The sequence below is a fragment of the Chitinivorax sp. PXF-14 genome (assembly GCF_040812015.1).
In the GTDB taxonomy this organism is placed as follows: Bacteria; Pseudomonadota; Gammaproteobacteria; order Burkholderiales; family SCOH01; genus JBFNXJ01.
On sequence record NZ_JBFNXJ010000007.1, the window covers coordinates 1 to 55,106 of the forward strand.

Here is a 55,106-nt window from a genome sequence, read left to right on the forward strand (position 1 = left end):
GGCACAGTGCTAACCCCCTGCATTAATAAAAAATTAGTGTTAATTAATACTAAATTGAGAAATAACGTTAGTTACCGACGACTGAATCAACATCCACTCGTTAAGCAGACCTCGCCGATAGCTAACGTTCACCGTTGCTTCATGCATATAGGGCTCCAGACTGAATGTCTGAGTACATGGTGCTGCGGCATGACGAACGTTTGAGCACTTGATAAATGTGTCTATTTGTCCATCCTTGTTAAGGTGGTAAAAGACATCCTCATATAATTCATCAGGCATATCATTCTGTCCCCCGGATGTGTTAGCCAACTTCGGTGTCAGGCTGGTAAGACCGTAGATTTTTTCTGGCACGTCAATATATGGTGGCCGATATGTGTCGGGAGCTTTAATTGTGGCTAAATACCGCTCTAGATACCCTGCTTTGGCACCGTGCTCTCCCGACCCGACCCTCACTCTGATCCAAGTGGTGTTGAATATCGAATGGGCTCGCTTGTCAGCTTCGGTCTGCGGGGTCAGTGGCGCCATATCCGGAAAACGAATTTCGAAGCCGAAGCTGCGTAGTTTGGACTGGTAGGTGCGCTCCGGTATTGGCCCATTGCGCGGCTCCATGAATTGAGGGTCGCCGTTGTACTCGACGAAATGGGCGTAAGGCTCCGGAATGGATACGGGAACGCCACCCAGGTCGCCAATGACCGGGCCCCGCTTTGCCTCATGAAACATCCAGCCGTCGGTAAGGCTTACACCGCGTAGATTGCTGTAGAGCCAGACCGTTACCGTGATAGCCAGCGCAATTTTTATCAGCAAACTGATTGCTGGTCGCTTGAACAAGTGCGACACCTGCTTTGGAAGGAACGACATCTCAACTGCCTCCTAAATCTCTTTTTTCACCACTGGATTATGTTGTTACTAGCATTCCTGAGCCAAGTAGGGTGGGCAATTTATTGCCCACGCGACAACCGATGCAACTCTAGTCCACATTTCGTGTGGGCAATGCTTGCCCACCCTACCCGACTCTTTAACCTGCCGTGCCTGCTCATCTTGCCGGCGCGAGCCACAATATGTTTCACAAATTCCGTCTGCCACCAAAATGCTGAAACTCACAGAATTCCTGCTTGCATGCAAAGTGTCAATTGACCTCGACAGTTACAAGATTCATCTCGCAACAGGAAATGATGAGAACCCACCTCTTGAAGCATTCTTTGCTGGAAGATTCAAAGAATGGCAGGAACATCAAACTCGCATGAACTTTCCGTGCGATATAGTCATTGGCCTAATTTAACTATCAAAGAATAAATGGCTGTTTGCTGGGGTCTTCCAAGGCCTGGGTTGCATAAAGAAATCAGATAATCATGTCATTTATGAAACCAAGCTAATGCCCGGCCAAGATGACTTGATTGGTCGTGTGATTGTTGAGCACGCACGAGCAGGAAGAGCATCATATCTAATCGGCAAATCGGATGGCGGCGCATTTAGCATCTCCGAGGTAAGAGAGAAAAAACTGTCCGTCGAAGAATTTCCCGGCTTCAATTCAGTCTGCGTGTCTTTTTCCAAGTTGAAACTCATTATCGAACAACAGATTCAGTCTTGGTATGGCGCACTATCAAATATAAAGGGGGTCTACCTGATTACAGACAGAGAGACCGGAAAGTTATACGTCGGTAGTGCCACGGGTGATTGCGGGCTGTGGCAAAGATGGTCAAGCTATGTCACATCAGGACATGGCGGCAACAAGGAGCTGATAGCGCTTCTCAAGAACAAACCTATTGATTATTGCTCCCGTTTCCAATATTCAATCCTCGAAATCGCCGACTCTCACGCATCAGACGGTTATATTGGTAAGCGCGAAATATATTGGAAAGACGTTCTCATGAGTCGGGTGCATGGCTACAACTCGAACTGACGCGAAACATGACCCGGCGTTAAGAAACTCCCAGCCAACAGGTAATCGATAGCCTTTCCTCCACCCAATCACACCGCTAGCCGATCACGCGTGCCAGCCCATGTGTGACCAGCCCCCGCCACTGGCGCCGCGGGCTGTATGTTTGCCCGCGTCCGGGCTACAGTGGCGGCATACCGCCGTGACGCCACCGAAAGCCCGCATGCCAGACTCCAGTTCTCCCGCCGCCGTCGTCCAGCGCCAGCTCGATGCCTACAATGCACGCGATCTCGATGCCTGGCTCGCCACCTATGCGCCGGACGCGCGCCAGTTCGAGCATCCCGGCATTCTGCTGGCCGAGGGCCATGCGCAGATCCGGCGGCGCAGCGAGCCGCGCTTTGCCGAGCCCAATCTGCATGCGCGGCTGGTGCAGCGCAGCGTGATGGGGCAGATGGTGATCGATCAGGAGGTGGTCAGCCGCACCTTTCCCGAAGGGCCGGGCACGATCGAGCTGGTGTGCATCTACGAGGTGCGCGAGGGGCTGATCCGGAGCGCCTCGTTCGTGTTCGGCGACAAGACGCTGGCCGCGGCCGGCTGACTGGCGCCCGCAGGGCCAACCCGAGGTGGAGCGGGTTTCGATTCCACATGCCGCGAGGACATGCACGATGGGCGCATTCATCTACGTCAAAATCCCCAGCGCGAACGCTACCGACGCAGGGCTGCAGCGCTACCAGGCGGGCCTCGACGACGCGCTGCTGGCGCAGGGGCTGGGCGCGGTGATCGGCTGGGGCAGCTCGATGGGCGAGGAAAACCGCGGCGGCCACCGCGAGCTGGCGTTTCACCGCATCGACATCGAGGTCGAGGATGTCGAGCGCGCACGGCCGCTGTTGCGGCAGGCGTTGAGCGTGCTGGGTGCGCCGGCCGGCAGCGAGCTGCATTACAGCCTCGGTGCGGCGCGCTACCAGGACGTGCTGGGCGGTGGCGACTGGCGGCTCGCCGAAGGGCTGGCCGATTGAGCGGCGCGGCCTCTTGACACAGGCCGTACAATAACAAGCTGATTGTGTAGAAGATTCCGCCATGCCTATCCAATGGTTCCCCGGCCACATGAATGCGGCGCGCAAGAAGGCCGCCGAGACGATGGCTGCCGTCGATGTCGTGATCGAGGTGGTCGACGCGCGCCTGCCGCAGGCCAGCAGCAACCCGATGATCGAGGAGCTGCGCGTGTTCCGCCAGCGGCCGTGCCTCAAGCTGCTGAACAAGGCCGACATCGCCGACCCGAACATCACCAAGCAGTGGCTCACCGCGCTCAACGGGCAGAAGGGCATCAAGGCCGTGGCGCTGTCAGCCAAGAAGCCCGGCGACGTAGCCAAGATCGGTGCCTGGTGCGAGGCGCTGGCGCCGCATCGCGGCACGGCGGAGAAGCCGCTGCGGATGATGATCATGGGCATCCCCAACGTCGGCAAATCGACGCTGATGAATGCGCTGATCAAGCGCAAGGTGGCGGCCGTCGGCGACGAGCCGGCGGTGACCAAGAGCGTGCAGCGCCTCGACATCAACGAGCGCATGACGCTGATCGACACGCCGGGCCTGATGTGGCCGAAGATCGCGCATGACAGCGACGGCTATATGCTGGCGGCGAGCCATGCCATCGGCACCAACGCGGTGATCGACGACGAGGTGGCGGCGTTTCTCGGCGACCTGCTGCTCAGGCACTACCCGGCGCTGCTGGCGGGCAAGTACGGTATCGCCACCGAGGGGCTGGACGGCGTCGGCGTGATCGAGGCGATCGCCAAACGCCGCGCCTTCCGCCTCAAGGGCGGCGATCTCGACCTCGAAAAGGCTGCGCTGGCCTTGCTGAAGGACTACCGCACCGGCGTGCTCGGCCGCATCAGCCTCGAAACGCCGGCGAGCCGCGCGGCCATGCTGGCGGCAGCGGCCGAGGCCGCCAAGCCGGCCAGGCCGGCAGACGACGCCACCGACGACACCGACAGCGCCGGGTAAGCGCGCTACCGGCTGGCGATTCACCCGGAAAATCAATGCCATGGGCATCGGGCACGCTTGCGCGCGCGGCCCGGCCCGCCGCTCGTGCGGCCCAATCTTCCGCTCATCTCCCCACACTCCCGCTCTGGCGCTTGCTTGGCCGATACTGTCGGGCTCATTTGCTATGCTGAAACGAGCCGCGACAGATGGCTCGCCTGTTTACCCCGGGGATACACATGAAAATCAAACACTGGCTGGCGGGCATGGCGCTTGCAGGATGGGCAATGGCCGCGCCGGCCCTGGAACTGGCTGGCATCGAAGTGCCCGAGCTGCAGAAAGTGCGCGGTGAAATCCTGCTGCGCAACGGCGCCGGCATACGCACGGCCATGGGCTTCAACGTCTATGTCGGCGTGCTCTACCTGCTGGCGGGCAAGCATGATGCCGACGCGATCATCGGCTCACCCACGCCCAAGCGCATGCTGCTAGTGTTGCGCCGTGACCTGAAATCGAGGGTGCTGCTGACGGCATTCCGCGATGGCATGCAGCTCAACGCCGATGACGCCACGCGCGACCGCCTGAAGCCGCGCATCGCCCAGTTCGAGCGCGTGTTCGACCGCATCCGCGATACCAAGACGGGCGACCAGCTGGCGCTCGATGTCGGCGGCGACGGCTCGGTGGACGTGGTGTTCAACGGCAAGGTCGAGGAGATGATCCCCGGCCCCGACATCGGCCCGGCCGTGCTCAAGATCTGGCTTGGCCAGAACCCGGTATCCGACGACCTGAAGAACGCACTGCTGGCGGCCACGGCCAAGCCGAGCAGCAGCGTGGTGCGCCAGTCGTCCGCCTTCGATTCGGTGTTCGAGGGCTACTCGCCATGAGCCGCGCCACAGCGGCAGCAGCGCACAAATAGTCAGGAGTGGCTGGAGGGCGGCGACTATAGTGCGGACATTCCACGAGAAGAAAAGACCATGTCCGCTACCCGCCAGATCGTCTACCAGATATTCCCCGAACGTTTCGCCATCGGCCAGCCGCATACCAGTGCGAGCAAGCTGGCCCAGCCAGCCTACCAGCGCCCCGGCAATTTCACCAAGAACTGGGACGAGCGGCCCGCCACCACACCCGAGCAGCAGGCCAACCCCGGCCAGGGCTTTTACGGCGGCGACCTGCAAGGCGTGATCGACAAGCTCGATTACCTGCAGGCGCTCGGCGTGACCACGCTGTATTTCACGCCGATCTTCGAGGCGCCGTCGAACCACAAGTACGACGCGGTCGACTTCTTCCGCATCGACCCGATGTTCGGCGACGAGGCCACGTTGCGCCGCCTGATCGCCGAGCTCAAGGCGCGCGGCATGGGGCTGATCCTCGATGCGGTGCTGAACCACGTGAACCACGGCCACCCGTGGTTTCTCGCCGCCCAGCGTGGCGAACAGCCCTACCGCGACTGGTTCGGTTTCGACGCGCAGGGCCGCCACCAGTGCTGGTGGGGGCACGAATACCTGGCCGAGCTCAATCTGGAAAACGAGGCGCTGCAGCAGGTGCTGTTCAAAGGCCGCGACAGCTTTCTCGCCCACTATCTCGACATGGGCATCCAGGGCTGGCGCTTCGACACCGCGCAGGATCTGGGCCTGAAGACCGCACGCCGCATCCGCGCGGCGATTGCCCCACGCTACCCGCAAGCCGAGCTGCTGGGCGAGCTGATGAGCTATGCCGGCGGCTGGATCGACGGCACGGGTTACACCGGCATGATGAATTACTACTTCCGCGAGGCGATGCTGGCCTGGCTCGCCGGCGACATCGGCCACCGCCAGGCCAACCAGGCGATGCGCGACTACTACGAAGGCTACGGCCACCAAGGCGCGCTCAACTCCTGGCTCATGCTGTCGAGCCATGACACGATGCGGCTCAGAACCGCCCTCCCCGACGTACGCCTGCGCCAGCTGGCGATGGCCGCGCAGTTCACGCTGCCGGGTATACCGCTGGTCTACTACGGTGAGGAAAACGGCATGGAGGGTGGCAACGACCCCGACTGCCGCCGCCCGATGGTGTGGGATGAATCAGGCTGGGAGCGGTCGATGCGCGATTTCGTGCAGCAGCTCGTGGCGCTGCGCCAGAGCCTGCCGGCACTGCAGCACGGCAGGCTGACGATGCTCGGCGACAGGCAGGATGGCAACGCGCTGATCTACCTGCGCCATACCGATGTCCCCGGCGAGGTGGCGCTGGTGGCGCTGAATCTCGGCGATCAGCCGCTCAGGCAGCTGGTGTTCGTGCCCTACCCACACCTGTACAACAGCGTGCCGCTGCAGGATCGGCTCGACGACTCGCGCGAGCCGATCAGGATGGGTGGGGGATGCGTGTGGGTGGAGGCGCCGGCCAGGGGCGCGGCGCTATACACACCGTTCGAGCCGCACGAGCGCTTCCGCTTCTACAAGGAACGCAATCTCGTCCCCTGACTTGGGAGCATCGGCCGGGCCGCGCAGGTCAGGTCAGCTCAAACTGACCGCCTCGCCTCAGCGCAGCTTGGCGTTCGATGCGGTCGGGCCCATCGACGGACCGTGGCGGTGCGAGCGCCGGCGGCGGCTGCGACGGTGCACGGGCCGCGAATAGTGGCGGAACAGGTAAACGACGCCAGCCGCCAGGAACAGACACAACACCAGCACGCTCATGACCTGCACCGGATTGATCGCGGGCCAGTCGGACAGCGGGTCGTCATCCGGGTTGGTGTCGTCATTGCGGCGGTCGGAGAGGTTGGCAAAGGTGCTGACGAGGTGATCGACCCCGCCGAGCGGCGCCAGCGTGCTGGCGATCTCGACCGTCTCATACTGGCGGCCGACCTCGTTGACCGCGTCCTCGCCGCGCATCGTGCCCTCCGGCGCGAGCTCTAGCTTGATCTGGGACGACACGGCAGGCTGGACATCGGCGCCACGCACGCGCTCGGAGAATTCGCGCACGAGGCTGCCGGTGCGGGCCGACTCCTCCAGCCGCGTGCCAAGCTCGGTGCTGTCATCCATACGCAATACGACGGAATCGGTGGCACCCTGCAAGGGCGCGGCAGACAGCGGGGTCACGGCTAGCGCCCCCATCAGCAATGCGGCACGCGCCGCGGCGATTCTTAGCTGCATAGCTCCTCCACCTGTCGTTTCGATGCACGGGCGAGACCTGTGTCGCGCCCTGCAAGCCTCCGTCCACTACGTTCTGCCTATTATCTAGGCAAACCCCGGGGGCAGGACAAGCTCGAAATTTCGCATATATTTCATATGCTTGACTCGCCGTGGCGCGATGCATATGGCGGCTTGCAAGTCCCCGCCGGCACACCGCGGTGACAATGCCCGCGCACCAGCGTGCGCCGACTGCTGGCACCCGCCATCAAGTCATTGTATTGATTAGATTTTCCGCCCTTCAAAAAGCAACACCCGGCCACGGTGGCCGGGTGTGCAAAGATGAACGGATACGCCTGCGTGGCGCGCGCTCAGTCGTCGAGCTGGCCCGGCGCGAAATACCTGGCGCCGATCTGCTTGAACGTGCCGTTCTGCTTCACCGCGGCGATCGCCTTGTTGAAGCGATCCTTCAGCGCGCCATCGTTTTTGCGCAGCGCCACCGCCACACCGAGGCCCAGCACGCCGTTCTGGCGGCCATCGAAGGTCGGGCCGGTGAACTCGTAGTTCTTGCCGTCGGCCTTGTCGAGGAAGCCCTCCTGCAGCTGCACCACATTGCCGAAGGTGAGGTCGGCGCGCCCAGTGCCCAGCTCCAGCATCGGGTCCATCGCGTTGACGGTGCGTGTGATCTTGGCGACCTTTTCGAAACGCTCGGTGACGAACTTGTCCTGCGGCGTGCTGATCTGCACCGCGATGGTCTTGCCCTTGAGGCCGGCCTCGGAGATGTCGATATTGGCGCCCTTCCTGGCCACGAAGCGGTTCTTCATGTGGTAGTAGACGTCGCTGAAATCGACGACCTTGCGGCGATCCTCGGTGATGTTCATCGACGAGATGATCGCGTCGTACTTCCTCACCTGCAGCCCGGGGATCAGCCCGTCCCAGGCCTGGTCGATGATCTCGCAGCGGGCCTTCATCTCGTTGCACAGGGCCTGCGCCAGCTCGACCTCGAAGCCCGCCGGCTTGCCGTCCTTGCCCTGGAACTCGAACGGCGGGTAGGTGGCATCGGTCGCAATGCGGAGCACGGCCTCGGCCTGCGCTTGAACGGAACAGCCAACGACGGCGGCAAGCGCCAGCAATTTCAGGGTCTTCATGCGTTTCTCTCCAGAGTCGTCAATCAAAGCAGCGTCGTTATGGAAATACCCGGTGCGACAGCGCCGGCAGGCGGCACCGCAGCTCGGCTTGCAGGGCAAGATCGATGTCGGCGAGCGCGATGCCCTCACCCGACGCCACACAGTCAAGGACCTTGCCCCACGGGTCCACGATCATGCTGTGTCCAAATGTCTGCTTGCCACCCGGATGCTCGCCCCCCTGCCCGGCGGCGATCACGTAGGCGAGGTTCTCGACCGCGCGGGCGCGCAGCAGCAGCTCCCAGTGCGCCTCGCCGGTGGTACGGGTGAACGCGGCCGGCGCGGCGATCAGCTCGGGCGCGGGCGGCAGGCGGTAGAACTCGGGAAAGCGCAGGTCGTAGCAGACCGACAGCTTGAGCCGCCCGAGCGGCGTGCTGGCGACGACCGGCTCGCGGCCCGCGCACATCGTCGCTGCCTCGTCGTAATGCTGCTCGCCATGGTGGAAGCCGAACAGGTGCACCTTGTCGTAGCGCGCCGCGCACTCGCCCTGCGGGTCGAACAGCAGGCTGCTGTTGTATATCCTGCCCGGCGCCAAGCTCTGCAGCGGCACGGTGCCGCCGATCAGCCAGACGCGATGGGTACGCGCCAGGCCGGTAAGGTGGCGCTGTATCGGGCCGTCGCCGAATGGCTCGGCCAGTGCGACCCTGCGCGGCTCGTCGGCCGGCATCAGGTAGAAATATTCGGGCAGCGCGACAAGCTGCGCGCCGCGCCAGGCGGCCTCTGCGACGAGGCGGGAAGCCGCGTCCAGATTGGCTTGCAGGCTGTCGCCGGAAACCATCTGGATGGCGGCGACGCGGTGGCTGGCGGGTGTCGTCGTCATGGCGGTTACAGCTCGCACAGCCGCGCCGCGCCGCGCTTCAGCGTGTCGTCGTCCTTGGCAAAGCTCAGGCGGATCAGCCGGTGGTCGGTGCCGTCGCTGTAGAACGCCGACACCGGGATCGTCGCCACGCCGTGGTCGCGGATCAGCCGCTGTACGAAATCGCTGTCCGGCTCGTCGCGGATCGCGTCGTATCGGGCGGTGATGAAGAAGCCGCCATGGCTCGGCAGCAGCTCTAGCCGCGACTCTTTCAGGTAAGCGGCCAGCAGGTCGCGCTTGCGCTGGTAGAAGTCGGACAGCCCGAGATAGTGGCCCGGGTCGGCCATGAATTCGGCCAGCGCATGCTGCATCGGCGTGTCGGCGGCGAACACCGCGAACTGGTGCACCTTGCGGATCTCGTCCATCAGCGCGGCCGGCGCCAGGCAATGGCCGATGCGCCAGCCGGTGACGTGGAAGGTCTTGCCGAACGAGGCGACGACGACGCTGCGCTCGGCCAGCTCCGGGTGGCGGCTCATGCTGTGGTGGATCGCGCCATCGAAGGTGACGTGCTCGTACACCTCGTCGGACAGGATGATGATGTCGGTGCCGCGCACGATGTCTTTCAACGCGGCGATGTCGGCGTCGCTCAGGATGCGGCCGGTCGGATTGTGCGGGCTGTTGAGCAGGATCATCCGCGTGCGGGGCGTGATCGCGGCGCGCACGGCCTGCCAGTCGATGTCGAAGGACGGCGGAGCGAGCTTCAGCGGCACCGGCCTGGCGCCCTGCAGCTCGATCATCGGCGCATAGCTGTCGAAGGACGGCTCGAAGAAGATCACCTCGTCACCGCGATGGACCAGCGCCGTCACCGCCGAGAACAGGCCCTCGCTCGCGCTGGCCATGATGGTGACTTCGCTGGCCGGGTCGTAGCGCGTGCCGTACAGCGTCTCGACCTTGGCCGCCACCGCCTCGCGCAAGGCCAGCACACCGGCCATCGGCGAATACTGGTTGTGGCCCTCGCGCATCGCCTTGGCCACCAGCTCGACCAGCTGCGGCGAGCACGGGAAGTTCGGCGCGCCCTGCGACAGGTTGATGGCATCGTGCCTGGCGGCCAGCTGGCCGATCACCGTGAAGATGGTCGTGCCGACATTGGGCAACTTGGACTGGATGGTGGCTTGCGACTGCATGTCTCGCTCCGCTGTTGGCTGCTGGTCTGGCGAGCAATGTGCGCCTGTTGCAATGGCCGAACAAACGATTTATCGTCATTCGATACATTACACAAACTCATGCATGAAGCCTCTCGATGACACGTCGCCTGCCTTCCCTGCACGCGCTGCAGATATTCGAAGTCGCCGGCCGCCACCTGAGCTTCACCAAGGCAGCCGACGAGCTGTGCCTGACGCAGGGCGCCGTGAGCCGCCAGATCGCGCAGCTCGAGGCGGCGCTCGGCTACACGCTGTTCCACCGCCAGGTGCGCCGCGTCACGCTCACCGCCCAGGGCAAGGCGCTGCTGCCGCATATTGCCCAGGCCTTCGCGCAGCTCGCCAAGGGCCTCGACGCGGCCGACGGCGTGCGCAATGTGGTGCGGCTCAAGGCGCCGACCTGCATCTCGCGCTGGCTGATGCCGCTGGTAATGGCGTTTCGCGAGGATTACCCCGATATCGACGTGGAGGTGACGACGGTGCGCGAGCATGGTGTGAATTTCGACGCCGAGGGCTTCGACCTTGCCGTGGTGTTCGGCAACGCACCGGCGCGCGAGGATGAGCTGCTACTGGTGCGCGAGAAGCTGACGCCGGTCTGTGCGCCGGGCCTGCTCACGCGCATCGGCAAGCCGCTGGGCGCAACCGCCGATCTGGCCGCCTACCCGCTGCTGCACCCGTCGCGCGACCGCCGCGACTGGCATCTGTGGCTCGCCGCCGCGCGCGACGACCCGCACCGGGCCGACTCAGGCCAGCTATTCGACACGCTGGACATGGCGGTGCAGGCCGCGAGCCAGGGCATCGGCATTGCCATCGGTGATGTCACGCTGGTCGCCGACGATCTCGCCAGCGGCGCGCTGATCGCGCCGTTCGGGCTGGTGCAGGAAACCGGCTACCGCTATGCGCTGCGCTACCCGGCCAGGGCGGAGCTGCGCAGCGAGGCAAAGCTGATGTGGGAGTGGTTTCGCGGCAAGGCCCGCTGACGCCCCGTCAGCCGCCTTCCGGCGCACCGGCCACGGCATGGCGGTTGCGCCCGGCATGCTTGGCCTCGTACAGGGCGGCATCGGCCAGCTGCAACAACTGGTCGGGCAGCTCGCCATGCTCGGGAAAGACCGCCAGCCCGAGCGAGATGGTGACGCCGCCGAGCTCCTTGCCGTGGTAGCTGAGTTCGAGCGAGGCGACGCTCTCGCGGATGCGCTCGATGCGTTGCGTCGCAATCGCCAGCGTGGTGTTGGGCAGCACCAGCGTGAACTCCTCGCCGCCGTAGCGGCTCACGAAGTCGCTCTGGCGCGCGTGGCGCTTGAGCGCCTGGGCCACCTCGCGGAGCACCGCGTCGCCCGCATCGTGGCCGTGGGTGTCGTTGAAGCGCTTGAAGTGGTCGATGTCGAGCATCACCACGGCCACGCTGGCGGGCTCGCCATCCTCACGCCGGCGCGCAGCGACGATCAGCTCGCGGCGCAGCGCCTCTTCGAGGTAGCGGCGATTGAACAGGCCGGTCAGCGGATCGCGGATCGACTGCTGCCGCAGCGTGTCGCGCAGCCGCAGGTTGGCGATCGACAGCGCGATCTGTTCGAGCGCCATCAGTACGAACTGCTGGAAGCGCGCTTCTTCCTGGCCATGCTGCGACGGCGCCAGGTGCAGCAGGCCGATCATCTCGCCTTGCGCGTTGAGCGGCAGGCAGGTCGAGCCTGGCGGCGTGGTCTGGGCGTCGAGATGGTTGCAGCACAGCGCATCGGGGCCGCCGGCATAGGCATACGGCTGGCCGCGGCGCAGCGCCCAGCAGTCGCCGGGCGGGAACATGCGCGACGGCTGTGGCCCACCCCAGTTGCAGGCGAGGCCAAGGTGGCTCAGCGAGGCATCGAGCAGGTACAGCGCGCCGGACTCGGCCCCGAACAGGCGCGGCAGGTAGTGCTTGAGCAGCGCGATGGCCTCGTCGAGCGAGGCGCTGGCCTGCAGCAGCCGTCCGAGCTCGGACAGCACCGCCACGTGGCAGCCGTGCCAGTCGCTGGCTTCCAGCGCGGTGGACAGCGCCTCGTTGCGCTCCTTCAGCTCGATCTCGGCATGGGCCTGTTGCCGCAAGGCCCGCCGCACCACGCTGTAGATCAGGCCCAGCAGCAGCAGGTTCATCAGCGTCGCGATGCCGAAGGTCCATTCCGCGCTGCGCACCGCCTGTACCTGACGCGTGGCGCGCTCGTTGAGCCGGCTGTTCTCAGTGGTGCGCATGGTGGCGATCAGCGCCGTGATCTGGTCCATCTCCTGCTTGCCGATATCGGTCTGCACCATGCTCATGGCCTCGCGCACGCCGCCCTCGGCGCGCAGCAGCACGGTCTGGTCGAGCTCGGTCAGGCGGCGCGTCACCAGCTCGCCCAGGCGCCTGAGCCGCGCCAGTTGCTCGGGCCGGCCGGCCAACTGGTCGCGCAGGCTGGCCTGGGTGCCATCAACGCCGTCAACGGCGGCATGGTAAGGCCGCAGGTAGTCGGCCTTGCCGGTCAGCAGATAGCCGCGCTGGCCGGCCTCGGCCTGCAGCAGCTGTTCGGTCAGCTGTCCAAGCAGCCGTTGCAGCTCCATGGTATGGGTGACCGGCGTCTGCGCGGCAACCAGTTGTTCGAGGCTGCGGTAGAGCCAGACGGCATCGGCGCAAACCAGCAGCAACCCAGTCAGGCCAGCCAGCAGCGCACGGCGTGATACGGCTTCGACACGGGAAATGGTCATGGTAACGGTGCTTTCGGGCGATCCGGCGCGGTGCGGCCGGCTCACGCGGCCTGCTCCACGAGCATGGATTGGGCGAGCTCGCCCAGCCGGCGGATCGCGCTTTCGATCTCGGGGGTGAACGGGTAGCCGGCGTTGAGCCTGAGGCAGTTGCGGAAGGTGTCGCCGAGGCTGAACAGCTCGCCCGGCGCGAAGCCGCAGCCCTCAGCGCGCGCGCGTTCCTGCAGCTCGGAGGTGTCGATGCCGCGCGGCAGCTCGACCCACAGCATGTAGCCGCCATCGGTGCACGATACGCGGCTGTCGCACGGGAAGTATTCGCACACCGCCGCGCGCAGCGCCGCCACCTGCTCCGCCATATTGCGCCGCAGCCGCCGCAGGTGCGGCTCGTAGTGGCCGCTTTCGAGAAAGGCGGCATAGGTGCGCTGCATCAGCAGCGACACGCTCTCGCCCAAGCCGAGCCGGCGCGATTCGAGCGCGGTGCGGTATTTACCCGCGACGATGTAGCCCAGGCCCAGGCCCGGCGCCAGGGTCATGCTCAGGTCGGCGCACAGCGTGACGTTGCCGTGAGTGTCGAAGGCCTTGAACGGCTTGGGCCGCTGCTCGCCCGAGTAGAAGTCGCCGAAGGTGTCGTCCTCGATCAGTGGCACGTCGTGCTCGGCCAGTAGCTCCACGATGCGGCGCTTGGCGGCGTCGCTCATCAGGCTGCCGGTGGGCGGTGCGAAATTGGCGGTCAGCAGGCAGGCTGCGATCTTCTGCTGGCTCAGCGCGAACGCCAACGCCTCGGCCGACACGCCGTTGCACGGGTGCGCCGGGATTTCGAGCGCGCGCAGTTCGAGCGACTCCATCGTGTGCAGGAAATTGGCATTGCACGGCGACGAGATCGCCACCACGTCGCCGGGCCGCGTCATCTCGCGCAGGCACAGGCTGATCGCCTCGATATTGCCGTGGGTGACGACGATCTCGTCCGCCTGCCACAGGCAGCCGGCTTCAACGCCGCGCCGCGCGATCTGCCGCCGCAGCGCCTCTTCGCCCGCGTCGAGCCCGTAGCGCGCGAGCAGGCTCGGGTCGCGCCGCGCGTGGTAGGTCATCAGCTTCTGCAGCTGGTGCGTGGGAAACAGGCTCGGCGACAGCGTCGCCAGCGCGAGCCGGTCGCCGCCGCCCTGCTGGCAGAAATCGAGCATGCGGCGGCGCTTGGCGCAGATTTCCACCTGCTGGGGCAGGCCGAGCTCGGTGTTGCACTGCGTCGGCGCCTCGCGCTCGGGGGCGCGCCGTTTCACGAAGAAACCGGCACGCGGCCGCGCTTCGATCAGGCCGGCATCTTCGAGCAGATGCAGCGCATGGGTGACGGTGGCCGGGCTCGCGTCGTGCAGCGCGCACAAGGTGCGCACCGAGGGCAGCTTGTCGCCGGCGCGCAGGGTACCGGCATGGATACAGGAGGCGAGCTCGTCGGCCAGCCTGGCATAACGGGTGGCGTGCAGGGGCGCGTTCATGATGGCGATGGTGGCAGTACGGATGTCTAATGATAAGTACAGATATCAGAAAACAACAAGCTGTGTTGATACATCCTGCCCTGGCCTGGTGCCAAGCCGCCTGCCTCGTCGTTTCTAGAATGCCGGAGCCCACCCAATGAGCCAGAAGTGCCGTCATGAAACATGAACCGCCAGGGGCCCGCCGCGACATCACCCGCATCGGCGAGCAGCCCTGCCTCGCGCTCGACAGCCTGCCGCCACGCACGCACCGCTGCGGCACCCCGAGCCAGCCTGAACAACAGCGCGAATACGTCACCTTGAGGCGCGCCTTACTGGGGCTGGGCGGCTGGCGTGCATGGCCATCCGTCGCGCCGTCCGGCACCGGGCCTTGCGGCAACTATGCTGGGGAGAACACCGGTCATCGAATGCATGCATGGCTACGCATAAATAAGATAATTAGCATTTTCTTATGTTATAGTCAGCCTGCATACTGTGAGGAGGGGTCGAAATGCGTCATCTGCGTCAGCTGTTTGCCGGGCTCGTGTCGGCCCTGGCCTTGGTCAGTGCACAGGCGGCAGCGCTGGAAGTGCTGGTGCCCGCGTATTTCTATCCCGCGGCGGGCGACAGCAACTGGCCTCGCCTGACCCAGGCGGCGAAGAAAGTGCCGGTCGTCGCCATCCTCAATCCCAATTCCGGCCCCGGCTCGCGCCTCGACACGGCCTACCTGAGCGCGGTGCAATCGCTGCGCACGGCCGGCGGCAAGGTGATCGGCTACATTCCCACCGGTTACGGCAAGCGCAGCCTGTCGAGCGTGACGGCGCAAATCGAAAAATACCTGGCCTGGTACCCGGTCGACGGCATCTTCCTCGACGAGATGGCCAACCAGGCGACCTCGGCCAAGCTCAACTACTACCAGGCCATCTACCAGTACATCAAGGCACGCAACCCGGCGCTGCGCGTGATCGGCAACCCCGGCATCAACACCGCCGAGATCTATGCCTCGCTGCCCGCCGCCGATACGCTGGTGGTGTACGAGAGCACCGGCGGCGCCTACCCGAGCTATGTGCAGAGCGCCTGGAACCAGGCTGCCGCCTACACGCCGTCACGTTTTGCCGAGCTCGTGTATGCCGCGACCGACCTGAATGCCGCGATGAGCAGGGCCGCCAAGCAGAAGACTGGCATGCTCTACGTCACCAACCGTGGCGCCAACGGCAGCGATCCCTGGAGTGGCCTGCCAGCCTATTGGGATGCCGAGGTGTCGCGCATCGCCACCATCAACGCCACGCCCTGAGCCCCGCCCGGCCTGATGCCGGGCAGCGGGCCGCCAGCCTTGTGGGTCGCATCCCCGCTGCCTATACTGGCCGCCATCTCCATCGCACTCGACTCTCGCCATCGTGGGACCGTCAACCCTTCTCGCCGTCGGCAGCGGCGCCGCCTGTGGCGCCTGGCTGCGCTGGGCGCTCGGCCTGTGGCTCAACCCGGTGTTTCCGACCGTACCGATGGGCACCCTCGCCGCCAATCTGCTCGGTGGCTATCTGGTCGGCCTTGCCGTCGCCTTCTTCAGCCAGGCCACGAGCCTGCCGCCCGAATATCGCCTGTTCGCCATCACCGGCTTTCTCGGCGGGCTGACCACCTTCTCGACCTTCTCCAGCGAGGTAGTCGGGCTCATGCTCAAGAGCCAGTTCGGCTGGGCGCTGGCTGCCGCCAGCCTGCATCTGGGCGGCTCGCTCGCGATGACCTGGCTCGGTATCAAGACGCTGGGCTGGCTGCTACGCGGCCACTAACCCTCACCCCATAGGTGCCACCATGCAAGGCAGCTATCTGAAGTTCTTCGTGCAGGAAAAGACCCGCCACCACGGCAAACTACTCTACGAGTGGCTACTCGAAGAGGCCAGGCGCCAGGGCCTGCCCGGCGGCTCGGTATTCAGGGCGGTGGCCGGCTACGGCCGCCACGGTCAGCTGCACGAAGCGCATTTCATCGAGCTCGCTGGCGAGCTGCCGATGGAAGTGGTATTCGCCGTCAGCGATGCCGACGCCGACCGCCTGCTCGACACCCTGCGCCAGGCCGGGCTCGATCTGGTCTACGTGCGCATCGCGGCGGAAGTCGGCCGGGTGGGCGGCTGATTCACGCCGGCGGCGGTGGCGGCATGCCGCCCGCCAGGCGCTGCTCGGCGCGCACCTGGCGCAGGCCGTCCTGCACCAGCGACAGGGCAACCGCCCAGCCGACGAATCCCAGCAGCGCCTGTTTGACGAAGGGCACGAACAGCTCGAAGCCCGCATTCCAGGTGAAGTGGCATAGCGCCGATACCGCGAACAGGCGCAGGAAACGGCCGTCCGCCAGCATCTCGGAGCTGAACGGCCGCGCGCCCTTGATGCGCCACAGTGCGGCCGCGGTAATCGCGGTCCACAGCGTATGGCCGAACGGCGATAGCACGCCGCGCATCAGGATGTTGCTGCTCATCTGCCCCGCATCGGCTTCGAGCAGGATGCGGAAGGCGTAGCCGGCCGATTCGAAGGCCGAGAAGCCCGTCCCCACCGCCGCGCCGAACAGCAGGCCGTTCAGGGTAAAGCGATAACGCACCGGGCTCAGCTTGCGCGTCGCGAACAGCACCGCCGCCAGCTTGCCCGATTCCTCGATGATGCCGGCCGCCGAGGCGCCGAGCATGGTGGTCAGCTCGTTGCCGAGCTGGAACAGCACCAGCGAGATCAGCAGGGACCAGATGCCGCCGACCAGCGCCAGCCGCAGCAGCAACAGCAACGACACGTTGCGCGGCGTGTTGAGCTCATAGAACAGCATCAGCGCGGCAAACGGCACGACGAAGGAGCCGGTGATGATCAGGCCCGGTAGCAGGTTAGGGTTGCCGAACATCAGCCAGCCTAGCTGGAACAGCGCGTACAACATCAACGCCAGCCCGAACACGCGCGCGAACAGCCAGGGCTTGGGCCAGTCGGTGACGATGTCGGCCACGGCCGGCGTGTTGCGGCGCGTGCCGGCCAGCACGTAATCCTCGATCTCGTCCGGGCTGCGCTGCTTGAACACTTCGGAAAACAGCTCGCCCAGACTGAAGCGCTGGATCTGTTCGAGCCCGACCATGCCCGCCATCTTGTCGGCGGCTGACTTGAGCAATCCGCCCGATCGTGCCGCAGACGGCGGCAAGGCCGCCGGGCGGGCAAGCGCCGAGCCGCAGCCCGAGCAGAAACGCACATCGCCGGGATTGGGCGCCTGGCACAGGGCGCAGACCATGTCACGGGCCGGGGACGCGGCGATGAGTGCCGTGCTAACCGGCGGGGGCGGCGGAGGCATCGCCCCACCCGCCGGCATGGCCGGCGGCGCCGGTGGAACAGGCATGGCCAGTGCAGCAGCGGGCGGCGGGACACTGGCCACCGCGCACAGCTCGCTCTGCCATCCCCCTGCCGCCAGGGCATCGCGCAGGGGCGTGGCGGCACTCTCTGCCGGCAGCATGGCGAGCACCGGCCGCGCCGTATCCGCCAACGCGCGGGCGCCTTCCACGTCATGCTGCAGCACCTCGGCCAGACAGCGCAGCGCCGCATCGCGCAGGCCCTGCGGAAAATCGTCGAGGCGCGTGGTCAGCACCAGCTCGAAGCGGCTCATACCTTCTCCTGATAGTGAAAGCCCGCCACCGTGCCGCCACGGAAGAAGATCACGGCGATCTTGTCGATGCCGCCGCTGGCCGGGTTGCGCGTCAGATCGAGGTAGGCGTAGGCGAGCAGGCCCTGTTCGGACTTCTGGTAATACGGCTGGCCGAGCACGGCCTCGACCGCCTGCACTGGCATGCCGCGCAGCATCGCTTCGAGCTGGTCGCGCGCAATCGGCCGCTGCAACTGGCGCGCAGGCTGGGCTGGCGCCGGCAGAACGGCTGGCGGGGCCTCGGGCCGGGCCTGTGGCGGCGCTGCCTGCGCGACCGGCACCGCAGGCTCGCGCACCGGTTGGCGTTCCGCCACGGCCAGCGCGGTGACGACGACGACGACCACGAAGCCGATGACGCCGACCACAGTCCAGCGCCGCTGCACGCGGTCGAAATGCGCGACGTTCTGCCAGCCACCCTTGCGCCAGGCCAGCTCACGGCCCTTGAAGCCAAGCCAGAACGAGACGAGGATGCCGAGGCCCGGTATCAAGGTCAGCAGCCCCGGCCACACCCGGTTGCCGATGGACCATACCGGGCTGAACAGCAGGCCGCCCCAGCTGAAGCCAGCAACACCGTCGGGCAGGGCCGGCGCAATGTCGGTAAAGACGGGCACCGCCGCCTCGCCGGGCCGCGAGCCGACCCGTTCGAGCACCGAAGCGAGCTGCGCCCAGTCGGGCAGGCCCTCGCTCCAGGCGTGGTCATCCGCGCTCAGCTCGCCCGATGCCAGATAGGCCTGCACCTCGGCCGGCGTATACGGCCCATAGGTCTGCCCGCCACGGCTGATCATGATGTTCGACATGGTGATGTCCGACGCAATATTCCCGCCGGGACGATACGTGGCGCGGCCTCACACCGGCAATCTAGGGCGCGCCCTAGATTGCCAGGGCGTCTGCCATCTCCATAGAATGTACGCGGGAACGCTGTCTCAATTCGGCCGGGTGCGCGGCAGGCTTGCATCCAGCCGTAATCGACGCCCCGGCATGCGGATCACCATGGCCGGTATCGGGAAGCACCGATACAGATAACGTCACCAAAAAAAGACCGGCCCAAGGGCCGGTTTGAAATGACAGCACTGCAATCGGTATCAGCTGCGCGCGGCGGACTGCTGCAGGGCCTCGATGCGGCTCTCCAGGCTGGGGTGGCTGCTGAACAGCGACATCCAGCCCGGGCGGCCCGAGATGCCGGAGGCAGCCATGCCTTGCGGCAGGTCGTTGGGCTCGATGCCGCCCAGGCGGCGCAGCGCGGCGATCATCGGCTGCGGCGTACCCATGATCTGCGCGGCGCCAGCATCGGCGCGGTATTCGCGGCGGCGCGAGAAGTACATGACGATCATGCTGGCGAGGATGCCGAACACGATCTCGCAGACGATGGTGGTGACCATGTAGCCGATGCCGGGGCCGGACGAGGCCTCTTCGTCATCCTTGCGCAGGAAGCTGTCGACGAAATAGCCGACGATGCGCGCCAGGAAGGTGACGAAGGTGTTCACTACGCCCTGGATCAGCGTCAGCGTGACCATGTCACCGTTGGCGACGTGGGCGATCTCGTGCGCCAGCACCGCCTCGACTTCGCGCTCGTTCATGCCGTGCAGCAGGCCGGTGGATACCGCGACCAGCGCATTCGACTTGCTCGGGCCGGTGGCGAAGGCATTGGGCTCGCCCTCGTAGATCGCCACCTCGGGCATCTGGATGCCGGCGCGCTCGGCCTGGCGCTTGACGGTGTCGAGCAGCCAGTGCTCCGCCGGCGTGGACGGCTGGGTGATGACCTGGGCACCGGTCGACCACTTGGCCATGGTCTTGGACATCAGCAGCGAGATGAAGGCACCGCCGAAGCCCATCACGGCGGAGAAACCGAGCAGCAGGCCCAGGTTGAGCCCGTTGCCGGTCAGGAAGCGGTTGAGGCCGAGCACGCTGGCGGCGACGCTGAGCACCAGCATCACCGCGATATTGGTGGCCAGCAGCAGGAAAACGCGTTTCATGGTGACGAAGACTCCTTGACATGAGGCGGCACGCGCTGCGCGCCGCGAAACGGTCCATCGTGGCCAGTGGGCATGGCAAGCCGGCGCCGGCTCGATGGAAGCCGAGCCATGCTACGTCATCCTTGCTAACGAAAAAATCGGATAAAATCGTAATCATCATCCGCTTTTTTCGAAACATCGCATGCAATTGTCCGCGCTCAACTACAAGCACCTGCGCTACTTCTGGGCCGTGGCCAAGGAAGGCAGCATGACGCGCGCAGCCGAGCGGCTCGGCATGAGCGTGCAGACCGTCAGCGGCCAGGTGGCGCTGCTCGAACAGGCGCTCGGGCGGTCGCTGTTCACGCAGCAGGGGCGCGGCCTGGCGCTGACCGATGCGGGCCGCGCGGCGCTGCGCTATGCGGACCAGATCTTCCTGCTCGGCGAGCAGTTGCAGGATGCGCTGGCCGACGACCGCTTCGGCAACAGCCTGTCGCTCAATGTCGGCATCGCCGATGCGCTGCCCAAGACCATCGCCTACCGTCTGCTCGAACCCGCGCTGCGCCTGCCGCAGTCGGTGCGTCTGGTGTGCGAGGAGGGGGAATTCGACAGCCTGCTGGCCGACCTCGCGCTGCACCGGCTCGACGTGGTGCTGGCCGACCGCCCCGTGCCGCACGGCACCCAGCTGCGCGTCTACAGCCACGCGCTGGCGCAGTGCCCGGTGATGATCTTCGGCACGCCGGCGCTGGCCGCGCGCTACCGCGACGGCTTTCCGGCCAGTCTGGCGCGCGCGCCGATGCTGCTGCCGACGCGCAACAACGTACTGCGCACACGCCTCGAGCTGTGGTTCGACAGCCATGAGATACGCCCCGACGTGCGCGGCGAGTTCGAAGACAGCGCGCTCCTGCAGACATTCGGCCGCCACGGGCTCGGGCTGTTCCCGCTGCCGACGCTCGATGTGCAGGATACGCTGGCGCAGCTCGGCGTCGAGCTGATCGGCACGCTCGATGGCGTAGCCGAGCAATGCTATGCGATCTCGGCCGAGCGCAAGATCACGCACGCGGCGGTCGAGGCGATACGCTCGGCCGGCATCGCCCGCTGAGGCGGGCGGGACATCACCGCAGGATGGGCGAAGAAGTAAGAACCAACCAGCCCGCGGCTACCCGCCACGAGCCAGCCCGCGCGTGGCGCTGCGGGCGGCACTGCCAGCACAGCGCCCGGCTGGGCCGCTACTGGCCGCCCAGCGCGCGCGCGATGAAATGGCGCGGCACCCTGGGCTTGGGCACGTGCATGTCGAACCAGCGCCGCACATCCTGCTCCAGCCCGATGCCGTGCATGTAGTTGTACAGCGCCTTGTTCAGTGCCACGCCGAGCGCATCGTGGTCAACCCCGGTCGGGTCGATGAAGCCGACGTCGTTCTTGGCAAAGGTGATGGGCGGCAGGGGCTTGAGCGTCACGCCGTAGTCTTCGGGATGCATGCCGACCGGCGAGTGCACGGTGCAGGCAAAACGGTGGAAGAAGCCGGACTGGATGCAGTTGGTCTCGAACAGCTGGCGCACGTATTCGAGCGCATCGACGGTGTCCTGCACCGTCTGTGTCGGAAAGCCGTACATCAGGTAGGCATGCACCAGCACGCCGGCATCGGTGAAGCCGCGCGTGACGCGTGCCACCTGCTCCACCGACACGCCCTTCTTCATCAGCTGCAGCAGCCTGTCGGATGCGACCTCGAGCCCGCCCGACACGGCGATGCAGCCGCTGTCGGCGAGCAGCTGGCACACCTCGGGGGTGAACGACTTCTCGAAACGGATATTGCCCCACCACGAGATCGCCACCTTGCGCCGGATCAGCTCCTGCGCCAGCGCCTTGAGCGCCTTGGGCGGCGCGGCCTCGTCGACGAAGTGGAAGCCGGTCTGGCCCGTCTCCCGCACGATGGCCTCGATGCGATCGACCAGTGTTGCGGCCGATGCGGTCTCGTAGCGCGAGATGTAGTCGAGGCTGATGTCGCAGAAGCTGCATTTCTTCCAGTAGCAGCCTTGTGCGACCGTCAGCTTGTTCCAGCGCCCATCCGACCACAGCCGGTGCATCGGGTTGAGCATGTCGAGCAGCGACAGGTAGCGGTCGAGCGGCAGGCCGTCCCAGGTCGGTGTGCCGACCTGGTCGAACGGCACATCGCCCTCGACGAAATTGATGTAGCGCACCGCGCCCGCCTCGCGCACGAAGGTGCGCACCAACCGCTCTCGCGAGCGCTTGCCCTGCAGGTGTTCGAGCAGCGCCAGCAGCGGTCGCTCGCCGGCATCGAGCGTGACGTAGTCGACATAGTCGAACACGCGCGGCTCGGCCAGCTCGCGCAGTTCGGTGTTGACGAAGCCGCCGCCAAGCCCGATGACAATGCCCGGGTCGTGTGCCTTGATCGCCTGCGCGATACGCAAGGCCCCGTAGACGGCGCCCGGAAACGGCACCGACAGCAGCACCAGCCGTGGCGCATGGCGCTCGATGGCCGCCAGCGTGAGTGCCTGCAGGGTGCGGTCAACCAGATTCAGCGGCGCGGCCAGCGCGCTGGCGAGCGGCTCGAAGGTCGGCTGCGCGCCGGCCAGCGACTCGGCATAGCGCACGAACTCGAAACGTGGATCGGCCGCCTCGCGCAGCACGTCGGCCAGGTCATTCAGATACAGCGTGGCCAGATGCCGCGCGCGGTCCTGCAGGCCGAGTGCGCCGAAGGCCCAGGCGAGCGGGTCGCCGCCGTCCGGGTCGTCGGGGTCGACATAGGCCTCGAGCGACTCGAAGCGCGGCCCCTCGGGCAGAAAACGCCGGCTGCAGATGCGGTGCGCAACGGTCGAATCGCGCCCCTGCAGGAAGGCGATGGTCGGCGCGATGGTGCCGATGTAATGCTCGACATGCTCGAAGAATGCCTCCGCCAGCGGCGTGCGCTGGTGCGCCGGCAGCGTGCCGATGTGGGCGTGCAGCGCCTTGAGCCCGTCAACCGAGAACAGCTCGAGCACCAGGGCGAGCGCCAGGTCCTCCTGCACCGCATCGACCCCGCGCGAGCGCAGGAAGCCCGTCAGATACGCGGTGGACGGATAGGGAGTATTGAGCTGCGTCATCGGCGGGATGACGGAAAGGATGCGGAAAGGCGGGTTCGACATGGATTGGGGGCACGCGCCGGGCAGCCGGCTGGAATGACGATCTGCCCCGTATTATCGCCGCCCGCCGGGCATAGACCAAGGCAAAACCGGGCGGGCCGGCATCCACGCACCCGGCGACATCGCGCAATAGCCCGCCCCGCTTCGGCTGCAGCAACACAGCGCGGCGACAAGAACAGCGCCGGCAGTTCAGTTTTCGTTCATCGGCCGCGGCTTATCGTGGGCACCACAGCAGGACGCCATCCCGGCAGCCCGCGCTGATGCCAACCATTACCGACCTGGAGTCAACCATGAACAAACTGCTCGCTGCCCTGATCGCTTCCGCTTTTGCCGCTGTTTCCTTCTCCGCCGTGGCCGCTGACGCACCGGCTGCCGATGCCAAGGCTAACGAAGCCAAGCCCGCTGCCGAACAAGCGGCCAAGCCGGCCAAGAAGGCACACAAGAAGGTAGCCAAGAAGGCTGAGAAGAAAGAAGAGAAGAAGGAAGAAGCGAAGCCTGCCGAAGCTGCCAAGCCGGCCGCTGACGCCAAGAAGCAGTAAAGATTCACGCCAGCGCGCGGGGGCCCTCCGTCCCGCGCAAGGGCAAACAACAAGCCCGGTGCCTACACACCGGGCTTGTTGTCGTTTGGGCGCCTGGCAAGGCGCCCGTTTACATGCCGGATCAGTGCGCCGACGGCAGGCGGATGCGCTCGAAACGCCCCGCCCGGCCCGGGTCCACGCTGTTGCTGCTGAACGCGAGGTTGAAATCAGCGATGAAGTTGAGGTTGTCGCGATCGCCGCTGACCGTCACCAGCGCCGGCTGGGACAGCGTCGGGTAGGCCGCGCAGGCTTCGCCGACATCACACACATAGCCATCGTTATTGATGTCGCTGCCGGCCAGCACATAGTAGTCGCCGGGCGCCACGCCACCGAGCTCGATGCGATAGCGGCCGTTCTGCGGCAACACGGCCAGTTCCTTGAGCGCCTTGCGGCTGACCGGGTCGATCAGCAGCACATACAGATAGCCGGCATCGCCCGACACCACACTGCTGCTCTTCTGCATGATCACCGGCACATCGAGGTTGCCGGCCGACGAGACGACGTGGATCACCGCCTGATAGGTGCCATCCGCCAGGCCGGCGCGATTGGCCACCAGCGTGTAGCTGCCGACCTTGCCGCCATCCACCCCGGCTGGCGTGATGCTGAGCCAGGCCGCGCTGCTGCTCACGCTGCCGATGCTGAGCGTGCCGTCGCCGGCATTGCGCAGTGACAGCGTGAAGCTGGTATCGCCGCTGCCGAGGTTGACCGATGCCGGCGAGGCAACGAGCTGGGCGGGCTGCGGCGTGGTATTGCCGCCGGCGAGCTTCCTCGCCTCGACCACGGCCTTGTAGGCATCGATCAGGCCCCAGCCGAAGCGGTCGTCGCGGCCCGGCGCGCCGAGATCGGTGGTGATCCTGCCGCTCTGCAGCAGCTGGTCGAACTGCGCCGGCGTCAGGCCCGGGTTCACCGATTTCATCAGCGCCACCACGCCGGCCACGTGCGGGCTGGCCATCGAGGTGCCGGACGAAATGGCGAACTTGTATTCGAGCTGGCCCGACGAGATGTCGCCGACCGTGCTCAGCACACCATCGGCCACGCCATCACCGTTGACGTCCACGCCGGCATTGCCGCCCGGTGCGGCAACGTCGATATGGGCGCCATAGTTGGAATACGGCGCGAGTTCGCGGTTCATGTCGGTCGCGCTGACCGACACCACGCCATCGTAGGACGCGGGATAGGACGGCTGGCTGCTGGCCTCGTTGCCGGCCGCGGCGACCACGATGATGCCCTTCTGCCGCACCGCGCTGAAGACATCCTGCGTAGCCTGGCTGTAGCCACCACCGCCAAGGCTCAGGTTGATCACCTGGGCCGCCTGCGCCGGCACCGTGCCGCTGTCGTTGGGCAGGCCGGCCGCGTAGCGCACGCCCTGCATGATGTCGTAGAGCGAGCCGGCGCCGGTGTTGCCCAGCACGCGCACCGGCATCACCTTGGCGTTCCACGCCACGCCGGCCACGCCCATGCCGTTGTTGCTCCTGGCGGCGATGGTGCCGGTGACGTGGGTGCCGTGAAAGCCGCTCGATGCCGGATCGGCCGGGCCGGGGTCGTTCGGGTCGGCATCAAGGCCATCGCCGTCGCCCGACGACAGGGTGTTCGACACGAAATCATAACCGGCCACGAGTTGGCCCTGCAGATCGGGGTGACTCAGCACCACGCCCGAATCGACCACGGCGACGATCACCCGGTTGCTGCCGGTGGTGATGTCCCAGGCCTGCGGCAGGTTGATCTGCGGATAGTGCCACTGGTAGCCGTAGAGCTTGTCGTCGGGCACCGCCGAGGTGCGCAGCAGGTAGTTCGGCTCGGCGTACTGCACATCCGGCCGCTTGCGCCAGGCCTTGATCGCACGGATCGTGTCGAGCCTGGCGGCCAGCGCCGTATTGGCGGCGCCGGTGGGCGTCAGCGTGGCGGCCGTGGCGCGTTTGATGTCGCCCGCCACCACGCCGAGTGCTTTCAGGCTGCGCTGGCGCTCGGCCGCGGTGCTGCCGATACCGACCAGCATCTCGCGCCCCCCGCCACCCGCCTTGATGGCCATGCCCATGCCCGCCGCCTGGGCGCGTACGCTGCTGGCACGCGCCGCGCCTTCGCGTGGCTTGAGAATCAGCTCGCCCGGCACGAAGCTGTCGAAGCGCGACAGCTGGCGCGTGCCGGCATTGCCGAGGCCGACGGTCATCACATAGGTCGATGCGCCCGAGGCCGCATAGACCCACAGGTAATAGCTGCCGGAGGCCGGCACGGTCAGCGACTCGGTCTTGCCGACGCCCTCCGAGCTGGCGACCAGATTGCCCTGGCTGTCGATGAGCCCGAGATCGAGATCGCCGCTGGTCTCGTCGCCGATCACCAGGTTGATGGCCTGGCCAGCCGTCAGGCTGACCTTGAACACATCGCTGACGTCGCCCGCCGTGTGCGACCGGCCATCCTTCCCCGCCAGCGCCTCGTTGACGTAGCCGCCGACGGTAGCGGGGTTGGGGATGGGCTGCGCGGTGACGAGCGTGTCGTTCGAGCGGGACGGCGCGTTCGGGTCGTTGCTGTCCCAGTCGCTGACGGCACCGCCACCGGCCGTGATCTCGCCGCGCAGGGTGGCGCTGCTCGGGGCCGGTGTCGGCTGTGGCGTAGGTTGTGGCTGGGGAGAGGGTTGCGGCGCCGGCTTGTCATTCTGCGGCGGCTTATCGCCGCCCCCTCCTCCGCCACCACCGCCACACGAGGCCAGGCTGGCGCTGAGCATCAGGGCCAGCACCAGCTTGCCGGCACGGGCAGGCCATCGTGCGGGCCTGTGGGTCGTTCGAGAGACTTCGGACATCGTGACTGCTCCAACAAGTACGGAATGCAACGCCGCGCGACCAGAGCTAAGCCAGCACACGGCGCAAACGGCGGGCGGAACGGGGGCCGGCCCAGGCGGGCGCCTCCCATGTCCAATTTATGCCATTTACATGGCCCGGGCGATTGCACCAGCAAAACCGCGCCACGGCAATCTAGGGCGCACCCTATATGGGGCACGCCCCAGATTGGCTGGCGTGGTGGTGGGCGCTAGCATGAGCCGACCTCCATTTGCCGGAATCGATCATGCAGGCCGTTTCTTCCTCACGCAGCCAGAACGACAGCAGTGCCGCCCAGGCCGTCTCCACCACGGCGGCTGGCGCCACGGCGGGACGCTATGCCGCCCACCCGCTGCAAACCCGCTCGGTGGACGTCTACGAGCGTTTCAAGCTGAACCAGAACGGCCAGCCCAACCCGAAGCTCGACCCGGCCGTCCGCAACGGCGTGATCGAGCATTACCAGCTCAAGCCAGCCGGCCTCAACAACGTCCCGCAGGGCGCGCTCAACGATTCTGCGTTACGTGCGCGCCAGTACATCCCGGCCGTCGAGCAGCTGACGCAAAAGCACACGCCGACCGGCCCTGCGGCCACCCGTCCGGCGGCCTGGGAGCAGGCAGCCCGGGCCGCCAACGGCGAGCGCAATGCGGTCATGAACGCGGTGCGCGCCAGACTGAGCCCCGAGGGCCTGGCCTTCTCGCGGCAACTGAAGGAAGAAGGCAAGACCTACGAAGACCTGGCAAGCCGCAGCCGGGGCAAGCTCAACAGCGAGATCCAGCAAGGCAAGTACCAGGGCGCGGCCACGCCCGAGGCGCTGGAAATCGAGGTCAACCGCCGTATCGTCAACAGTGCCGGCCGCTCCAACCCGCATGTGAACGAGATGGTGCAGGCCATGCACGGCGAAGGCCGGGCATTGACCGCCGTGCGCGGTATCGGGCGGGCCGCATTGGTGGTCGGCGCGGTGACCGACGGCGTCAGCCTCGCCCGCGCCGCCAGGCAGAGCGCGGACAGCCACGACTGGCACCCGCTGGGCCGCGAGGCCTCGCGCGTGACCGGCGGCTGGGTCGGCGCGGCACTCGCCGGTGCCGGCACAGGAGCGGTCGCGGGCTCCGTCGTACCGGGCCTCGGCACGGTCGGCGGTTTCGTGGTCGGTGCGGAGGCGGGTGCGATCGGCTACCATCTGGGCAGCCACGCCGCCCAGGCCGGCTTCGACGCCGCCACCCAGTAAATCCGCCCATGCCCAAGCCGGAACTGCTCGATTACGACCAAACCGCCATCTGGCAGACTCTCGCGCGCCCCGCGCTGCTCGGGCCGGACTGCGTCGCCAGGCAGCTCACGCCAGCGGGGCTGGCCGAGGTACGCGACGGCCAGGGCCGCGCATTGATGTTCAACAGCCTGGGGAGCGGGCCGGACGGCCTGCCCTGGGCCAGCTCCAGCAGCCGCCTGTGGTTTCTGCTGGGCGGCCAGTACCAAGGCGTATGGCAACCCGACGCGGGCTGGCAGCGCGAATACTGCTACGGCCTGCCCAACTGGCTGCCCCGCCTGTTTGGCATCGCCGATGGCCCTGAGCTGGCCTGGCTTGCCGCACACACTCCCGCCGGCGAAACGCTGCTGGCGCGCGCCCGGCAGAGCGGCATCGAGCAGCTCGGCATCCGCCTGCCAATGCTGGCGACCGGCGCCTGGCGCGAAGGTGCCTGGCTCAACCTGGTGGGATACACGCCCCGCCTGATGGACGACGACGGCAATCTGCAACGTTTCGGCGCCCCGGCCTGGCAGCGCATCCACATCGAAAGCGGCACGCTCGAAGCGCCAGGCCTCGCCCCGCCGCTACCCCAGCCATCCACCAGCCAGCACGACTGGATTGCAGAAAGCTGGCTGGCCACCGCCGCGCTCGGCCGCAGCCGCCTGCTGGTCGCCGGCCTGCTCGGCGGCGGCAGCCTGTGGGAGCTGGAGGATTTCGACGCGCAGCCGGGCGTATCGGATTACCTCGGCACGGCCTGCTACCTGTGGCATGACGGCGAGCTGGCGCTGTCCGACCTGATCGAGCATCACAGCCATCTCGCCAGCCTGACGATAGACGAGCTGCCGTGGCTCTACCTCGCCCCCAATCGCGGCTCGCTCGGCCGCAGCGACGAGCTGCTGCTGCAACGCGCCACCCCGGCAGGCCGCTGGGAACGGCACCGCCTCAGCATCGGCGGCATACGCGCCGACGGCCGCGTGCTCGATTTCCGCGTCAACTTCCATCGCCATGGGCGATTCTTCGCCTGCCTGACACAGCACTTCGTTGACACCAACGAACAGCAGACCTGCTGGCTCAGAAGCGAGGACGGCATCCGCTGGCTCGCGCTCGACACCCAGCTCGAAACAGCGCGCGCGCGTGACCAGCGCCAGTGGCAACATCTGACAGCCCTGGCGCAAGCCAGCAGCTAATGGCCCGCCTGGTACGCGGCCTGGCCAGGTCCGGCGCCCAGGCGGTACGAAACCCACCGTAACGGTGCCCAACTCACTGTCAAGCAAGCGCATCGCCGATCGAGTTGGCGGGGCATGCAGCAACCCACCGCCGGGTGGGCGAGTTGCGGACAGCCCGGTCGGGTGGCGTGGGCTATTTCCAGTCGATGAATACGAACTGGCCAAACGGTAGCTCCCAACTGACGCACAGCGGCCTGCCTTGCGCGTCCAGAACCACGTTGTCATTGCCGTCGCCATAGGCGTCGATACGCGTGGTGACGGCTGCAGGGACAATCCACGCCGTGTAGCAACCGGCACCCCAGCCAATGACGCTGGGCGCCTTGCGATAGGAGAAGGCAATGTAGCGGCCATCGGGGGACCAGCGCGGGCTCCTGACGTCGAACTTGGTTTCGGTCACATCGGTCACGGGAGCGGCATTGCTGCCGTCAAGATTGCTGGTCCAGACGTTGCCGTTCATGACCATGGCGAGTCTTCGGCCATCCGGGCTCGGCGCCAACGCGGTCGGCACGACACCGTTCGGCACCGCACCGAGCCTGTCGAGCTTGTTGAAACCCGCATCGGTGGTGTAAATAGCGCCGTCGACGTCGATGAACACAGGGCGATTGTCTGGCAACCACGTCGACAACGCCGGGCGCGAATATTCGGCCAGCAGCTGCCCCGTGGCATTGAAGATACGCACCGTCTTGGCGGCATCCACGTTCTCGAAACCCGGCTTGCGCCAGTCGAGCATCAGAAATTGGCCGTTTGGGGAGGGCAGCGGCCTACCCTTCGATTCGCCATCGACCTGCTCGGGAAAAAGCAATTCCCCACCCGCCGCGTTGTCTCCGTAGCGCTTGCTGAAGTAACGCATGTCGAGCGACACAGGGTCCCGCACGCTGTAGGTAACGGCCAGCACACCATCTGCCAGTGTCGCAAAATTGAGGGCGGCATCGGCCTCAGCCGCGTTGGCTGGCGACGTCTTGCTGTCATAGACCTTGGCCTGCACTCCCGTTTCGAGGTTGATCTTGTATATCGATCGGTTGTCGCCCGAGTAATAGAACGAACCGACGTACTTGCCTGGTGCCGGCGTCGGGTTACTTGGCCCGGGCTTGTTGTCCACTGGCGTCGGTGCGACGCCTCCCGTCGGAGCAGAATCACCACCTCCGCCGCCACCGCAGGCAGCCAGGCTGTGGGCGATTGCTGCGGCGAGCAGCGCGGTACGGATACGTTTCATGGCCATCTCCTGTCCTTGATACCAAAATAAAGGCTCCACCTAGGTGGAGCCTCAACACACGTATTGCTTCAGCCAGGCTTACTGATGCTTGGCAGCATTCTTCAGCGCATCACCGATCGAGTTGACGGCGTTGTTCATGGTGCTGGTCAGCATGTCCAGTACCTTGGATTCGGCATTCAGTTGCGAGCCCAGGGCATTGAATTTCTTGTCTGCTTCAGAACCCGTACCGCCAACAGCAGCGTTCAGCTGATCAGCCAGGCCCTTGACCTTGCCCATCTGCTTGTCGGCCGACTCACCCAGCGCCATGGCGATCTGCACAAACCAGCTCATACCGCCCGCAGCCGCACCACCGGCAGCACCACCCGCTGCGCCGGCTGCACCAGCACCTGCCGCGCCAGCGGTACCACCCGCACCTGCGGCTTGGGCACCCTCGCGGACCTTCTTGAAGATCTCTTGCGACAGCTGGTCCACAAACTGCTTGATGGTGCTCTCGATTTGCTGATCGACCGCGCCTTGAGCCTGTTGGCCAACCTGCTGCAGAACGCCTTGCAGTGCCTTGTCGACGATCTGCTGGATCTGGCCGGCAACCTGCTGCGGCATGCCTGCATGCTGGATCAGCTGCTTCACGGCATCCTTCACCGCATTGCCCACACCTTGACCCAGCGCGTTGCCGACAGCCTGGCCCAAGATGTTCATGCCGAAGTTGCCCATCAGGCTGCCGAAAATGCCGCCCAGACCACCAGCAGCACCGCCACCACCCAGAAGACCTACTGCTGCAGCTGCGATTTGAAACATTTTGTTGCTCCTTTATTCAGGTTAAAACAAATCACAATGTCATCTCAAGTTGTTTCGCCGGCGGTAATTTGTCTAACAAGCTGATTTAGCTGGCTTCAACACGGTCCGGCAGCGACGGTTCGCATTACAGACTTTTTGCAGAGCAGTCACAATCTAGGGCGTGCCCTAGCTAGGGCCTACCCTATATGGGGCGCGCCCTAGCTTATGCAGATGCCGAAATACGGCTTTAATCCGCTCCGTAATAGCGATTGCCCAGGCAGTTTCTGGAAAATATTTTTTCTTTTAGTGAAATTATCAATCTGCTTCAGGAGATATAAGATGACCGCAGCCGTAGGCTTCGCCGCCGTCGCCGTGATCGGCAACACCACGCCAAGCAACCCGACCAACGCCAGCACCCGCATGGAAAATGGTCGGGCGGTGTTCCAGAACGACAACTACAAGATCGACATGGGCGACGACAATACCGTCCACATCCACAACAAGAAGACCGGTGAAGACTACCTGGTGCATGGCGACCCGCACGTGAACGTCGACGGCCAGCACGCCTTCGATTTCTGGGGCACCACCAGCTTCAACCTCGACGACGGCACCAAGCTGACGATCAACACCACCGATGCCGGCAATGGCATGACGCTCGCGTCCAAGGTCACCATCACCAACGGCGACTACGGCGTACAGGTGTCGGGCGTGGACACCAAGACGCGCGGCGATCTCCAGTTCAACGAAACCACGGCCAACGGCTGGCTGATGGATGCCCAGGTGGACGACGGCAACCAGCTCTACGAAAACCCGACGGGCAAGGGCTTCGTCGCCGTGGACGATAACGGCCATGTGCGCGAGGTGAACCAGCAATACATCAACGAGACCGACCTGCAGAAAGGCGGCGCGCTCAAGGACAAGTACGCCGATGCCTTCAAGCAGCTGTCGAGCCTGCTCTCGATCTCGTTCTTCGGCGGCTTCATGCAGGGTTTCATGCAAGGCCTGCAGCAAAGCCAGAACACGCCGCAGGACAAGCCCGTCCACCGGCCGCGCCCTGACATGCACATCATGCAGCCGCAGGCGCAGAACAATGACTTTGCCGCGTTCGCGCTGATCATGACGCGCGACCTGGGCCAGATCGCCGATCTGCGCGCCGTATTCAACCGCTGATCTGCTTTTCCCTGAGCGCGCCGGGCACTCGCCCGGTGCGTGCTTTTTTCATGGACAACGGCCGCTAGGGTGCGCCCTAGATTGTTGCCGGCCGCCATTTTCGCTTGAATCACGGCATCGACATCGTCGGCCTGCCCTCGGCCCTGGAGCTCCGCCATGCACAACGTCAGCCTCAATCCCTCTTCCGCCACCGCACGCGGCCGTGGCAGCGATGACCTGTACACCGTGCAGCACGGCGACACACTGTCCGGTATCGCCGCGATGCACGGCGTCTCGCTCGCCAGCGTGGCCAGCGCCAACCCGCAGCTGCGCGACCTCGACCGCCTGGCGGTCGGCCAGGCCATCCGGCTGCCGCAGGCGGCGCCGCACGGAGCGCCTTACACGGTGAAGCAGGGCGACACCCTATGGGACATCGCCAAGCGGCAAGGCCTCTCGGTCAGGGAGCTGGAGGCCGCCAACCCGCAGCTCAAGGCCGACCGTTTCGAGCGGATTTATCCGGGTGACGTGCTGAGCCTGCCGCCGACGCAACACCAGCATCCCGCTGCCGCGCCAGCGGCCAGCACTACGCCCGCACCGCCGCTCAAACAGGTAAGGGATGCGGTAACGCATGGCCTCGACCAGGCACAGCGGCAGTTGCAGGCCCTCGCCCGCGACGCCCGCCATGCCATGGACAAATTACAGGCCCCGGCCGCCAGGCCGGTGCAGCCGCCGGCAGCGGCCACCCCGGCACGCCAACCGCTGCCAGCCGCCAAGCCCACACCGGCCGGCACCTTGCGGCTTGGCAACAATCAGGCGCTCGAAGCCACCATCCGCGCCGCCGCCGCACGCACCGGCACGACGCCGGAAGCGCTGGCCGCCGTGATCGACGCCGAGGCCGGCAAGAAAACCTTGCGCGTGCCGCTCATGAAGGCCAATGGCACGCCGCTGCTCGACAAGCACGGCAAGCCCGCGATGCAAAAGGTGCAGGTGTGGGACGCAAGCTCGCACAACGCCAGCGGTGCCGCCGGGCTGACGCAGTTCCTCAAGGGGACCTGGCTCAACGAGGCGATGCGCCCGGGCACCTTCCTCAACCAGAAGGCCATGGAACACGGCTGGGTGCGTATGGAACAGGACGCCAAGGGCCGCCAGCACCCGCAATTCGTGCTCGCGGACGGCAAGACCACGAGCGAGCCCTTCGCCAAACGCCATCTCCACGACGCGAACGTGCAGGCGCTGCTGGCCCAGCGCTTTGATGCCGGGTGGTCGATCAATGCCGCGGCCGACTACGGCGCACGCAATCTCGCCCTGCTCGACAAGGCCGGCTTCAAGCTCGACGGCCTGAGCGCCGGCGAACGTGCCAAGCTGATGTACCTGATGCATCATGAGGGCGAGGGCAACGGCCCGCGCTTCATCCAGGGCACGCTGGATGAGATGCCCAAGGGCCGGTTCGCCTCGTCGGAGGCGCGCTTGAAGTCGATTTTTGCGCAGCAGGTGGGTTCATCGGAAGCCAACAAGATGATTGATGATGCCAGCGGGGACGTGCAACTTGCCTATCGGAAGTGGCTCGGTGGCTACATTGACAGCAAGATCCGGCTTGAACGATTTGGCGATGTCAAGGAGAGCCCAGATTTGAACGACATTCTGGCCAGAGTGGGTGGCCAAGCCATAGGAAAGCCCAAGCAGTGATGCTGGCACTGAAATTGAAAGCATCCATCCGTGGCCTGCCAGGGGCTTGGGTATTGCTGTTGGCCGCCCTGGCAGCCCATGATCCGGCGCAAGCGGCCCCGGTATGCCGGCAAGACGATGCGCTACCCACGGCAAACGGTGTGCTGCGGCGCCTGCGGTGCACCGATGCGGAGTTCCCCACCATCGATAGATGGGAGCTGGATGGGCAATTGCTGCTTCAGGGCCCGTACCCGATCGGCCGCGAAACGCGGGATGACAGCAAACGGCTCTATGTGCTGTCATCCGCCAGCTCACCCCGCACGCACTGCACCGAAAACCTGTTCCTGCTCGACCTCAGCACGACCCAGCCACGCGTCTTCCGCTTCGGCGTGCGTCATGCCTGCAACGACTACCACTGGGCCTCGTGGGGCAAGCAGCGCAGCGTGATCGCGATCAAGAACAACGTCCGCTTCGTCTACGCCAACGGCCGGCTTACGCCGCCCAGGCACGACGTGGCGCTGATGGAAAAGCTGCAGTTCTCGGCCTACGGCGGCAGCAATGTGTTCGAAGAGATCGTGCCGTTCGCCGAGGAGATCACGCCCGCCGCGCCGGACAAGTGAGCCGGCTGGGGGCCGCGCCCGGCGCCCGCTACAGCCGGGCTGGAAGCCGCGTCAGTACTGGCCTGCAGCCCGCTAGGGTGCGCCCTAGATTGTCCGACAGGGGCAAGACGCGGTTCAATAGCCAGCAACGGTCGCAACAGTGGCCGACCCTTCTGTTTCTGGAGTCTTGACCATGATCCGCTCTGCCAATCTGGGCGCGGCGGCCCCGCTTGGGGCGTTCGGCGGGATTGCCGCCACGCCCTTATCGCAGCTGGCCCACGATGCCACGGCGATGAACCGTCTGCTCGCGACCGATGTCTGGCGCGGCCAGGCTGGCGAATTGCGCATGCTGCAGGCCAATGTGCCGGCCGACGTCGCGCTCGCTGCGCAGTGGGTACTGGCGCCATTGCAGGCGGGATGAGCGAGGTCCTCGCCGCCCCCGCCCTGCTCGATTCCGCGCGCCGGCTGGCGGCGGCGCTGGCCGTGCTCGACGCACGCGGCCAGGCGGCGGCCTTGCTCGCGCGCGTGGCCGCCGACATGGGGCCGGGCTGCTTCCCGCTGTTCATCAAGCTGTTCTGCATCGTCGGCGAGAGCCGTGATCAGGCCGCCAAGCGCCAGCTCGCGCGCGCCATGGGCGATCTGCTACGTGCCGGCGCCACGCCGGCCGGGCCGCTCAACGGCTGGGGCGAAGCCGATGCACCGGGTTTCACGCGCGGCCTGTTCGGCGCGATGGGGCGGCGCAAGCTCGACCCGGTCGCCTATCTGTGCGCCTGGTATAGCCAGACCACCGACCGGCCGCAGCTCGACGCCGCCACCTTCGAGCGCGCGCTGACGCAGTGCCTGGCGGTGATGGCCGCCGACCCGCAGGCCTGCGCGCTGTACCGCGACAAGCTGCTCAACGATGCCGCGACGCTGCCCGACGGCAGTGTCAACGAGGCGACCCGCTCGCGCCTGCGCGCGCTGGCGCTGGCCTGGGGCGTAGGCCTGGCGCCCGCCCGGGTCGCCACGCTGCTGCTGCACCCCGACCGCAGCCCGGTGCCGTTCGAGGTGGTGCAACAGGCAATCGCCGATGCCGGGGTGGCGCCGTGAGCCAGGAAGATGCCGGCGACAAGACAGAGCTGCCCACGCAGAAGAAGATCAAGGATGCGCGCAAGGACGGCAACGTTGCCAAGAGCAAGGAGCTGACCAGCACGCTGGTGGTGCTGGCCTGGCTGCTGAGCTTCGCCACGCTGTCGAACTATGCGGCCAGGCGTTTCGCCACGCTGTTCGACACGGCGGCGGCGGCGGTCGCCCATCCGGGCCTCGCCGGCATGGCGCAGGTCGGCGAGGCCTCGTTGTGGACGCTGCTGTCGGTATCGCTGCCGCTGCTGCTGATCGCCATGGTGTTCGGCGTGCTCGGTGATTTCTTCCAGGTCGGCGCGCTGCTCGCATTCAAGAAGATCAAGCCCGACGCCTCACATATCAACCCGGCCTCGGGCTTCAAGCGCATGTTCTCGATGGACAACCTGTTCGAGGTCGCCAAGGCCATCCTCAAGACTGCCGTGCTGCTCGCCATCGGCTGGACCGTCATCAAGCAGAACCTGCCGCAGATCATGGCCCTGCCGCAGGGCAGCGCCGGCGATGTCGCCACGGCGATGGGCAGGCTGATCTTCAAGCTCGGCAGCTGGACGGTGTTCGTGTTCCTGCTCGTCTCGCTCGGCGACATCGGCTACCAGCGCTTCTCCTGGCTCAAGAAGCTGAAGATGAGCCGGCGCGACATCAAGCAGGAAATGAAGGAGCAGGAAGGCGACCCGATGATCAAGCAGCAGCGCCGGCAGCTGCATCAGGAATGGGCCAACCAGAACAGCCTGGCAGCGGTGCGCAAGGCCCGTGCGCTGGTGGTCAACCCCACCCACATCGCCATTGCGCTGTACTACGAGCCCGGCGAGACGCTGGTGCCCATCGTCACCGCCAAGGGCGAGGACGACATGGCGCTGCGCATGCGCGAGGAAGCCGAGAAGGCCGGCGTGCCCATCCTGCGCAACGTGCCGCTGGCACGCGATCTCAACGAACGCGTCGCGCTCGACGACTACGTGCCGGCCGACACCTTCGAGGCGATCGCCGAAATCCTGCGCTGGGCCGACCAGGTGCGGCGCGGCGAGCTGCGGGCCGGGCATGACGGCACGGTGGAGATGCCGCTGCCGGGCCATCCGCAAACGGAAGGGAAGTCATGATGAAGCATTTTCTGTCAGCCTGCGGCCTGCTCGCCGTCTGTGCTTGCGGCACGATCCAGACGGCGCCCCCCAACGCAAGGCTGGAGGCGGCCTCACTCGACGGCGCCCGGCGCAGCCATTGCGAAGCCGTGCCGAGCCTCTACAGCGGCTTCAGCTACGACATGTGCGCCAGCCTGCTGGCCCGGCCGGGCGAAATCGGGCAGAACACCGCGAGCCTGCTCTATCTGCTCGATGCGCCGCTGAGCCTCGCCGCCGATACCGTGATACTGCCCTACACGCTTTACCAGCAGGCCAGCCACGGCAATGTCATGCTCAAGCGCCAGGCACAGTGATCGCGCCACAGCAAGCTGCGCGGCAGTTCAGTTTTCGTTCATCGGCCGCGGCTTATCGTGGGCACCACAGCAGGACGCCATCCCGGCAGCCCGCGCTGATGCCAACCATTACCGACCTGGAGTCAACCATGAACAAACTGCTCGCTGCCCTGATCGCTTCCGCTTTTGCCGCTGTTTCCTTCTCCGCCGTGGCCGCTGACGCACCGGCTGCCGATGCCAAGGCTAACGAAGCCAAGCCCGCTGCCGAACAAGCGGCCAAGCCGGCCAAGAAGGCACACAAGAAGGTAGCCAAGAAGGCTGAGAAGAAAGAAGAGAAGAAGGAAGAAGCGAAGCCTGCCGAAGCTGCCAAGCCGGCCGCTGACGCCAAGAAGCAATAAGGTTTCACGCCAGCGCGCGGGGGCCCTCCGTTCCGCGCAAGGGCAAACAACAAGCCCGGTGCCTACACACCGGGCTTGTTGTCGTTTGGGCGTCTGGCAGCAGATCGCGGGCAATCGCGTTACAGCCTGGATGCCTTTGCCCAGCGCAATCCAGGGCCGGCATGGTCACGGCCCCAGGGCATTCAGTACCGGGCACCCCGATCACCGCCCATCCCGGATTCCACTGCGCGCCATCCGGGCTACCGGCGTCGATCGACGATACGGGGCCGGCACGCATCGTTAATACCACTCAGCGTGGCGATGGCGGCCATGCTGTAGCCTGGATGCAGCCGCCAGGCGGAATCCAGGGCCGGCCCCCTCCCTATCGGCTCGAAACGCCGCTGTGCCCCACTGCCGCTACCTCAATCTTGCCTGACGCGTACTACCCCCCCCCGGCTACCTCGCACCCAGGCGCCGGGAGCGGTGATCCCCCGCTGGCCGTCAGGGTATTCAGTCCATGTTCATGGCCAGGGGCGTAGGGTGAACACTACAGCAGTACGCCATCCAGGCGATCCGTACTGTTGCCCCATCGTAATGATATGGAGTCCATCATGAAAAAACTGCTTGCAACCCTGATCACCGCCGCCTTTGCCGCGGCGTCGTTCTCGGCCGTTGCTGCCGGCAACTCAGCGACCGACACCCAATCCGTTACCGAACAGGCGGCCAAACCGGCAGCGAAGGCGCACAAGAAGGACAGCCAGGACTGCAACAAGGTAAGCCACAAGAAGGGTGAGAAGCAGCCCGCCGAAGCAGCACCGGCGGCACCAGCCATCCCTTCTGCGCCAGCCACGCAGGCCAAACCGGCGCCTGACGCCCAGAAGTAGTTAGCGCCTCGCGCATGACCCAACCCGGTGCATCGGCACTGGGTTTTTTATCGCCCGCGTTCAGCCCGGCGGTGGCGGTGCGGCGCCGGGCCGTAGCCCGGATGCAGCCGCCAGGCGGAATCCGGGGCTGGCGCCGGCAAAACGACGATCAGCGCGCTCAGCGTGGTGCCGGCGGCAACACCTGCTGCAGGCTGCCCAGCAGCCCGCGATTGTCGGCGACATGATCCGCAACGAACTGCACTACCGTCCCCAGCCCCAGCATCACGATCCACAGGCTGAACCAGGCCTTGATCGGCATCGACAGCGAGAACACGTTGAGCTGCTGGGCGAAGCGGTTGACGAGGCCCAGCGCCAGGTCGACGATGCTCATCACCACCAGCGCCGGCGCCGCGAGCAGCAGCGACAGCACGAGCAGGTGGTCGAAGCGCTCGATGAAGAACAGCTCGCCGGCGCGCGTGAGCTCGGGCAACGGGCTGGCCACGGGCCACACGCGGTAGCTCGTCAGCAGCAGTTCGAGAAAGACCATCAGCCCGCCCGACGACACGAACAGCCACGAGGCGAAGCGCGACATGAAGGCCGACGTCAGCGACACCTGGTGGCCGGCGATCGGGTCGGCGATCTGCGCGGTGGTGGTGCCGACCTTGGTGTCGATCATCTGGCCGGCCGTCTCGATGGCCCAGAACACGATGCTGAAGCTGTAGCCCATCACCACGCCGAGGAACAGCTCCTTCAGCACCACCGGCACCAGCGCGAGCCCGGCGAGATCGCCGACCTGGATCGTGCGTGCGATCAGCGGGTAGACGATCAGCGCCAGCGCCACCAGAAAGATGTTGCGCGTCATGGCCGGCAGCGTCTCCTGCGTCAGCAAGGGCAGCACCATGAAGGCCGCCGCCAGCCGCGGCACGGCGAGCGCGAAGCCCATCACGCCGGCCTGCAGCACCTGCCAATCGTTCACCGCACCATCCTCGGGAAATCGGTCAGCAGCCTGTCCGAGAACTGGTACAGCGTGCCGCCAAGCAGCGAGGCCGTGGCCAGCAGCGTGACCACGATGGCGAAGAATTTCACCGCGTACAACAGCGTCTGTTCCTGGATCTGCGTGACCGCCTGGATGATGGCCATGATGAGGCCCACGGCCGAGGCCACGATGATGGGCGGCCCCGACAGCACGAGCACGATCCACAGCGCCTCGCGCGTGAGCTGGACGACTTCGTTGGAGATCATCGGCCGGTCTCCTGCGGCAAGGGGGCGGCGCTCATCGGTAGGTCAGCACCAGGCCGTGCACGATCTTAGACCAGCCGTCGAGCACCACCACCAGCAGGAGCTTGAACGGCATCGAGATCGTGGTCGGCGACAGCATCATCATGCCCATGGCCTGCAGGATGTTCGATACGACGAGATCGATGATCAGGAAGGGCAGAAAGATCAGGAAACCGATCTGGAACGCCGCGGTGAGCTCGCTCACGGTGAACGCCGGCACCACCACGATCAGGTCGCGGTCGCTCAGCAGCGCGCGGTCCTGCTCCTCCAGCAGGCGCTGCGCGGTTTTCAGGAAAAAGCGGCGCTCGGCGTCGGCAGTGTGGCGGATCATGAAGTCGCGCAGCGGCTCCTTGGCCTGGTCCACCGCGTTCATCAGGCTGGAAAGCTCCATCTTGCCGCCCAGGCCCTGCTCCTTGGCGATCGCCGACATCTTGAGCCCGACCGGGTACATCACGTAGATCGACAGGATGATGGCGAGCCCGTTGAGCACCATGTTCGGCGGCGTCTGCTGCAGGCCGAGCGCGTTGCGCAACAGGCTGAACACGACGACCAGCTTGGTGAACGAGGTCACCATCACGGCGATGTAGGGGATCAGCGCGAGGCCGACGACCGTGGCGAGAATCAGCCCCGGCGAGAGATTGCCGAGCTCCATCAGGCCTTGTCCGTAATGCGCACGCCAAGCCAGTCGCCGAGCCGCACCAGCTCGCCGCGCGCCACCGGACGGCCATTGGCGCGCACCAGCAGCTCGGCCTGATCGAGCGGCCGGCCCAGGTCGATGACCAGGCCCGGCTGCAGCCCGGCAAGCTCGGACAGGGGCAGGTCGAGGCCGGCCAGCTCGACGCTGAGCCGCACCGGCAGCTGGGCGGTGTCGATCAGCGGTGCGAGCGGGCTCACGCCGGCCAGCGCCGGGTCGTCGGACACGGTATCGTGGAACATGGGGGTCTCCTGTTGTAGATGGGAAATCGCGTGGCCGATCACCAGGCGGCCGCCATCGAGGCGCAGTGCCAGCCGCTGCTCGCCCAGGCACAGCACGGCGTGCTCGCGCGTGGCAAGCTCGCGGCCGGGCAGCAGCAAGACGGCGCCGGGACCCAGCGCCGACAGCTCGGCGGCGCTCAGCATCTGGCTATCGAGCTCGATCGAGAACGGCATGGGCAGGTCGTCCATGCCATCCAGCACGGGCGGCACGGCGGGCAGATCGGGCCAGCTCTGGCGCGCGGGCCAGGCCAGCACGCCACGCGCGACGACGCGGCCGTGGTGCTCGACGCTGAAGCCCGCCAGCCAGTCGTCGTCCGCCGGCGCGAGCATGGGCCCGGCGGCATCGACAAGCGGCTCGACATCGAGGCCCAGTGCGGCGCGCAGGCCATCGACGAGCGGCGCGTACTCGACCGCCCAGGCCAGTTGCCGCGCCCAGCCAGCCAACGCCCACCAGCCGTGCGCCGGGCAGCCGGCAAAGCCGTGGCACTGGTCGACGCGCAGCCAGGCATGCCGGGCGTCGGCCCGCAGCGCCATCCACGCGCCGGCCTGGGCGGCGGCGGCCTGCCAGCGCCAGCTGTAGCGCTCGCCGTGCTCGTCGGTGAATGGGGTCGCGTCCCGTCGCAGCAGCGCGTTGCGCCAGCCGCAGGCGGCTTCATCGAGTGCGGGCAGCGCCGCCCACCAGGCCGGGCTTGGCATCGCGGGCGCGTTCATGCGAGGTGCCTCGCCGTCATGCGGATCAGCTCGGCGAGCGAGCGCGCCTGCATCTTGTCCATCATGCGCGCGCGGTGCAGCTCGACGGTCTTGATGCTGATGTCGAGCTCGTCGGCGATGGTCTTGTTGAGCTTGCCGGCCACCACGCGGTCGAGCAGCTGGCGCTCGCGCAGCGACAGCGCGGCGATGCGCCCGGCCACCGGGTCGGGCTCGGCCTCGGGCGCCAGCGCATCGCGGATGATGTCGAGAATGTGCTGGTCGGAGAACGGCTTTTCAAGGAAATGGCTGGCGCCCTTGCGCATCGCCTCGACCGCCATCGGCACGTCACCGTGCGCGGTCATGAACACCAGCGGCAGCGCCAGCTTGCGCTTCGCCAGCTCGTCCTGCAGCTGCAGCCCGCTCATGCCCGGCATGCGGATGTCGGACAGCAGGCAGGCCGGGCCCGCCGGCAGGCTCGCGGCCAGAAAGCACTCGGCCGACGCAAAAGCCTCGACCGCATAGCCCTCGCCTTCGAGCAGGAACACCAGCGAGAAGCGGAAGTCGTCGTCGTCGTCGACCAGGTAGACGCGCCCCGTCATGCCGCCTCCGTCGCGCACGGTAGCGTGAAGCTGAAGGCACAGCCCACATCGGCGTTGTTGTCGAAGGTCAGCATGCCGCCGTGGTATTCGATCAGCGAGCGGCACAGCGCGAGGCCGATGCCCAGGCCCTCTGCCTTGGTGCTGTAGAACGGGTTGAACAGCCGCTCCTGCGCCTCGGGGCCAATGCCGGCGCCGCTGTCGATCACGCTCACGCGCACCAGGCCATCTTCGGCGCGCAGCGCCACGAGCCGCAGGAAGCGCGCATGCAGGGGCGCGTCGGCCATGGCCTCGATCGCGTTCTTGATCAGGTTGAGCAGCACCTGCTCGACCATCACGCTGTCGGCCAGCGGCCATGGCAGCTCACGCTCGATGTCGAGCGTGACGCGCACGCGGTGGGCGGCGGTGTCGAGCGCCATCAGCCGCGTCACGCCACGAATCAGCGTGGCCACGTCGAGCGGCTCGCGGCGGGGCTCGCGACGGCGCACGAACTCGCGCACGCGGGCGATGATGGCATTGGCACGCTCGGCCTGCAGCCGTGTCAGCGCCAGCGCCTGCAGCATCTCGCCGCTGGCCTGCGTCTGCTTGATGCGGCGCTCGATGCCGGCGACCAGGTTGATGATGGTGGCGAGCGGGTGCTTGAGCTCATGCGCGAGCACCGAGCTCATCTCGCCGACCGACATGTCGCGCGTGGCGAAGAACAGCCGCTGCTGGTTGACCTGACGGTGGCGCTCGATATCGACACGATCGCTGATGTCGGTCAGCGTGAACAGCCGCGCCGGCTCGCCCTGCCACAGCACGTCCTGCGCGTGTACGCGCAACCAGCGGTCGGCCGGCAGGTAGCGCAGGTCGAGCTGCACCTCCTCGTCGAAGGCGGCGGCGCCGAGCTGCTCTTCTATCCATTCGAGAAAACCGGCCTCGCCGGCGGCCGCGAACACCGCGTCGAAAGCCGGATTGCGGTAGCGCACGCGGCCCGTGGCGGGCTCCAGCACGCACACCAGCGTATCGAGCAGCGACACCAGCATGGCAGTACTGTCGGCGACGCGGCGGCGCTCGGGAAAGACCAGCGTTTGAGCGGTGCGGTTGGCTTGCGGCGTCATCGTGACGGCTCCTCCAGGATGTCCCATAAGGCAGTGGTGCGGATCTCGCTGTTGAGCCGGCCCAGGCCACGCGCGGCGAAACGCCCGGCGAGCTCGGTGCTGGCCTGGCGCAGGCTGGCAGCGACGCGCGGCGAGGCAGTGGCGATGTCGAGGTGCCAGCCGCCGGCTTCGCGCGTCAGCGTCAGCGCGGTCTCGCCGAACCAGTCGGCGGACAGCGTCAGGTGCACGCGCTGCTGGCCGTCGCGATCGGGCTCGGCAATCAGCATGCGTTCGACCGCCGCCATCAGCATCTCGGCGGGCGGCAGCGGGGGCGCGGCGTGGGCCTGCGGCGACGCGGCCAGCGCGGTCAGCGGTAAAGGCTGGAGCGGCGCGATGCCGCCGTCGGGTGCCTCGTCGCGCCGGTGGGCACGCTGCGCCATGGCGTATGTCGAGCGCTGGGCGAGCTGGCCCGCCTTCAGTGCCGGCGCGGCGGGTTTCGTGGCTGGCGCCGTGACAACGGTTGGGTGAGCCGCGCCGGGCCCGGCGCTGGGCGCTGCATCGGCCGACATGGCGGGGGCGGCGGCCGGTCTGGGCGCCACGGTCGGCGGCGTGTCGGTGCCGCCATCCTGGCCCGGCAGCGCCAGCTCTGCGGGTGAAGCAGCGGGGCGCGCGTCGGCAGCCGATGCCGTGTGTGGCATCGCCGGCTGCGGGGCGGATTCGTGACCGGGCGCGGGCTCGGCGCCACCAAGCAGCGCCCGCCAGGCAGCCATGTCGCGCGCCGGCATCGTCTCCCGGCCGGGCAGTTGCGGCCGCTCGCCCAGGGCCAGCAGCGAGATCATGTCTGCGGCTCCCGCGCGCGCTCGGCGAGCACGCGGTCTTCGAGCTCGGCCTCTTCGTCCAGCGCCTCTGCCACATCCTGCTGCCGCTGCCACGCCCGATGCCGCACCTGCAGGCTCTCCATCTTGCGCCGCGCCGTGTTGAGCTCGCCGCGCGCCACCGCCTCCTGCGCCTGCGCCGCCGTCACCTGCTCGCGCGCCTTCACCAGCCGCTGGCCGGCCGCATCGAGCACGCGGCGCGCCGCTTCGAGCCGCTGCTCGCGGCTTTGCAGATTGCGGGCGCTGCGGGTTTCGAGCGGCTGCTGCTGCAGATGCCGGTAGTTGGATTCGAGCACATCGATCTCGCGCTCGACCCGCGACACCGCCTCGCGCGCCAGCGCCACCTCGCGCCGGGCCTGGGCCAGCGTGCGCTCGGCGGCCTGCACGCGGTGTTCGCGCAGACGCTGCAGCGGCAACAGTTGCCAAGGTTTCATGATAGGGCCCCCCGCAGCGAGGCGAGCGCGGCCTCGTAGGCCACGACATCCTCGGCACGCTGGCGCAGGTGCGCGAGCAGCGCCGGGCGGCGTGCGATCGCCTCGTCGGCTTCGGCATCGCTGCCGGGCTGGTATTCGCCGAGCTGCACCAGCAGCTCGATGGACTGGTACTTCGCCAGCAGGCGCCGCGCACGCTCGGCATCGTCGCGATGCTGCGGCGGGGCGAGCCGGTTGAACAGGCGCGAGGCACTGGCCAGCACGTCTACCGCCGGATAGTGGTTGGCGTTGCCGAGCTTGCGCGACAGATAGACGTGGCCATCGAGAATCGAGCGGGTCTCCTCGGCGATCGGGTCGGCCTGGTCGTCGTCGTCCATCAGCACCGAGTAGAAGGCCGTGATCGAGCCGCGTGCGCCGTTGCCGGCGCGCTCGAAAACCTGCGGCAGCGCCGAGAACACCGAGGGCGGAAAGCCGCGCCGCGTCGGCGGCTCGCCCACCGCGAGGCCCACGTCGCGCAGTGCGCGCGCAAACCGCGTGACCGAGTCGATCATCAGCAGCACGCGCTTGCCCTGGTCGCGGAAATACTCGGCCACCGCGGTGGCGGCGTAGGTGGCGCGCGCACGTTCGAGTGCCGGCCGGTCCGAGGTCGACACGATCACCACCGAGCGCTTGAGGCCCTGCTCGCCCAGGGCATCATGCAGGAACTCGCCGACCTCGCGCCCGCGCTCGCCCACCAGCGCGATCACGTTGACGTCGGCCGAGGCACCGCGCGCAAGCATGCCAAGCGTGGTGCTCTTGCCGCCGCCGGCCGCGGCGAAGATGCCGAGCCGCTGGCCCTCGCCGCAGGTCAGCAGGCTGTCGACCACGCGGATGCCGGTAGCGAATGGCCGCGTCACCGGTTGGCGTTCGAGCGGGCTCGGCGGGTCGTTGTACAGCGGCACCTGGCATTCGGCCTGCGGTGCCGGGCGGCCGTCGAGCGGCGCGCCGTTGGCATCGAGCACGCGGCCGAGCAGCGCCGCGCCGGCCGGAAAGGTCTGGGTGCGGCCGGTGGCGTGCACGCGGGTTTCCGACGACAGGCCCTGCAGATGGCCCAGCGGCGTCAGCAGCACCTGGCCGCTGGCGAGCCCGACCACCTCGGCATCGAGCGTGGCGCCCGAGGCCGGGTCTTCCAGCCGGCACAACTCGCCCACGCGGGCACGCACGCCGCTGGCGCGGATCAGCGTGCCCTGCGCGGCCTGCACGCGGCCCACCACGGCCAGCGTGTCGGCCTCGCGCAGGCTCGCTTCCAGCGACAGCACGGTATTCGCGAGATCGTTGCGCATGTGCTAGCGCCTTCCCTGCAGGGCGCTGCTGAGCAGGCCGATCAGCCCCACCGGCAACAGCGCCATCCATTGCGGCAGGCGCAGCAGCCAGCCGGGCTCGGGGCGGCTCAGCGCCACGCCGACGAAGACCACGGCAAAGCCGATCCACAACAGCGAGATGAAATTCACCATCGGCGCCAGGGCACCGTTGCCGCGCTGGCGCGCGCCCCACAGCAGGGCCAGCGCCGACAGCGCGAGCACCACCGAAACCAGGTGCCAGCAGGCGAACAGCAGCCATTTCATCTCGTCGGAAAAGGCCGACGCCAGCAGCGGTCGGGTGATTTCGAGGCTGCCGACGACGATGTGGACCAGCGCGGTCAACAAGGCCAGCACGGCAGCGAGCAGCAAGAGTCGATTCATGGCGTCACTCTCCCTTAAACGATATTTGGGCACCACGGCGCAGCGCGAGCTCAAGCGCGGCGAGCTGGGCTTCGAGCGTGGCGTGCACGGTGCCGAGTTCCGATTCGACGACGGCGTCGAGCAGCTGCAGGCTGTCGTCCGCCACGCCGTGGATGTCCTCGATGGCAGGCCAGGCCTCGCGCCAGCGCATGAGCTCGGTATCGAGCCGCGCCAGGTTGGCGGGATGCACGCGCACCTTGATCGCACTCGCGCCGCGCAACGCGCGCAGGGCCTCGCGCGCGGCATCGAGCGGCAGACGGTCGAGCGGCAGGCTCGGCAGCAGCTTGCGGATGCCGGCCAGCACCAGCCGCACCAGCTCGTCATCGAGCTGGTCGAGGTGGCGCTGCGCCTGTTGCTCCGCCTCGCGGTACAGGCCATGCACGGCCGCCAGCCCGTCGCGATAGCCCTGTTCGTGCGCATCGGCGCGCAGCCTGGCGCAGTCGGCCCGTGCAGCCGCGCGCATGGCCTCGGCCTCGTCGCGGGCGAGCGCCAGCAGCGCCTGGGCATCGGCCAGCGTCGCGGCCTCGGCGGCCGTCAGCCAGCGCCTTTCGAGCGACAGCTCGTGGCCCAGCAGGGGCAGGCGCACGGCGAAACTCATGGCACCATCCCGATGGCTGGCAACAGGCTGTCCAGACCCGGCGGGCAGATGCCGCCCGGCACCATGGCGTCTTCGCCGAACACGGCCCGCGCATGCTCGGCCCAGCCCGACCCCTGCGCCGCGATTGCCTGCGCCAGCAAGGCGTGCCCGGTTTCGGCAACGGCCGCAGGCTCCGGCAGGCTCTCGGCCGGTGCGGTGATGGCGAGCGCTGGCAGCGCCAGCGCCGTGCGGTAGCCGTCGGCACCGAGTGCCTGCATCAGCCGCTGGCGCGGCTCGCGCGCCACCACGCGGCGCAGCGCCGGCGCCCAGTAGGCGAGCCCGACGCGGCCGGCCGCCTGCAGCCAGTCGATGCGGCTCGCCAGCGGCGGCAGCGCGTATTGGGGCGGCGTCACCGCGGGCAGCGCGAGCGCACGGCTCAGCACGCGGCTCGCCAGCCCCCGCTGCCGGGCCAGCTCGAACAGCTCGCCGGCCACGCCGTCAAGCGCCCCGGCCTCGGCGAACCGGCCCGGCGACATGGCAAGCAGGGCCAGGCTCATAGCGCGGGTTCCGCCTTGTCCTGCGCCGGCTTACCTGGTGCCGGCTTTTTGCGGCCCAGGCGCAGCCTGAGCCGGGCCAGCGCGTCCTGCACGCGGCTGCGGCGCGAGGCGGCGATGGCCCCCACGCCGGCCACCATGCCGCCCGCGATCAGCGCCGCATCGTCGCCCCAGCGCGGCGGCATGGCCGCGACCTTGACGCCGGTACTAAGGTTCGGGTCAGCCGCAAACAGCGTCACCGTCACATTGTCGTAGGGCAGCCCCTGCACGCTGTTGACGACGAGCGCCTTGATTTCGGCCACGTGGTTGCCGATCTTGGCGTCGGGCCGGTGCTTGATGAATACCGAGGCGGACGCAGGCTTCGGCTTGTCGTCGAGGATGTCCTTCTCCGGCAGCGACAGGTGCACGCGCGCGACGATCACGCCATCGACGGCGGACAGCGTCTTGCTCAGCTCCTGCGACAGCCCGTGCAGCAGGCGCGCGCGTTCTTCGGTCGGCGAGCTGACGAAGCCTTCCTTCTTGAAGATTTCGCCGAGCGACTGGTACTGCTCCTTCGGATAGCCATTGGCCTTGAGCACCTCGACCGCGCGCGGCAGGTCGCCCTTGCTGGTGGTGACGCTCCAGGCCTTGTCCTGGTAGACCTTGTCGGCCTCGACCTCGGCGCGCATCAGCAGCGCGAGCATCTCGTTGGCCTGCTGCTCGGACAGCTGCGAATACAGGCTGACCTTGCTGCAACCGGCGAGCACGGCGACGGCCAGCGCCACGGCAATACGCTTGCGGTTCATGCGCACCTCAGGACTGCTGGCGGAACAGCTGCTGCACGCCGTCCGAGCTGCGGTTGGCGACGTTGGCGGTGAGCTCGCACTGGAACATGAATTCGTGCGCCTTCATCGTCAGCATCATCATCTGGCTCGGTGCGATCTCGCCGGTGCGGGTGATCGCGCCGATCTCGCGGGCAAACTGCGTCGCCTCGATGCCGATGCGGTTGAGCGGCGCCATCATGTTGGCCAGCCCCTTCTCCTGCACCTTGCCAGGCCCTTGGTAGGCCTGCTCGAAGCGCGCCACATCGGCGAGCGAAAAACCGTAGCCGGCCTTGGCCTGCGACGCCGGCTGCGCCAGTTGCGCGAGTGCGGAAACCGAAGTGATGTCCATCGTATCTGCCTTGTCTGTATCGTCTTGCCGGGCGGCTCGCGGCGCAAGCCGCCGGGTAAGACGACAGGCCCAGCGAGCCGGGATGGCGTAGAGGGAGGGGCACCCGTCTGCCACCCCGGTGCTGGACTCGTCATGCCCGGCCGGGAGCGGCCGGGCCTCGTGTCGCGTTACTGCTTCTTGGCCAGGGTCTCCAGCGCTTGCGCCACGCTGTTGTTCGAGGTCGAGGCATTGCTCGACATGAAGCCCATGCGCTGCGCCTCGGCGGTCAGCTGCACCATCACCGACGGGGTGTCCTCACCCTGACTGGAGATGGCGTCGGACAGCGTCTCGATCTTGCCGGCCTGCTTGTCGAGCGTCTCGCCCCAGGCACGCGTCATCGCCATGTACCAGCTGTTGCCGGCACTCGCGCGGTCGCGCGCCGGGGTCGGCTGGACGGCGGTGGCCGCGCCGGCGGCGGCGTAGTCCTTGATCGAAATCTGTTTCAGTTGCGGTAAACCTTGCATGGCATTGCTCCTCTGATAGATGACAACGACTCCAGGAACGGGCGGGCACTAGAACGCCAGTTCCACCATCTGTTTGCCGCGCGCGAGCCAGACCTTACCGTCGGCAATGCGCGCCACGCGGTGGCCGGAAGGCAGCCAGGCGCCCTCGAAATAGCGGCCGCCGTCGGCGGTGACCACATAGCGCTCTTCGCCCTCGACAACCGATACCACGCGCTTCGCCTCCGGGTCGGCCGGGGCGGCGCCGGCCGCCAGCACCGGCGTGTCGGGCACGGGCCTGGGCTCGGCCACGCCGTCGAAACGCAGCGCCGCGAGGCCGCGGATATCGCGCCGCGCGGTGTCGGCAAGCGCCTGGCGCATGGCCGGGTCGAGCCGCGCGCCGTCAGCCGCGACCACACCCTGTCCGACGTAATGCGGCGCGGCGCTGACGCCCTTGAGGCGCAGCAGCGCGGCCACCTCGGCCGTCAGTTGCGGCGCCGTCGTCACCGCCAGCGTCGCCGGCACGTCGAGCTGGCCGATGTCGTGGCGCAGGCGATCGAGCACGAATTCGTCGGCCACCACGCCGCTCAGGCGCCAGCCGTTGCCTTCGGCCTGCACCTGCACCTGCTCGCCCAAGCCGAGCCGGCGTACCACGTCGGCCGGTTGCAGCGTCTTTTCAGCGGCGGTGAACACGCCCGGCGTATCGAGCGCGGCGATCGAGGTCAACCCACCACCGAGCAGCAATACCGCCGCCAGCGCGAGCCAGCGCTTCTGCGTCACGCGGCGCGGCTGGCGGGCATGGCGCGTGAGGCGCAGTGCGGCGCCGCCCGGCAGGGTCAGCCGCGCCTCGCCGGCCACGTTGACGTCGTAGCCCGCCAGCAGCGCCGTACCGCCAAGCTCGGCGCCCTCGGCCAGCGCGCGCACCGTCAGGCCGTCGGGCTGGGCCAGCAGAGCCAGCTGCTGCGGCGCCAGGCCCGGGTCGGCCAACACCAGGTCGCAGCTGTCGTCAGCACCGATCACCAGCAGGCGCCCGGCCATGAGCTCGGCCTCGGCGCCCTCATGCAGGCCGGCGGTGATGGTCAGCGAAGCAAGCGTGTTCGACAGGGTAGCCATGCTTTTCCTTCAGGGCAGCGGCGCGGCGGCGACACGCTCGGCCGGCACCAGCCGGGGCGTGATCATGAACAGCCGTTCCATGTGGTTGTCGGTGGACGAGGTGGTCTTGAACAGGTGGCCGATGATGGGCAGGTCGCCGAGCAGCGGGATCTTGCTCTCCGCGTTGCCGTTCTGGTCGCGCGTCAGGCCGCCGATCAGCAGGCTCTCGCCCTCCCAGATCATGGCCTGCGTCGCCAGCGTGGATTTCTCGACCACCGGGATCTGGTCGACCTTCGGCTCGCCGGTGATCTTGCCGTCCTCGATGTTCACCAGCAGCCGGATGCGCGCCTTGTCGCCCTCGCGGATCACGTGCGGCACCACCTTCATCGCAGTGCCGGCCGTGACGTTGAACAGGTCGACCTCGTAGGCGCCGGCGACGCGCACATAGAAGTTCTGGTTGTTGGCGAGCAGCGCTTCTTCGTTCGACAGCGTGAGCACCTGCGGGCGCGACACGATCTTCGCCGAGCCCTGCTGCTGCAGGGCCTGCAGCCGTGCGATGAACTTGCCCTTATCGCCGAGGATGGTCGACAGCAGGAGCCCCTCGCCGCTCGGGATCACGCTCTGGCCGTTGTCCGCAAGGCCGAGGTCGGAACTGTCGCCGCGCCCTTGCAGCGCCTCGTAGCGGCCATTCTTCCAGCGCCAGTTGATGCCGAGCTCCTGCATCTTGTCGCGCGACACATCGACGATGGTGGCCTGGATCTCCACCAGCGGCGTCTCGACGTCGAGCTCGCGGATCAACTGCTCGTACATCGGCATGCGGTCGCGCGTGTCGCGCACGATCACCGCATTCATGCGTTTGTCGGCTTCGATATAGGCTACCTCGGCATTCAGCGGCAGCTGCGCCGGCGCAAACATGTCATCGGCGCCGTCGGGCTGGCGCTCCGCTTTCGGCTCGGCCGGGGCCTTGGGCTCGCCCGGCTTCATGCCCTGGCCGCGCAGCTTGTCCACCGTGGCCCGGGCCGGCTTTTCGAGCTGGCCACGGCGGCTGCTCAGCATCAGGTTGCGCAGCGTGCTGGCCACGCCGGGGATCTTCACCTCGCGCCCGCCCTGGTTCAGCGTGACATCGGCCGCCCAGGCGTACTTCAGCTTGAACAGGCGGAACATGGCCGGGCCGCTGCTGGCGTTGATCTGCGCCGCGCTCAGGATGTTGTCCACATCGTCGATGAAGCGGCGCGAGCCCGACACCATCAGCACACCCTCGTCGGCCAGCGCGCGGAAGGTGTGCTTCTCGTCGAGCACGTCGAGCCGGCCCAGCGTCTGCACCACGCGCCCGATCAGCTGCGGACTCACACCATAGGTCTTGGTCTGCGCCTCGCTCGCGGCATAGACGTGCAGCACGGCACCGTCGTAATAGGGCAGCAGCGAATAGGTGCGCACGATCTTGTCGAAGATGGTCTTGGGCCGGCCATTGAAGCTGCCGCTGACCGTGCCCTTCACCTGCTCGCTGATGTCGAGGATGAAACCCTGGCTGCCGAGAAAGCTCTGCAGGAAATCCGGCAGCGGCTGCTCCTGCGCCTTGACGGTGATGATGCGCCCACCCCAGGGAATCGCCGCAGCCACACTCGACGTACACGCCAGCAACAGGCACAGCGCCGCCAGCCAGACATTACTGCGCATCGGCGGTCTCCTCGAAACGCAGCGCGCCGCGCGGCGTCACCGTCACGTCGGGCATCAGCTCTTGATAAGCCAGCACTGGCAGCGCCTCGAACTCGCTCGCCACGAGCCGCGCCAGATACGGCCGCACATCGCCAGATGCGAGCAGCACCAGCCCGCTCCGCGCATCCGCCGGCAGCGCGTCGAGCACCGCGCGCAGGCCGGCGAGCAATTGGCTGCGGCGATCCGGGTCAAGCATCAACAGCGAGCCGAACTGCGTCATCTGCACCGACTGGCGCAGGACATCCTCAGTCTGCGGCTCGGTCAGGATCGCCTCGAGCGACAGCGCCTGCCCCGCGTGGCGCGCCGAAATCTGCCGCCTGAGCGTCTGCCGCACCTGCTCGATCAGCATCACCACGTCGTTCTCGCGCAGGCCGCGCTCCGACAGGCATTCGAGAATGCCGCGCTGGTTGCGGATGGACACGCCCTCGTCGACGAGCGCGCGCATCACGTCGACCACGCGCTGGGTAGGCAGCGCGCGCATGGTTTCCTTGACCAGCTCGGGGTAGAACTCAGCGGTCTTCTCCAGGATGTGCGTCACCTCCTGGATACCGAGAAACTGGCTGGGTGCGCGCCGCAAGGTGCGGTCGAGCACAGCCGAGAAGGCCGCCGTATCGGCCGGCAGTGCGCCGGCCGCGAGCGGCGCGCCGAACAGCATCAGCCGATACTGCTGCGGCGACACATCGGCGGCCGCACGGCATTCGATCTGCGGCAAGGGGAAGCCCAGGTCCTCGCTGCCCCGCCGCTGGCTCGCGGCGGCCGCCTCGCGGGCAAGCACCAGCGCCTCGGCTCGCACCTGCAGCGACAGCGGCAACGCCGGCGTAAAGCCGCTCGCGACATCGGCCTCCGCCCCGTCCGCCGCCTCGTCGAGCGGGGCACCGCGCAGGCCGTCGAGCCAGTCGACGAGCACCTTGCGGTCGGTGAACCAGGCCGTCAGCAGCAGGGTCGAGCCAAGCAGCGCGAACACCACGGCCGGAAACCCCGGCACCAGCATCATCAGCAGCGTGATCAGGCCGGTCACGAACAGGGCCTTGGGCTGCGCCAGGAACTGCAGGCCGATGGCGCTGCCGAGATTGCCGCGCCCCTCCTCGCCATTGCCGCGCGTCACCAGCAAGCCCGCCGACATCGCGCCGAGCAGCGCCGGGATCTGCGCCACCATGCCCTCGCCGATGGTCAGGATGGAATAGCTGTGCATCGCGTCCGGCAGGCTCATGTCCCGCTGCAGCATGCCGATCGCCAGCCCACCGAGCAGGTTGACGACGATGATGATGATGCCGGCGATCGCGTCGCCCTTGACGAACTTCATCGCGCCGTCGAGCGCGCCGTGCAGCTGGTTTTCGAGTTCCAGCACCTTGCGCTTGCGCTTAGCCTCGTCGCGGTCGATCAGGCCCGAGCGCAGGTCGGAGTCGATCGACATCTGCTTGCCCGGCATCGCATCGAGCGTGAAGCGCGCCGACACCTCGGCCACACGCTCGGCGCCCTTGGCGATCACGATGAACTGCACCACGGTGATGATCAGGAACACGACGATGCCCACCACCAGATTGCCGCCGGCCACCATATTGCCGAAGGTATCGATGATGTGGCCCGCGCTGGCCTCAAGCAGGATCTGCCGCGTAGTGGCGATCGACAGCGACAGGCGGAACAGCGTGGTGATCAGCAGCACGCTGGGGAAGCTCGAGAACGCCAGCACGCTCGGCACATAAATGGCGAACAGCAGCAACGACAGGCCCGATGCGATATTGAACGCGACCAGCATGTCGATCAGCCAATGCGGCAGCGGCAGCACCATCAGCGCGATGATCATGACCACGCCCAGCGCCAGCGCCAAATCGCTGTAACGGCCAAAGGCCATGGCCAGAGCTCCCGTACGGGCCTTGGTGTCCACGCTGCTTACCTCGTTCTATTGTTGTGTGGCTCCCAGTCGGCCGATCCATCCGACAGCCGGTGCCGACAATCAACAAGCGCACAGGTCTGGAGCAGCGCGGATTCTAACCAGACACAATTGCAAATGTCATTTAAATGGATTTAAGAGAATATTTACTTAATTTGATTTATAAAATATCAAACTAACATTGTTTTCTGATTCAAGAATATCTCTGACACCATAAACAGCGCTGTAAGACAATATATTCGTCATAGAATCAACGCACAGAACCAATTCATTCATACGATGCTCCGCGCCATCCAAGCCGACATTTCCCTATCGAGATACCGATCACAAGCAGTACTTTGGAAAAAATATTTTCACCTCCCCCCGCCCCCGCCTCTCAAAATCGGGCAAACAGCGATCAGCAAGCCACCTTCGATAGCGCATCCCCCCCCCCCGGCCACCACCGTCAGCACACCGATCTACACAAAAAAATACGAAAGGGGGTTGACGCCTCGATATCCGCAAGATAATATCTCGTTCTCTTCAGACGCGGGGTGGAGCAGTCTGGCAGCTCGTCGGGCTCATAACCCGAAGGTCGCAGGTTCAAATCCTGCCCCCGCAACCACATTTATCTGACTCTCGGTCAAAAAATCGGGTGTTAGCGCAAATAGCGAGAAAAGGCCGGCTGCCATGCCGGCCATTTTTGCTTCTACGGTCCCATCTTCTTTCGGCAGTAGTTCAATCGAGCCGCCAAAGAGGGTCTTCAGCAGTTCACGAGCCTCGGTCACCCGAGCCATCAGCAGATTCTCAAGATTGGCGATGAGGTGGTCGTACCGCACGATAGCGGTGGCGATGACATCAGACACGACCGGCGCACTACCATGTGATTGTGCGTACTCTCGTTCCAGCACATCCCGCTCCTGCTGGAGGTGATTCAGTTCGTCGCGCAGAATCGTAGGGGCGATTCCGGCCTTGATGCTATCCACCAGTCGGCCGATTTGGCGTTTGACTTCGTCTAGGCGCTTGCCGACCCGCTTCACATCACCGCAGGACTCTTCAAGCTGCCGGCTCGCCTCTGACGAAAGACTGAGCTTGAAGTGCTTAAGCGCTTCTGGCGTCAGCAAGCGCTTTTTCAGTGTCTGCAGCACTGTGCGCTCCATCAGGTGCCGTTCAACTTTCAGGCTATTTGAGCACGCCGCGGCCCCCCTGTCTTTGTGCCTAGCGCAGCCGTACCGACTGCGGTCCACGATGACGTAGTTCGACCCACATTCGGCACATTTCAGTAGTCCGCTAAGCAGATACTTCGGCCCGGCCCCAGTGCGAGCTCTCTCGCCCGCTGCGGCTTGTTTCAGTTTGCTCTTCTCGGAGATGGCCTGCTGCCGTGCCTTGACCTTTGCCCATAACTCGGCTGGTACGATGCGCAGTTCTGGTACGTCAACGACTACCCATTGCGATTCATCGTTGGCTTTGCGAGTGCGTTTCCCCGTATCCGGGTTCGTGATGAAGCGACTACGATTCCAAATGTAGCAGCCGTCGTACATGGCGTTGTTCAGAATGCCGCTGCCGTCATTGGGGTCGCCGTGAATGGCAGAACGGGCCCACGTTCCTCCGCGCGGTGAGGGCACTCCTTCTTCGTTCAGCCGCGCGGCGATGGCCATAGGGGAGTGGCCATCGGCAAACATCCGGTGGATGCGCCTTACGACGATGGCCTGTTCTTCATTGACGCACAGTGCATGGCCGACGACCTGGCCGTTCTCGATGACCGGCTTGGAGTCATAGCCATAGGCCCGGCCGCCGGCACTCATGCCCTGTAGTGCCCGGCCTTCCAGTCCGCGCTTGGTCTGAAAACGAATGTTGTCCACGTAGAGCTCGTTCAGTAGCCCTTTGACGGCGGCATGTATCTTCTCGCCTGGCGCGTCCG

At 66.5% G+C, this 55,106-nt stretch carries 56 protein-coding genes and 1 tRNA gene (1 of these 57 running past the window's edge); 24 read left to right on the forward strand and 33 right to left on the reverse strand.

Features of this window, described 5'->3' with window-relative positions:
* Positions 1 to 39: 39 nt before the first annotated feature.
* Positions 40 to 858, reverse strand: a complete 819-nt coding sequence (locus tag ABWL39_RS10110) for a hypothetical protein (RefSeq protein ID WP_367789992.1) — start codon at positions 856 to 858, stop codon at positions 40 to 42.
* A gap of 514 nt (positions 859 to 1,372) precedes the next feature.
* On the opposite strand from ABWL39_RS10110, the gene ABWL39_RS10115 reads away from it, so the two are divergent.
* The 6 genes from ABWL39_RS10115 (at position 1,373) to ABWL39_RS10140 (ending at position 6,306) form a co-directional block, all read left to right on the forward strand.
* Positions 1,373 to 1,900: a GIY-YIG nuclease family protein gene (locus ABWL39_RS10115; protein ID WP_367789995.1), complete on the forward strand. Its 528-nt coding sequence runs from the start codon at positions 1,373 to 1,375 to the stop codon at positions 1,898 to 1,900.
* 199 nt (positions 1,901 to 2,099) lie between these two features.
* The gene (locus ABWL39_RS10120; protein ID WP_367789998.1) at positions 2,100 to 2,474 is read left to right on the forward strand and encodes a nuclear transport factor 2 family protein; all 375 of its coding nucleotides are present in this window, start codon (positions 2,100 to 2,102) and stop codon (positions 2,472 to 2,474) included.
* Between the two features lie 67 nt (positions 2,475 to 2,541).
* Complete coding sequence (locus ABWL39_RS10125; RefSeq protein ID WP_367790001.1) at positions 2,542 to 2,892, forward strand: hypothetical protein; 351 nt, start codon at positions 2,542 to 2,544, stop codon at positions 2,890 to 2,892.
* 61 nt (positions 2,893 to 2,953) lie between these two features.
* On the forward strand, positions 2,954 to 3,877 hold the full coding sequence (gene ylqF, locus ABWL39_RS10130) for a ribosome biogenesis GTPase YlqF (protein WP_367790004.1): 924 nt from the start codon (positions 2,954 to 2,956) through the stop codon (positions 3,875 to 3,877).
* A 215-nt stretch (positions 3,878 to 4,092) separates the two neighbouring features.
* Entirely contained in the window at positions 4,093 to 4,734 is a 642-nt protein-coding gene (locus ABWL39_RS10135) for a chalcone isomerase family protein (RefSeq protein ID WP_367790007.1), read from the forward strand.
* A gap of 90 nt (positions 4,735 to 4,824) precedes the next feature.
* The gene (locus tag ABWL39_RS10140) at positions 4,825 to 6,306 is read left to right on the forward strand and encodes a glycoside hydrolase family 13 protein (protein WP_367790010.1); all 1,482 of its coding nucleotides are present in this window, start codon (positions 4,825 to 4,827) and stop codon (positions 6,304 to 6,306) included.
* Positions 6,307 to 6,363: 57 nt separating this feature from the next.
* Here ABWL39_RS10140 and ABWL39_RS10145 read toward each other — a convergent pair whose 3' ends face one another.
* From ABWL39_RS10145 to ABWL39_RS10160, 4 genes are all read right to left on the reverse strand, one after another.
* The gene (locus tag ABWL39_RS10145) at positions 6,364 to 6,975 is read right to left on the reverse strand and encodes a hypothetical protein (RefSeq protein WP_367790013.1); all 612 of its coding nucleotides are present in this window, start codon (positions 6,973 to 6,975) and stop codon (positions 6,364 to 6,366) included.
* Positions 6,976 to 7,322: 347 nt separating this feature from the next.
* The gene (locus ABWL39_RS10150) at positions 7,323 to 8,099 is read right to left on the reverse strand and encodes a transporter substrate-binding domain-containing protein (RefSeq protein ID WP_367790016.1); all 777 of its coding nucleotides are present in this window, start codon (positions 8,097 to 8,099) and stop codon (positions 7,323 to 7,325) included.
* Between the two features lie 37 nt (positions 8,100 to 8,136).
* Complete coding sequence (locus tag ABWL39_RS10155) at positions 8,137 to 8,955, reverse strand: carbon-nitrogen hydrolase family protein (protein WP_367790018.1); 819 nt, start codon at positions 8,953 to 8,955, stop codon at positions 8,137 to 8,139.
* Between the two features lie 5 nt (positions 8,956 to 8,960).
* Positions 8,961 to 10,115, reverse strand: a complete 1,155-nt coding sequence (locus ABWL39_RS10160) for a methionine aminotransferase (RefSeq protein ID WP_367790021.1) — start codon at positions 10,113 to 10,115, stop codon at positions 8,961 to 8,963.
* Positions 10,116 to 10,231: 116 nt separating this feature from the next.
* Here ABWL39_RS10160 and ABWL39_RS10165 point away from each other — a divergent pair, with 116 nt between their 5' ends.
* Positions 10,232 to 11,110, forward strand: a complete 879-nt coding sequence (locus tag ABWL39_RS10165; protein ID WP_367790025.1) for a LysR substrate-binding domain-containing protein — start codon at positions 10,232 to 10,234, stop codon at positions 11,108 to 11,110.
* Positions 11,111 to 11,117: 7 nt separating this feature from the next.
* On the opposite strand, the gene ABWL39_RS10170 is transcribed toward ABWL39_RS10165, so the two are convergent.
* The gene (locus ABWL39_RS10170) at positions 11,118 to 12,839 is read right to left on the reverse strand and encodes a diguanylate cyclase (protein WP_367790028.1); all 1,722 of its coding nucleotides are present in this window, start codon (positions 12,837 to 12,839) and stop codon (positions 11,118 to 11,120) included.
* A 41-nt stretch (positions 12,840 to 12,880) separates the two neighbouring features.
* Positions 12,881 to 14,326, reverse strand: coding sequence for a PLP-dependent aminotransferase family protein (locus ABWL39_RS10175; protein ID WP_367790031.1), 1,446 nt, complete (start codon positions 14,324 to 14,326; stop codon positions 12,881 to 12,883).
* A gap of 487 nt (positions 14,327 to 14,813) precedes the next feature.
* Here ABWL39_RS10175 and ABWL39_RS10180 point away from each other — a divergent pair, with 487 nt between their 5' ends.
* The 3 genes from ABWL39_RS10180 to ABWL39_RS10190 all read left to right on the forward strand — a co-directional run bounded on the left by ABWL39_RS10180 (position 14,814) and on the right by ABWL39_RS10190 (position 16,429).
* Complete coding sequence (locus ABWL39_RS10180; protein WP_367790034.1) at positions 14,814 to 15,596, forward strand: spherulation-specific family 4 protein; 783 nt, start codon at positions 14,814 to 14,816, stop codon at positions 15,594 to 15,596.
* A gap of 103 nt (positions 15,597 to 15,699) precedes the next feature.
* Entirely contained in the window at positions 15,700 to 16,089 is a 390-nt protein-coding gene (crcB, locus tag ABWL39_RS10185; RefSeq protein WP_367790037.1) for a fluoride efflux transporter CrcB, read from the forward strand.
* A 22-nt stretch (positions 16,090 to 16,111) separates the two neighbouring features.
* A complete protein-coding gene (locus tag ABWL39_RS10190) occupies positions 16,112 to 16,429 on the forward strand; it encodes a DUF190 domain-containing protein (protein ID WP_367790040.1) in 318 nt (105 codons plus the stop codon).
* 1 nt (position 16,430) lies between these two features.
* On the opposite strand, the gene ABWL39_RS10195 is transcribed toward ABWL39_RS10190, so the two are convergent.
* The 3 genes from ABWL39_RS10195 to htpX form a co-directional block, all read right to left on the reverse strand.
* A complete protein-coding gene (locus ABWL39_RS10195) occupies positions 16,431 to 17,918 on the reverse strand; it encodes a PrsW family glutamic-type intramembrane protease (protein ID WP_367790043.1) in 1,488 nt (495 codons plus the stop codon).
* Positions 17,915 to 18,751, reverse strand: coding sequence for a DUF4339 domain-containing protein (locus ABWL39_RS10200; protein WP_367790046.1), 837 nt, complete (start codon positions 18,749 to 18,751; stop codon positions 17,915 to 17,917). Before ABWL39_RS10200 ends, ABWL39_RS10195 begins: the two co-directional genes overlap by 4 nt.
* 285 nt (positions 18,752 to 19,036) lie before the next feature.
* Positions 19,037 to 19,927 carry a protease HtpX gene (gene htpX / locus ABWL39_RS10205; RefSeq protein WP_367790049.1) on the reverse strand — a complete coding sequence of 297 codons (891 nt, stop codon included), beginning with the start codon at positions 19,925 to 19,927 and terminating at the stop codon, positions 19,037 to 19,039.
* Between the two features lie 181 nt (positions 19,928 to 20,108).
* On the opposite strand from htpX, the gene nhaR reads away from it, so the two are divergent.
* Complete coding sequence (nhaR, locus tag ABWL39_RS10210; protein ID WP_367790052.1) at positions 20,109 to 21,005, forward strand: transcriptional activator NhaR; 897 nt, start codon at positions 20,109 to 20,111, stop codon at positions 21,003 to 21,005.
* A 127-nt stretch (positions 21,006 to 21,132) separates the two neighbouring features.
* Here the strand turns inward: nhaR and ABWL39_RS10215 are convergent, their stop codons facing one another.
* Positions 21,133 to 23,046 (reverse strand): radical SAM protein, encoded by a 1,914-nt coding sequence (locus tag ABWL39_RS10215; RefSeq protein ID WP_367790055.1) that lies wholly within the window; start codon positions 23,044 to 23,046, stop codon positions 21,133 to 21,135.
* 287 nt (positions 23,047 to 23,333) lie between these two features.
* Between ABWL39_RS10215 and ABWL39_RS10220 the strand changes: the two genes are divergently transcribed.
* A complete protein-coding gene (locus ABWL39_RS10220) occupies positions 23,334 to 23,582 on the forward strand; it encodes a hypothetical protein (protein ID WP_367790058.1) in 249 nt (82 codons plus the stop codon).
* A gap of 121 nt (positions 23,583 to 23,703) precedes the next feature.
* Here ABWL39_RS10220 and ABWL39_RS10225 read toward each other — a convergent pair whose 3' ends face one another.
* A complete protein-coding gene (locus ABWL39_RS10225; RefSeq protein ID WP_367790061.1) occupies positions 23,704 to 26,415 on the reverse strand; it encodes a S8 family serine peptidase in 2,712 nt (903 codons plus the stop codon).
* Between the two features lie 263 nt (positions 26,416 to 26,678).
* Between ABWL39_RS10225 and ABWL39_RS10230 the strand changes: the two genes are divergently transcribed.
* Positions 26,679 to 27,656 carry a hypothetical protein gene (locus ABWL39_RS10230; protein ID WP_367790063.1) on the forward strand — a complete coding sequence of 326 codons (978 nt, stop codon included), beginning with the start codon at positions 26,679 to 26,681 and terminating at the stop codon, positions 27,654 to 27,656.
* Positions 27,657 to 27,664: 8 nt separating this feature from the next.
* On the forward strand, positions 27,665 to 28,858 hold the full coding sequence (locus ABWL39_RS10235) for a hypothetical protein (RefSeq protein WP_367790066.1): 1,194 nt from the start codon (positions 27,665 to 27,667) through the stop codon (positions 28,856 to 28,858).
* A gap of 172 nt (positions 28,859 to 29,030) precedes the next feature.
* Here the strand turns inward: ABWL39_RS10235 and ABWL39_RS10240 are convergent, their stop codons facing one another.
* Positions 29,031 to 30,110, reverse strand: coding sequence for a TolB family protein (locus ABWL39_RS10240; RefSeq protein ID WP_367790069.1), 1,080 nt, complete (start codon positions 30,108 to 30,110; stop codon positions 29,031 to 29,033).
* A 78-nt stretch (positions 30,111 to 30,188) separates the two neighbouring features.
* Positions 30,189 to 30,905: a hypothetical protein gene (locus ABWL39_RS10245; protein WP_367790071.1), complete on the reverse strand. Its 717-nt coding sequence runs from the start codon at positions 30,903 to 30,905 to the stop codon at positions 30,189 to 30,191.
* Positions 30,906 to 31,223: 318 nt separating this feature from the next.
* Between ABWL39_RS10245 and ABWL39_RS10250 the strand changes: the two genes are divergently transcribed.
* The 9 genes from ABWL39_RS10250 (at position 31,224) to ABWL39_RS10290 (ending at position 38,082) form a co-directional block, all read left to right on the forward strand.
* The gene (locus ABWL39_RS10250) at positions 31,224 to 32,054 is read left to right on the forward strand and encodes a DUF1521 domain-containing protein (protein ID WP_367790073.1); all 831 of its coding nucleotides are present in this window, start codon (positions 31,224 to 31,226) and stop codon (positions 32,052 to 32,054) included.
* Between the two features lie 156 nt (positions 32,055 to 32,210).
* Positions 32,211 to 33,719 (forward strand): LysM peptidoglycan-binding domain-containing protein, encoded by a 1,509-nt coding sequence (locus tag ABWL39_RS10255; RefSeq protein WP_367790075.1) that lies wholly within the window; start codon positions 32,211 to 32,213, stop codon positions 33,717 to 33,719.
* Between the two features lie 14 nt (positions 33,720 to 33,733).
* Positions 33,734 to 34,318 (forward strand): hypothetical protein, encoded by a 585-nt coding sequence (locus ABWL39_RS10260; RefSeq protein ID WP_367790078.1) that lies wholly within the window; start codon positions 33,734 to 33,736, stop codon positions 34,316 to 34,318.
* A 172-nt stretch (positions 34,319 to 34,490) separates the two neighbouring features.
* The gene (locus ABWL39_RS10265; protein WP_367790081.1) at positions 34,491 to 34,718 is read left to right on the forward strand and encodes a hypothetical protein; all 228 of its coding nucleotides are present in this window, start codon (positions 34,491 to 34,493) and stop codon (positions 34,716 to 34,718) included.
* Complete coding sequence (locus ABWL39_RS10270) at positions 34,715 to 35,386, forward strand: hypothetical protein (RefSeq protein WP_367790084.1); 672 nt, start codon at positions 34,715 to 34,717, stop codon at positions 35,384 to 35,386. The genes ABWL39_RS10265 and ABWL39_RS10270 overlap by 4 nt, the downstream gene beginning before the upstream one ends.
* On the forward strand, positions 35,383 to 36,510 hold the full coding sequence (gene sctU, locus ABWL39_RS10275; RefSeq protein WP_367790087.1) for a type III secretion system export apparatus subunit SctU: 1,128 nt from the start codon (positions 35,383 to 35,385) through the stop codon (positions 36,508 to 36,510). Before ABWL39_RS10270 ends, sctU begins: the two co-directional genes overlap by 4 nt.
* A complete protein-coding gene (locus ABWL39_RS10280) occupies positions 36,507 to 36,842 on the forward strand; it encodes a YceK/YidQ family lipoprotein (RefSeq protein ID WP_367790089.1) in 336 nt (111 codons plus the stop codon). Before sctU ends, ABWL39_RS10280 begins: the two co-directional genes overlap by 4 nt.
* 128 nt (positions 36,843 to 36,970) lie before the next feature.
* Positions 36,971 to 37,219: a hypothetical protein gene (locus ABWL39_RS10285; RefSeq protein WP_367790058.1), complete on the forward strand. Its 249-nt coding sequence runs from the start codon at positions 36,971 to 36,973 to the stop codon at positions 37,217 to 37,219.
* Positions 37,220 to 37,809: 590 nt separating this feature from the next.
* On the forward strand, positions 37,810 to 38,082 hold the full coding sequence (locus ABWL39_RS10290; RefSeq protein WP_367790091.1) for a hypothetical protein: 273 nt from the start codon (positions 37,810 to 37,812) through the stop codon (positions 38,080 to 38,082).
* A gap of 157 nt (positions 38,083 to 38,239) precedes the next feature.
* On the opposite strand, the gene sctT is transcribed toward ABWL39_RS10290, so the two are convergent.
* From sctT to ABWL39_RS10380, 18 genes are all read right to left on the reverse strand, one after another.
* The gene (gene sctT / locus ABWL39_RS10295) at positions 38,240 to 39,037 is read right to left on the reverse strand and encodes a type III secretion system export apparatus subunit SctT (RefSeq protein WP_367790094.1); all 798 of its coding nucleotides are present in this window, start codon (positions 39,035 to 39,037) and stop codon (positions 38,240 to 38,242) included.
* Positions 39,034 to 39,303, reverse strand: a complete 270-nt coding sequence (gene sctS / locus ABWL39_RS10300) for a type III secretion system export apparatus subunit SctS (RefSeq protein WP_367790097.1) — start codon at positions 39,301 to 39,303, stop codon at positions 39,034 to 39,036. Before sctS ends, sctT begins: the two co-directional genes overlap by 4 nt.
* Before the next feature lie 31 nt (positions 39,304 to 39,334).
* Positions 39,335 to 39,991: a type III secretion system export apparatus subunit SctR gene (gene sctR, locus ABWL39_RS10305; protein WP_367790101.1), complete on the reverse strand. Its 657-nt coding sequence runs from the start codon at positions 39,989 to 39,991 to the stop codon at positions 39,335 to 39,337.
* A complete protein-coding gene (locus ABWL39_RS10310) occupies positions 39,991 to 41,025 on the reverse strand; it encodes a FliM/FliN family flagellar motor switch protein (RefSeq protein WP_367790104.1) in 1,035 nt (344 codons plus the stop codon). Before ABWL39_RS10310 ends, sctR begins: the two co-directional genes overlap by 1 nt.
* Positions 41,022 to 41,603 carry a response regulator transcription factor gene (locus ABWL39_RS10315; RefSeq protein WP_367790107.1) on the reverse strand — a complete coding sequence of 194 codons (582 nt, stop codon included), beginning with the start codon at positions 41,601 to 41,603 and terminating at the stop codon, positions 41,022 to 41,024. Before ABWL39_RS10315 ends, ABWL39_RS10310 begins: the two co-directional genes overlap by 4 nt.
* Positions 41,600 to 42,700 (reverse strand): sensor histidine kinase, encoded by a 1,101-nt coding sequence (locus ABWL39_RS10320; protein WP_367790110.1) that lies wholly within the window; start codon positions 42,698 to 42,700, stop codon positions 41,600 to 41,602. Before ABWL39_RS10320 ends, ABWL39_RS10315 begins: the two co-directional genes overlap by 4 nt.
* Positions 42,697 to 43,518 (reverse strand): hypothetical protein, encoded by an 822-nt coding sequence (locus ABWL39_RS10325; RefSeq protein WP_367790112.1) that lies wholly within the window; start codon positions 43,516 to 43,518, stop codon positions 42,697 to 42,699. The genes ABWL39_RS10320 and ABWL39_RS10325 overlap by 4 nt, the downstream gene beginning before the upstream one ends.
* Complete coding sequence (locus ABWL39_RS10330) at positions 43,515 to 43,988, reverse strand: hypothetical protein (protein WP_367790114.1); 474 nt, start codon at positions 43,986 to 43,988, stop codon at positions 43,515 to 43,517. Before ABWL39_RS10330 ends, ABWL39_RS10325 begins: the two co-directional genes overlap by 4 nt.
* Complete coding sequence (locus ABWL39_RS10335; RefSeq protein WP_367790117.1) at positions 43,985 to 45,307, reverse strand: FliI/YscN family ATPase; 1,323 nt, start codon at positions 45,305 to 45,307, stop codon at positions 43,985 to 43,987. Before ABWL39_RS10335 ends, ABWL39_RS10330 begins: the two co-directional genes overlap by 4 nt.
* 3 nt (positions 45,308 to 45,310) lie before the next feature.
* Positions 45,311 to 45,706, reverse strand: coding sequence for a hypothetical protein (locus ABWL39_RS10340; RefSeq protein ID WP_367790120.1), 396 nt, complete (start codon positions 45,704 to 45,706; stop codon positions 45,311 to 45,313).
* A 4-nt stretch (positions 45,707 to 45,710) separates the two neighbouring features.
* The gene (locus ABWL39_RS10345) at positions 45,711 to 46,343 is read right to left on the reverse strand and encodes a FliH/SctL family protein (RefSeq protein ID WP_367790123.1); all 633 of its coding nucleotides are present in this window, start codon (positions 46,341 to 46,343) and stop codon (positions 45,711 to 45,713) included.
* Positions 46,340 to 46,879 (reverse strand): hypothetical protein, encoded by a 540-nt coding sequence (locus ABWL39_RS10350; protein ID WP_367790126.1) that lies wholly within the window; start codon positions 46,877 to 46,879, stop codon positions 46,340 to 46,342. Before ABWL39_RS10350 ends, ABWL39_RS10345 begins: the two co-directional genes overlap by 4 nt.
* Positions 46,876 to 47,661 (reverse strand): type III secretion system inner membrane ring lipoprotein SctJ, encoded by a 786-nt coding sequence (sctJ, locus tag ABWL39_RS10355; protein ID WP_367790129.1) that lies wholly within the window; start codon positions 47,659 to 47,661, stop codon positions 46,876 to 46,878. The genes ABWL39_RS10350 and sctJ overlap by 4 nt, the downstream gene beginning before the upstream one ends.
* 7 nt (positions 47,662 to 47,668) lie before the next feature.
* Positions 47,669 to 48,028: a hypothetical protein gene (locus ABWL39_RS10360; RefSeq protein WP_367790132.1), complete on the reverse strand. Its 360-nt coding sequence runs from the start codon at positions 48,026 to 48,028 to the stop codon at positions 47,669 to 47,671.
* Between the two features lie 167 nt (positions 48,029 to 48,195).
* Positions 48,196 to 48,531: a hypothetical protein gene (locus tag ABWL39_RS10365; protein ID WP_367790135.1), complete on the reverse strand. Its 336-nt coding sequence runs from the start codon at positions 48,529 to 48,531 to the stop codon at positions 48,196 to 48,198.
* 48 nt (positions 48,532 to 48,579) lie between these two features.
* Positions 48,580 to 49,620, reverse strand: a complete 1,041-nt coding sequence (locus ABWL39_RS10370) for an FHA domain-containing protein (protein WP_367790138.1) — start codon at positions 49,618 to 49,620, stop codon at positions 48,580 to 48,582.
* Between the two features lie 9 nt (positions 49,621 to 49,629).
* Positions 49,630 to 51,276, reverse strand: a complete 1,647-nt coding sequence (gene sctC, locus ABWL39_RS10375) for a type III secretion system outer membrane ring subunit SctC (RefSeq protein ID WP_367790141.1) — start codon at positions 51,274 to 51,276, stop codon at positions 49,630 to 49,632.
* The gene (locus ABWL39_RS10380; RefSeq protein ID WP_367790143.1) at positions 51,266 to 53,200 is read right to left on the reverse strand and encodes an FHIPEP family type III secretion protein; all 1,935 of its coding nucleotides are present in this window, start codon (positions 53,198 to 53,200) and stop codon (positions 51,266 to 51,268) included. Before ABWL39_RS10380 ends, sctC begins: the two co-directional genes overlap by 11 nt.
* A gap of 533 nt (positions 53,201 to 53,733) precedes the next feature.
* Between ABWL39_RS10380 and ABWL39_RS10385 the strand changes: the two genes are divergently transcribed.
* A tRNA-Met gene (locus ABWL39_RS10385) sits at positions 53,734 to 53,810 on the forward strand.
* On the opposite strand, the gene ABWL39_RS10390 is transcribed toward ABWL39_RS10385, so the two are convergent.
* Positions 53,767 to 55,106, reverse strand: partial view of a recombinase family protein gene (locus ABWL39_RS10390; RefSeq protein ID WP_367790528.1) — the 3' portion only. The gene runs 397 nt beyond the window's last position; 1,340 of the gene's 1,737 nt are visible here — the last part of the coding sequence; its start codon lies beyond the right edge, outside the window — the gene reads right to left on this strand; it ends in the stop codon at positions 53,767 to 53,769. The two genes, ABWL39_RS10385 and ABWL39_RS10390, sit on opposite strands and share 44 nt — an antisense overlap.

Coding starts and splice junctions, on each gene's coding strand:
- ABWL39_RS10335 (WP_367790117.1), bottom strand. CDS start 45,307: ATGCGCAACGATCTCGCGAATACCGTGCTGTCGCTGGAAGCGAGCCTG.
- ABWL39_RS10180 (WP_367790034.1), top strand. CDS start 14,814: ATGCGTCATCTGCGTCAGCTGTTTGCCGGGCTCGTGTCGGCCCTGGCC.
- ylqF (WP_367790004.1), top strand. CDS start 2,954: ATGCCTATCCAATGGTTCCCCGGCCACATGAATGCGGCGCGCAAGAAG.
- ABWL39_RS10125 (WP_367790001.1), top strand. CDS start 2,542: ATGGGCGCATTCATCTACGTCAAAATCCCCAGCGCGAACGCTACCGAC.
- ABWL39_RS10255 (WP_367790075.1), top strand. CDS start 32,211: ATGCACAACGTCAGCCTCAATCCCTCTTCCGCCACCGCACGCGGCCGT.
- ABWL39_RS10190 (WP_367790040.1), top strand. CDS start 16,112: ATGCAAGGCAGCTATCTGAAGTTCTTCGTGCAGGAAAAGACCCGCCAC.
- ABWL39_RS10290 (WP_367790091.1), top strand. CDS start 37,810: ATGAAAAAACTGCTTGCAACCCTGATCACCGCCGCCTTTGCCGCGGCG.
- ABWL39_RS10165 (WP_367790025.1), top strand. CDS start 10,232: ATGACACGTCGCCTGCCTTCCCTGCACGCGCTGCAGATATTCGAAGTC.
- ABWL39_RS10315 (WP_367790107.1), bottom strand. CDS start 41,603: ATGACGGGGCGCGTCTACCTGGTCGACGACGACGACGACTTCCGCTTC.
- ABWL39_RS10310 (WP_367790104.1), bottom strand. CDS start 41,025: ATGAACGCGCCCGCGATGCCAAGCCCGGCCTGGTGGGCGGCGCTGCCC.
- ABWL39_RS10220 (WP_367790058.1), top strand. CDS start 23,334: ATGAACAAACTGCTCGCTGCCCTGATCGCTTCCGCTTTTGCCGCTGTT.
- htpX (WP_367790049.1), bottom strand. CDS start 19,927: ATGAAACGCGTTTTCCTGCTGCTGGCCACCAATATCGCGGTGATGCTG.
- sctC (WP_367790141.1), bottom strand. CDS start 51,276: ATGCGCAGTAATGTCTGGCTGGCGGCGCTGTGCCTGTTGCTGGCGTGT.
- ABWL39_RS10145 (WP_367790013.1), bottom strand. CDS start 6,975: ATGCAGCTAAGAATCGCCGCGGCGCGTGCCGCATTGCTGATGGGGGCG.
- ABWL39_RS10265 (WP_367790081.1), top strand. CDS start 34,491: ATGATCCGCTCTGCCAATCTGGGCGCGGCGGCCCCGCTTGGGGCGTTC.
- ABWL39_RS10285 (WP_367790058.1), top strand. CDS start 36,971: ATGAACAAACTGCTCGCTGCCCTGATCGCTTCCGCTTTTGCCGCTGTT.
- ABWL39_RS10320 (WP_367790110.1), bottom strand. CDS start 42,700: ATGACGCCGCAAGCCAACCGCACCGCTCAAACGCTGGTCTTTCCCGAG.
- ABWL39_RS10325 (WP_367790112.1), bottom strand. CDS start 43,518: ATGATCTCGCTGCTGGCCCTGGGCGAGCGGCCGCAACTGCCCGGCCGG.
- ABWL39_RS10345 (WP_367790123.1), bottom strand. CDS start 46,343: ATGAGTTTCGCCGTGCGCCTGCCCCTGCTGGGCCACGAGCTGTCGCTC.
- ABWL39_RS10160 (WP_367790021.1), bottom strand. CDS start 10,115: ATGCAGTCGCAAGCCACCATCCAGTCCAAGTTGCCCAATGTCGGCACG.
- sctJ (WP_367790129.1), bottom strand. CDS start 47,661: ATGAACCGCAAGCGTATTGCCGTGGCGCTGGCCGTCGCCGTGCTCGCC.
- ABWL39_RS10150 (WP_367790016.1), bottom strand. CDS start 8,099: ATGAAGACCCTGAAATTGCTGGCGCTTGCCGCCGTCGTTGGCTGTTCC.
- ABWL39_RS10110 (WP_367789992.1), bottom strand. CDS start 858: ATGTCGTTCCTTCCAAAGCAGGTGTCGCACTTGTTCAAGCGACCAGCA.
- ABWL39_RS10225 (WP_367790061.1), bottom strand. CDS start 26,415: ATGTCCGAAGTCTCTCGAACGACCCACAGGCCCGCACGATGGCCTGCC.
- ABWL39_RS10370 (WP_367790138.1), bottom strand. CDS start 49,620: ATGGCTACCCTGTCGAACACGCTTGCTTCGCTGACCATCACCGCCGGC.
- sctR (WP_367790101.1), bottom strand. CDS start 39,991: ATGGAGCTCGGCAATCTCTCGCCGGGGCTGATTCTCGCCACGGTCGTC.
- ABWL39_RS10360 (WP_367790132.1), bottom strand. CDS start 48,028: ATGGACATCACTTCGGTTTCCGCACTCGCGCAACTGGCGCAGCCGGCG.
- ABWL39_RS10270 (WP_367790084.1), top strand. CDS start 34,715: ATGAGCGAGGTCCTCGCCGCCCCCGCCCTGCTCGATTCCGCGCGCCGG.
- ABWL39_RS10120 (WP_367789998.1), top strand. CDS start 2,100: ATGCCAGACTCCAGTTCTCCCGCCGCCGTCGTCCAGCGCCAGCTCGAT.
- ABWL39_RS10250 (WP_367790073.1), top strand. CDS start 31,224: ATGACCGCAGCCGTAGGCTTCGCCGCCGTCGCCGTGATCGGCAACACC.
- ABWL39_RS10200 (WP_367790046.1), bottom strand. CDS start 18,751: ATGTCGAACATCATGATCAGCCGTGGCGGGCAGACCTATGGGCCGTAT.
- ABWL39_RS10155 (WP_367790018.1), bottom strand. CDS start 8,955: ATGACGACGACACCCGCCAGCCACCGCGTCGCCGCCATCCAGATGGTT.
- ABWL39_RS10365 (WP_367790135.1), bottom strand. CDS start 48,531: ATGCAAGGTTTACCGCAACTGAAACAGATTTCGATCAAGGACTACGCC.
- ABWL39_RS10230 (WP_367790063.1), top strand. CDS start 26,679: ATGCAGGCCGTTTCTTCCTCACGCAGCCAGAACGACAGCAGTGCCGCC.
- ABWL39_RS10135 (WP_367790007.1), top strand. CDS start 4,093: ATGAAAATCAAACACTGGCTGGCGGGCATGGCGCTTGCAGGATGGGCA.
- ABWL39_RS10235 (WP_367790066.1), top strand. CDS start 27,665: ATGCCCAAGCCGGAACTGCTCGATTACGACCAAACCGCCATCTGGCAG.
- ABWL39_RS10330 (WP_367790114.1), bottom strand. CDS start 43,988: ATGAAACCTTGGCAACTGTTGCCGCTGCAGCGTCTGCGCGAACACCGC.
- ABWL39_RS10350 (WP_367790126.1), bottom strand. CDS start 46,879: ATGAGCCTGGCCCTGCTTGCCATGTCGCCGGGCCGGTTCGCCGAGGCC.
- ABWL39_RS10280 (WP_367790089.1), top strand. CDS start 36,507: ATGATGAAGCATTTTCTGTCAGCCTGCGGCCTGCTCGCCGTCTGTGCT.
- ABWL39_RS10215 (WP_367790055.1), bottom strand. CDS start 23,046: ATGTCGAACCCGCCTTTCCGCATCCTTTCCGTCATCCCGCCGATGACG.
- ABWL39_RS10195 (WP_367790043.1), bottom strand. CDS start 17,918: ATGAGCCGCTTCGAGCTGGTGCTGACCACGCGCCTCGACGATTTTCCG.
- sctS (WP_367790097.1), bottom strand. CDS start 39,303: ATGATCTCCAACGAAGTCGTCCAGCTCACGCGCGAGGCGCTGTGGATC.
- ABWL39_RS10245 (WP_367790071.1), bottom strand. CDS start 30,905: ATGTTTCAAATCGCAGCTGCAGCAGTAGGTCTTCTGGGTGGTGGCGGT.
- ABWL39_RS10175 (WP_367790031.1), bottom strand. CDS start 14,326: ATGAACGCGCCCCTGCACGCCACCCGTTATGCCAGGCTGGCCGACGAG.
- ABWL39_RS10140 (WP_367790010.1), top strand. CDS start 4,825: ATGTCCGCTACCCGCCAGATCGTCTACCAGATATTCCCCGAACGTTTC.
- ABWL39_RS10170 (WP_367790028.1), bottom strand. CDS start 12,839: ATGACCATTTCCCGTGTCGAAGCCGTATCACGCCGTGCGCTGCTGGCT.
- ABWL39_RS10115 (WP_367789995.1), top strand. CDS start 1,373: ATGCCCGGCCAAGATGACTTGATTGGTCGTGTGATTGTTGAGCACGCA.
- ABWL39_RS10340 (WP_367790120.1), bottom strand. CDS start 45,706: ATGAATCGACTCTTGCTGCTCGCTGCCGTGCTGGCCTTGTTGACCGCG.
- nhaR (WP_367790052.1), top strand. CDS start 20,109: ATGCAATTGTCCGCGCTCAACTACAAGCACCTGCGCTACTTCTGGGCC.
- ABWL39_RS10240 (WP_367790069.1), bottom strand. CDS start 30,110: ATGAAACGTATCCGTACCGCGCTGCTCGCCGCAGCAATCGCCCACAGC.